At 72.4% G+C, this 53335-nt stretch carries 39 protein-coding genes, 1 other RNA gene and 1 pseudogene; 23 read left to right on the top strand and 18 right to left on the bottom strand.

The features are described 5' to 3' along the window. Nucleotides 1–142 precede the first annotated feature (142 nt). The 6 genes from OO54_RS31085 to OO54_RS31110 all read right to left on the bottom strand — a co-directional run bounded on the left by OO54_RS31085 (nt 143) and on the right by OO54_RS31110 (nt 6780). Nucleotides 143–1453, bottom strand: coding sequence for a DUF58 domain-containing protein (locus tag OO54_RS31085; RefSeq protein ID WP_033209011.1), 1311 nt, complete (start codon nt 1451–1453; stop codon nt 143–145). Between the two features lie 12 nt (nt 1454–1465). Continuing rightward, on the bottom strand, nt 1466–2449 hold the full coding sequence (locus OO54_RS31090) for an AAA family ATPase (RefSeq protein WP_033209013.1): 984 nt from the start codon (nt 2447–2449) through the stop codon (nt 1466–1468). Continuing rightward, nucleotides 2446–3648 carry a DUF4350 domain-containing protein gene (locus OO54_RS31095; RefSeq protein WP_033209015.1) on the bottom strand — a complete coding sequence of 401 codons (1203 nt, stop codon included), beginning with the start codon at nt 3646–3648 and terminating at the stop codon, nt 2446–2448. Before OO54_RS31095 ends, OO54_RS31090 begins: the two co-directional genes overlap by 4 nt. Next, complete coding sequence (locus OO54_RS31100) at nt 3645–4340, bottom strand: DUF4129 domain-containing protein (protein ID WP_033209017.1); 696 nt, start codon at nt 4338–4340, stop codon at nt 3645–3647. Before OO54_RS31100 ends, OO54_RS31095 begins: the two co-directional genes overlap by 4 nt. Before the next feature lie 4 nt (nt 4341–4344). Continuing rightward, the gene (locus tag OO54_RS31105; RefSeq protein ID WP_033209019.1) at nt 4345–5559 is read right to left on the bottom strand and encodes a glycerophosphoryl diester phosphodiesterase membrane domain-containing protein; all 1215 of its coding nucleotides are present in this window, start codon (nt 5557–5559) and stop codon (nt 4345–4347) included. A 612-nt stretch (nt 5560–6171) separates the two neighbouring features. Next, nucleotides 6172–6780 carry an RICIN domain-containing protein gene (locus OO54_RS31110; protein WP_051787328.1) on the bottom strand — a complete coding sequence of 203 codons (609 nt, stop codon included), beginning with the start codon at nt 6778–6780 and terminating at the stop codon, nt 6172–6174. Nucleotides 6781–7177: 397 nt separating this feature from the next. Between OO54_RS31110 and mtrA the strand changes: the two genes are divergently transcribed. The 6 genes from mtrA (at nt 7178) to OO54_RS31140 (ending at nt 14571) form a co-directional block, all read left to right on the top strand. Beyond that, on the top strand, nt 7178–7855 hold the full coding sequence (mtrA, locus tag OO54_RS31115; RefSeq protein ID WP_004946863.1) for a two-component system response regulator MtrA: 678 nt from the start codon (nt 7178–7180) through the stop codon (nt 7853–7855). Between the two features lies 1 nt (nt 7856). Next, nucleotides 7857–9875 (top strand): MtrAB system histidine kinase MtrB, encoded by a 2019-nt coding sequence (mtrB, locus tag OO54_RS31120; protein WP_200146742.1) that lies wholly within the window; start codon nt 7857–7859, stop codon nt 9873–9875. Continuing rightward, a complete protein-coding gene (locus OO54_RS31125; protein ID WP_033209021.1) occupies nt 9865–11730 on the top strand; it encodes an LpqB family beta-propeller domain-containing protein in 1866 nt (621 codons plus the stop codon). The genes mtrB and OO54_RS31125 overlap by 11 nt, the downstream gene beginning before the upstream one ends. A 93-nt stretch (nt 11731–11823) precedes the next feature. Further along, a complete protein-coding gene (locus OO54_RS31130; protein WP_033209023.1) occupies nt 11824–12627 on the top strand; it encodes a ComF family protein in 804 nt (267 codons plus the stop codon). Between the two features lie 297 nt (nt 12628–12924). Beyond that, nucleotides 12925–13605: a ribosome hibernation-promoting factor, HPF/YfiA family gene (gene hpf / locus OO54_RS31135; protein ID WP_026057806.1), complete on the top strand. Its 681-nt coding sequence runs from the start codon at nt 12925–12927 to the stop codon at nt 13603–13605. Between the two features lie 213 nt (nt 13606–13818). After that, entirely contained in the window at nt 13819–14571 is a 753-nt protein-coding gene (locus OO54_RS31140) for a response regulator (protein WP_017237000.1), read from the top strand. A 59-nt stretch (nt 14572–14630) separates the two neighbouring features. Here OO54_RS31140 and OO54_RS31145 read toward each other — a convergent pair whose 3' ends face one another. Together OO54_RS31145 and OO54_RS31150 are read right to left on the bottom strand one after the other, a co-directional pair. After that, the gene (locus OO54_RS31145; protein WP_026057807.1) at nt 14631–15794 is read right to left on the bottom strand and encodes a winged helix-turn-helix domain-containing protein; all 1164 of its coding nucleotides are present in this window, start codon (nt 15792–15794) and stop codon (nt 14631–14633) included. A gap of 44 nt (nt 15795–15838) precedes the next feature. Beyond that, a complete protein-coding gene (locus OO54_RS31150; RefSeq protein ID WP_033209025.1) occupies nt 15839–16414 on the bottom strand; it encodes a GNAT family N-acetyltransferase in 576 nt (191 codons plus the stop codon). A 239-nt stretch (nt 16415–16653) separates the two neighbouring features. On the opposite strand from OO54_RS31150, the gene secA reads away from it, so the two are divergent. After that, a complete protein-coding gene (gene secA / locus OO54_RS31155) occupies nt 16654–19461 on the top strand; it encodes a preprotein translocase subunit SecA (protein WP_033209027.1) in 2808 nt (935 codons plus the stop codon). Nucleotides 19462–19573: 112 nt separating this feature from the next. Here the strand turns inward: secA and OO54_RS47680 are convergent, their stop codons facing one another. Then, complete coding sequence (locus OO54_RS47680) at nt 19574–20086, bottom strand: Rv3235 family protein (RefSeq protein ID WP_078905429.1); 513 nt, start codon at nt 20084–20086, stop codon at nt 19574–19576. Between the two features lie 274 nt (nt 20087–20360). On the opposite strand from OO54_RS47680, the gene OO54_RS31165 reads away from it, so the two are divergent. Next, entirely contained in the window at nt 20361–20867 is a 507-nt protein-coding gene (locus OO54_RS31165) for a DUF6912 family protein (RefSeq protein ID WP_017237005.1), read from the top strand. An 88-nt stretch (nt 20868–20955) separates the two neighbouring features. Then, entirely contained in the window at nt 20956–21612 is a 657-nt protein-coding gene (locus tag OO54_RS31170) for an HAD family hydrolase (protein WP_033209029.1), read from the top strand. Between the two features lie 119 nt (nt 21613–21731). Here OO54_RS31170 and OO54_RS31175 read toward each other — a convergent pair whose 3' ends face one another. Then, a complete protein-coding gene (locus tag OO54_RS31175; protein WP_017237007.1) occupies nt 21732–22286 on the bottom strand; it encodes a DJ-1/PfpI family protein in 555 nt (184 codons plus the stop codon). 430 nt (nt 22287–22716) lie between these two features. Between OO54_RS31175 and OO54_RS31180 the strand changes: the two genes are divergently transcribed. Beyond that, nucleotides 22717–27684 carry an NAD-glutamate dehydrogenase gene (locus OO54_RS31180; RefSeq protein ID WP_033209031.1) on the top strand — a complete coding sequence of 1656 codons (4968 nt, stop codon included), beginning with the start codon at nt 22717–22719 and terminating at the stop codon, nt 27682–27684. Nucleotides 27685–27747: 63 nt separating this feature from the next. Here the strand turns inward: OO54_RS31180 and OO54_RS31185 are convergent, their stop codons facing one another. Next, nucleotides 27748–29109: a glycosyltransferase 87 family protein gene (locus tag OO54_RS31185; RefSeq protein WP_418953276.1), complete on the bottom strand. Its 1362-nt coding sequence runs from the start codon at nt 29107–29109 to the stop codon at nt 27748–27750. A gap of 11 nt (nt 29110–29120) precedes the next feature. Next, the gene (locus OO54_RS31190; protein WP_051787330.1) at nt 29121–29657 is read right to left on the bottom strand and encodes an ABC transporter ATP-binding protein; all 537 of its coding nucleotides are present in this window, start codon (nt 29655–29657) and stop codon (nt 29121–29123) included. Between OO54_RS31190 and OO54_RS47685 the strand changes: the two are divergent. Beyond that, nucleotides 29621–29704: pseudogene (locus OO54_RS47685) on the top strand (TetR family transcriptional regulator); the annotation flags it as partial. The gene OO54_RS31190 and the pseudogene OO54_RS47685 overlap by 37 nt on opposite strands. A 7-nt stretch (nt 29705–29711) precedes the next feature. On the opposite strand, the gene OO54_RS31195 reads toward OO54_RS47685, so the two are convergent. The 4 genes from OO54_RS31195 to OO54_RS31210 form a co-directional block, all read right to left on the bottom strand. Continuing rightward, entirely contained in the window at nt 29712–30626 is a 915-nt protein-coding gene (locus OO54_RS31195; RefSeq protein ID WP_033209032.1) for a carbohydrate ABC transporter permease, read from the bottom strand. Then, nucleotides 30623–32005: a carbohydrate ABC transporter permease gene (locus OO54_RS31200; protein WP_033209051.1), complete on the bottom strand. Its 1383-nt coding sequence runs from the start codon at nt 32003–32005 to the stop codon at nt 30623–30625. The genes OO54_RS31195 and OO54_RS31200 overlap by 4 nt, the downstream gene beginning before the upstream one ends. Nucleotides 32006–32013: 8 nt before the next feature. After that, a complete protein-coding gene (locus OO54_RS31205) occupies nt 32014–33369 on the bottom strand; it encodes an ABC transporter substrate-binding protein (RefSeq protein ID WP_200146743.1) in 1356 nt (451 codons plus the stop codon). A gap of 123 nt (nt 33370–33492) precedes the next feature. Next, nucleotides 33493–37242 (bottom strand): FHA domain-containing protein, encoded by a 3750-nt coding sequence (locus tag OO54_RS31210; RefSeq protein WP_033209053.1) that lies wholly within the window; start codon nt 37240–37242, stop codon nt 33493–33495. A 500-nt stretch (nt 37243–37742) separates the two neighbouring features. On the opposite strand from OO54_RS31210, the gene OO54_RS31215 reads away from it, so the two are divergent. The 4 genes from OO54_RS31215 (at nt 37743) to OO54_RS31230 (ending at nt 43278) form a co-directional block, all read left to right on the top strand. Further along, nucleotides 37743–39470: a serine/threonine-protein kinase gene (locus OO54_RS31215; protein WP_033209033.1), complete on the top strand. Its 1728-nt coding sequence runs from the start codon at nt 37743–37745 to the stop codon at nt 39468–39470. 106 nt (nt 39471–39576) lie between these two features. Further along, a complete protein-coding gene (locus OO54_RS31220) occupies nt 39577–40812 on the top strand; it encodes a serine/threonine-protein kinase (RefSeq protein ID WP_033209034.1) in 1236 nt (411 codons plus the stop codon). Between the two features lie 36 nt (nt 40813–40848). Next, nucleotides 40849–41952, top strand: a complete 1104-nt coding sequence (gene prfB / locus OO54_RS31225) for a peptide chain release factor 2 (protein ID WP_033209035.1) — start codon at nt 40849–40851, stop codon at nt 41950–41952. A gap of 381 nt (nt 41953–42333) precedes the next feature. Next, nucleotides 42334–43278, top strand: a complete 945-nt coding sequence (locus tag OO54_RS31230) for a hypothetical protein (RefSeq protein WP_033209036.1) — start codon at nt 42334–42336, stop codon at nt 43276–43278. A 109-nt stretch (nt 43279–43387) separates the two neighbouring features. On the opposite strand, the gene OO54_RS31235 is transcribed toward OO54_RS31230, so the two are convergent. Beyond that, entirely contained in the window at nt 43388–43570 is a 183-nt protein-coding gene (locus OO54_RS31235) for a hypothetical protein (RefSeq protein WP_017237019.1), read from the bottom strand. A 234-nt stretch (nt 43571–43804) separates the two neighbouring features. On the opposite strand from OO54_RS31235, the gene ftsE reads away from it, so the two are divergent. The 5 genes from ftsE (at nt 43805) to ssrA (ending at nt 47748) form a co-directional block, all read left to right on the top strand. Next, on the top strand, nt 43805–44494 hold the full coding sequence (gene ftsE, locus OO54_RS31240; protein WP_017237020.1) for a cell division ATP-binding protein FtsE: 690 nt from the start codon (nt 43805–43807) through the stop codon (nt 44492–44494). Between the two features lie 29 nt (nt 44495–44523). Then, nucleotides 44524–45441, top strand: a complete 918-nt coding sequence (ftsX, locus tag OO54_RS31245) for a permease-like cell division protein FtsX (RefSeq protein ID WP_033209038.1) — start codon at nt 44524–44526, stop codon at nt 45439–45441. 78 nt (nt 45442–45519) lie between these two features. After that, a complete protein-coding gene (locus OO54_RS31250; RefSeq protein ID WP_078905431.1) occupies nt 45520–46707 on the top strand; it encodes a S41 family peptidase in 1188 nt (395 codons plus the stop codon). A gap of 18 nt (nt 46708–46725) precedes the next feature. Beyond that, nucleotides 46726–47265, top strand: a complete 540-nt coding sequence (smpB, locus tag OO54_RS31255) for an SsrA-binding protein SmpB (protein ID WP_051787332.1) — start codon at nt 46726–46728, stop codon at nt 47263–47265. A gap of 89 nt (nt 47266–47354) precedes the next feature. Further along, nucleotides 47355–47748, top strand: a transfer-messenger RNA (tmRNA) gene (gene ssrA / locus OO54_RS43105). 49 nt (nt 47749–47797) lie between these two features. On the opposite strand, the gene OO54_RS41840 is transcribed toward ssrA, so the two are convergent. Further along, on the bottom strand, nt 47798–49054 hold the full coding sequence (locus tag OO54_RS41840) for an MFS transporter (protein ID WP_234439509.1): 1257 nt from the start codon (nt 49052–49054) through the stop codon (nt 47798–47800). An 83-nt stretch (nt 49055–49137) separates the two neighbouring features. Between OO54_RS41840 and OO54_RS31265 the strand changes: the two genes are divergently transcribed. From OO54_RS31265 to OO54_RS31275, 3 genes are all read left to right on the top strand, one after another. Continuing rightward, the gene (locus OO54_RS31265) at nt 49138–50112 is read left to right on the top strand and encodes a LysR family transcriptional regulator (protein WP_033209039.1); all 975 of its coding nucleotides are present in this window, start codon (nt 49138–49140) and stop codon (nt 50110–50112) included. Nucleotides 50113–50309: 197 nt separating this feature from the next. Next, entirely contained in the window at nt 50310–51665 is a 1356-nt protein-coding gene (locus tag OO54_RS31270; RefSeq protein ID WP_033209040.1) for a nitrate/nitrite transporter, read from the top strand. 84 nt (nt 51666–51749) lie between these two features. Next, on the top strand, nt 51750–52886 hold the full coding sequence (locus OO54_RS31275) for a uroporphyrinogen-III synthase (protein WP_033209042.1): 1137 nt from the start codon (nt 51750–51752) through the stop codon (nt 52884–52886). Nucleotides 52887–53335 lie beyond the last annotated feature (449 nt).

Here is a 53335-nt window from a genome sequence, read left to right on the forward strand (position 1 = left end):
CGATGGTACTGCAGGGGGGACCCTGTGGGAGAGTAGGACGCCGCCGAACAATCATTGTGGGAAAGCCCCGCACCTCATGGTGCGGGGCTTTTCTGCGTTTACGGGTCCGGTCCTTTCAGGAGGGAGCCAGGGCGGGGCGTGTTCAGAGGCGGCCGGCTGCTTTCAGGGCGAGATAGGCATCCGCCAGGGCGGGGGCGAGGGTCTCGGGAGTGGCATCGACGACCGTCACGCCGTGGCGGCGGAGGTGGTCGGCTGTGCGGGAGCGCTGGGACTGGGCCTGGGTGGCCGCGGCGGCCTCGTAGACGCCTTCGATGGTGCCGCGGGTCGCAGCCATGCGGGCGATGTGGGGATCGGCCACGGAGGCCACCAGGACCGTGTGGCGCTGGGTGAGCCGGGGGAGGACCGGCAGAAGGCCCTCCTCGATGGGAGCCGCGTCGAGGCTGGTCAGCAGGACGATGAGGGAGCGGCGTGGAGCGCGCGCGAGGGCGGTCGCGGCGAGGCCGCGGGCGTCGGTCTCGACCAACTCGGGTTCGAGTGGGGCGAGGGCGTTGACCACGGCCGGCAGGACGTCGCCGGCGGAGCGGCCCTGGACCTGGGCGCGGAGGCGACGGTCGTAGGCGAGGAGGTCCACGCGGTCACCGGCACGCGAGGCGAGCGCGGTGAGGAGCAGGGCCGCGTCCATGGAGGCGTCGAGGCGGGGGACGTCGCCTACGCGGCCGGCGGAGGTGCGGCCGGTGTCGAGGACGATCAGGATGTGGCGGTCGCGCTCGGGGCGCCAGGTGCGGACGGCGACCGTCGACTGGCGGGCCGTGGCCCTCCAGTCGATCGAGCGTGTGTCGTCGCCGGGGACGTACTCGCGGAGACTGTCGAACTCCGTGCCCTCGCCGCGGATCAGGACGCTGGTGCGGCCGTCGAGCTCGCGGAGCCTGGCCAGCCGGGACGGCAGGTGCTTGCGGCTGGTGAAGGGGGGCAGGACGCGGACGGTCCAGGGGACCTCGTGGTTGCCCTGGCGGGCCGCGAGGCCGAGGGGGCCGTACGAGCGGATGGTGATCCGTGCGGCCTGGCGGTCGCCGCGGCGCGTGGGCTGGAGGCGCGTGGTGAGGCGACGGCGCTCGCCGGCCGGGACCTTCAGCTTCCGGCGGGACGCGGCCTGTTCGGTGCCCGGGAGCCAGCTGCTGGGCGGCCAGGCGTCGCGGAGCTGGGCACGGAGCGGCCGGCCGGACGGGTTGGTGACGGCGAGGTGGACGTCTACCGCGTCACCGAGTCGAACGGATGTATCACCACTTCGGGTGAATCGCAGCTTTCGTACTGGCGCGGCCAAGGCGTAGTCGCACAGAATTGCTAGTGAGAGAGGCGCGTTCACCGCGAGCATCCCCGTCCAGCTGGGGGCGAGGATGCCGACGGGGAGTGATCCGAGGGCCGCGAGCAGCGCGGTTCGTCCGGTGAGGGCCATGGGGCGCCGTTCTCAGCGGGGGACGGGGACGTGGGCGAGGATCGAGTTGATGACGGAGTCGGGGGTGACCCCCTCCATCTCGGCCTCGGGCCGCAGGTGGATGCGATGACGCAGGGTGGGGAGAGCGAGGGCCTTCACATCGTCCGGGGTGACGTAGTCCCGGCCGGTGAGCCAGGCCCAGGCGCGGGCGGTGGAGAGCAGGGCGGTGGCGCCTCGGGGGGAGACCCCGAGCGTGAGCGAGGGGGATTCACGCGTGGCACGGCAGATATCGACGACATAGCCGGCGATCTCGGCGGAGACCGAGACCTTGGCGACGGCGGCGCGGGCCGCTTCGAGCTCGGCGGGGCCGGCGACGGGGCGGACGCCTGCGGCCTTCAGGTCGCGGGGGTCGAAGCCCTCGGCGTGACGGGTGAGGACCTGGATCTCGTCCGCGCGTGAGGGCAGAGGCACCGTCAGCTTGAGGAGGAACCGGTCCAGTTGGGCCTCGGGGAGGGGGTAGGTGCCCTCGTACTCGACGGGGTTCTGGGTCGCGGCGACCAGGAACGGCTCCGGCAGGGCGCGGGGGGTTCCGTCGACGGTGACCTGGCGCTCCTCCATCGCCTCCAGGAGGGAGGACTGGGTCTTCGGGGGAGTGCGGTTGATCTCGTCGGCGAGCAGCAGGTTGGTGAAGACAGGTCCGGGCTGGAAGGAGAACTCCGAGGTCCGGGTGTCGTAGACCAGGGAGCCGGTGACATCGCTCGGCATCAGGTCGGGGGTGAACTGGACGCGCTTGGTGTCGAGTTCGAGGGCACTGGCGAGCGAGCGGACCAGCAGGGTCTTGGCGACACCGGGGACGCCTTCGAGGAGGATGTGTCCCCGGCAGAGCAGGGCGACGACGAGACCGGTGACGGCGGGGTCCTGGCCGACCACGGCCTTCGCGATCTCGGTGCGCAGGGCCTCCAGGGAGGCGCGGGCGCTGTCCGAGGTCATAGCGGTCTCGGGGGTCGGGGCGCTCATGAGGTGCGTACCTCTCTTTCGAGGGCGTCGAGTTGGTCCGCCAGGCGGATGAGGGTGGCGTCGTCGGCGGGAGCCGGGCCGAAGAGGAGGTCTCGGGGGGCCGCGGTCGTGTCGGGAAGACGGGCGGAGAGTGCGGGGAGGAGGCGCTCGGGGGAGTGGGCGTCCTGGACGGCGACGCCCAACAGGGGCGCGAGGCGGGTGCGGGTCGCGGTGCGCAGGACGGAGGCGGCGCGGTCGCGGGCGTCGGCCTTGCGGTACAGGCGGGCGCGGCCCTCGGTGGCTTCGGAGGCGCGGAGCGCGACCGGGAGCCGTTCGGTGACGAGGGGGCCGAGGCGGCGGCCGCGCCAGATGGCGGCGAGCAGGGCCGCGATGGCGAGTTGGAGGGTACCCCACAGCCAGCCGGAGGGGATCAGCGAGAGGAAGTCGTCCGTGGTGTCGCCGGCGGAGTCGTCGGTGAGGGCCGAGGCGTCGGCGAGGGAGGGGAGGTACCAGACGAGATGGGTTCGGGAGCCGAGGAGTTGCAGGGCGAGCGAGGCGTTGCCCTGCTCGTCGAGACGGTTGTTGAAGAAGATGTCGGGCGAGCCGAGGAGGACGGTGTCCGTGGTGCCGGAGCCGGGGAGACGGACCAGGGTCGGCAGGCCGTCGGAGAGGTAGCAGGTGTCGGCGGGGGTGCCGGGGTCGGTGAGGTAGCGCTCGCCGCCGAGGTCGACGCTTCCGGCGCGGGTGGCGGTGGGAAGGGTGCAGGACGGGGCGAGGTTCCGCACGGAGGCGCTGGGGGCGCTGGTGACTCCGGGGGCCAAGGTGTCGAGCGAGGCGGTGCCGGCGCCGACCAGGACGGTGCGGCCGGCGGAGCGCGCCATCGCCGAACGGAGTGTGGCCTGCTGGGTCTCCGTCAGCAGGTCGGGGGTGGTGACCAGGAGGGTCGAGTCGGGGCGGGTCGCGGAAGTGGCCTCGTCGAGCGTGGTGGCGAGGGTGATCGCGACGCCGCGGTCCTTGAGGAGTTCGGCGACGGCCCGGCTGCCCGAGGGGTCGGCGGATCGTGGGTCGAGGGCGCCGTGGGAGTCGGTGGAGCGCACCGTCGCGAGGGCGATGCCGCCGATCAGGACGAGGGCGACCACCAGGGACGCGCCGCGGACACGGGTCCAGACGCGGCGGGCGGAGGGGGCGGTCGACGTGGAGGCGGTGGCGGGGCGGCTCATGCGGGAGCCCCCGTGGAGGCGGTGTCGAGCGTCGGGCGGGTCCGCTCCAGGGCGGTGTCCAGCTGCTCGACGCGGCGGTACGCGGCCTCGTCGGCGGTGCGGCCGCCGTATGTGACGTCGTCGAAGGCGCGGGCCGCGAGGCGCAGGTCGTCCGCGTGGGAGGGCAGGGAGCGGCCGGCTTCGGCGGCGGCCTCGTCGGCGGTGCGGCCGGGGCGTGGGTCGAGCAGGGTGCGTTCTTCGAGGGAGCGGACAATGGCCCGCATCCGTTCCTGGACCGCCTCGTTCCAGCGGCCGGCGGAAGCGTGGTGGGCGGCGGCGGAACGGTGGTCGCGGGCGGTGCGGGGGCCGTCGGCGAAGAGGGAGTCCCCGGCGGTGCCGGAGGTCCGCTGCGGGGTGCCCAGGCGCCACCAGAGGGCGGCGACCAGGGCGATCACGGCCAGGACGATGACGACGAGGCCGATGGTGCCGCCCGGAGTCGCCTCCGAGGCGGCCCCGAACAGGTCGTCGAGCCACTCCCAGAAGCGGTCGAGGCCGCGCTGGAGGAGGCTCGGGTCGTTCTGGTGGTACATCGGATCGGACAGCTCCCGCTCCGCCGCCTCGCGGGCGGGGACGCGGGAGATGTCCACCGGTACGTCGCCGTCGGCGAGCAGCTGTGTGGGCGGTGCCCCGGTCGTTCCCCCCGTGACCGTCACGGCATCAGCCTCCGACGGTCCGGTCGCCCGGGGTGGTGTCGTAGCCGGGGAGTCCCGCGGCCCGGGCCAGGTCGAGGTCCAGGGCTTCGCGGCGGATGCGCTGGTCGACGTAGAGCAGGACGGTGACGCCGGCGGAGATCGGGTAGGTCACCGCGCTGGCGATCACGCCGCCGATGCCCGTGACGATCAGGAACGGCCAGCCGAAGCTGGTGGTGGAGCCGGAGAGGAGGCCGGAGAAGCCGTCGCCGTCGAGCGCGATGCCGACGATGGTGAACGGGATCGCGATGATCATCACGAAGAGGAAGATCAGCAGCTGGGTGAGGAGCATGATCCCGAAGATCCGCCACCACGAGCCCTGCACCAGCTTGGCCGAGCGCTTCAGGGACCGGATCACGCCCTGGCGTTCGAGCATCAGGGCGGGGGAGGCGAGGCCGAAGCGGATCATCAGCCAGACGGCCGCCGCCACGGAGCCGAGGCCGCCGAGGACGGCGAGGGCCACGCCAGGGGCGCCGCCGATCAGAAGCCCCGGGAGGAGGCCGACGGAGACGACGGCCGCGCCGAGTGCGGCCAGGAGCAGGGTCAGTCCGATCAGCTGGAGCAGGCGGGGCCGGGCCTCCTGCCAGGCGGAGCCCAGCGAGACCGGGCGGCCGATGACGGCGCGGCTGATGACGACGGTCAGCAGGGCCGCGCTGACCGTGGAGGCCATCAGCGTGACCAGCAGGGACGGGGCCAGGCCGATCAGGGAGGACTGGAACGAGTCGAGGGACTGCTGGAGCTCCTCGGCGGGCGTGGCGTCCGAGCTGAGCTTCGGCGGCGCCGGGACGAGATACCGCTGGGCCAGGATGTCGGCGATCTGGGAGATCACCGCGACCGTGACCGTGATGGTCAGCACCGTGCGCCAGTAGGCGCGGAGGGTCTTCGCCGCTCCGTCGAGGATCTCGCCCATGCCGAGCGGGCGCAGCGGGATGACGCCGGGCTTCGCGGCCGGGGGCTTGCCCCAGTTCGCGTGGGAGGGCGGAGGTCCCCAGTTCCGGCCGGGGCCGGGAGGCGGGGTCTGTCCGGTGGGTGGGGACCACTGGCCGGCGGGCGGCTGGTCCTTCGACCACTGGGAGGCGGAGCCGTTCGCGTCGGCCGGGGCGGCGGGGCGGGGAACGCCGGAGCCGTCCTGGTCGTCGGAGGGGGCGGATCCGGGCGAGGTCCAGCCCGGAGTGTCGTTCACGGTCGTCCACCTCGGAGGAATGGTCGCGGTGCCGGATCGGCGAAACCGGCTCGGTCACGGCGGCCGACACCTGACACGGCGGCGGGCCGGGTGCCATCGTGCCACGCGGGGCCCGCGCGTGGGCCGGGGCCGCCGACTCGTTCGTACCTTCGTCCGGACCTTCATCGTGCGAGCGGCAGGCGGCACACGGTGCGGATGCCCGATCAGGCCGCGCGATCCGTGCGGTGGCGGGCCGAGTGGGGTGTGGTCGTCGAGATCGCGGCCCGGGCTGGGGGAGGCGCTGTGGGGCAGGTCACGGCAGGTGACGATTGGTTCTCATCAAGGCACCCGCCGCGCACGGTGCGGCGCGCGGCCCGTCGCCCGGGCCTGTGCTCCTGTCTGACGCCCCGTTCCAGCCCGGCCGCCGTCCGCGCGCCTGACAGCTCGGGTTGAGGGGTGGCGAACCACGATGCGGCCGGCGCGGTACGCGGGTGCGGCACAGACGGTGCCTCCGGCGGGGGCGCTCAAACTCCGGGATGGAAGGGGCTCCGTGGGCGGGTGCGGGCCGTGGGGTGTCGAGACGGGAGCGAGGGGTGGGGCTGGTGGACGAGGGGTCGCAGCTGGAGCCGACGGCTAGGACTTGAACTGGAAGCGCCATTGCTGGTTGAGGCCCACATCGCCGTTACCGCTGGCTGGGAATGCCTGCACCACCGGGGCCCCGTGCCTCTGGCTGGCATGGGCCACGTCCAGAACCATCCCGGTGTGGTCCACGACGATCCCGACGCTGTTCCCTACCTGGGGCACCAGGCCGAGGGAGCCTTGCACGAGCGGAGCCCTCCCCGCCGGTTGCACGAACCACCACACCTGGTTGCTCCCGCCGTTGCAGGTGGCCTGCACCACCGGAGCAGCGTGCTGCCTGCTGCCCCATGCGACATCCAGGCACATGCCGGAATGCCGGGCTTGGATCCTGAACTTCTGGCCGTCGCTGTAGGGCACGAGGCGCCACTGCTGGTTGTGACCGCCCCCGCACGTGGCCTGCACGACGGGGGCGCCATGCGCGTAGCTGTAGCCTGCCACGTCCAGGCACTGGCCAGAGTGTTTGGCGACGATCTGGTAGTAGCCGTTCCCAACCGGGCGCTCGGGTGTCGCAGCGGCGGGACCTTCGTAGACCGACAAGACGCCGACGGCCGCGAAACCGACACACAAGGCGGCTCGCGACGCCCTTCGCAGAGTGCGGATCATGGCTTCACCTTCTAGGGGCACGCCGCGATACCGCAGTACCAGCCCTTTGGAGCGCGACGGACACCACGCGAGAGGTAAGAGGGGAACGGGGTCGGAGACTCACGACCACCCGTACTGGCAAGGCTAGGCCTCCGCGAGTCCCGTCGCGACTTGGTTTGTCCCGGTCGACCGAGGCAGTGCCTGGGCCTTGTCGGCCGATCTCCTCCCATGGGCATCGACGGGATGGGCAGGGTACGGTTCTGCGCGACCACGGGGGACACGGGGGTGACATCCATGACTGACATCAACACCCACGGACACGGGCAGTCATCGGCAGACGATCTAGGACGTCACCGCAGGTCAGTGAGGTATCTCACCAGCAGCCTTGAGACTGATACGGAAATGGGATGATGTCGATATGAAGGGACGCGTTCTTGTCGTCGACGACGACACCGCACTGGCCGAGATGCTCGGCATCGTGCTGCGGGGTGAAGGGTTCGAGCCGTCGTTCGTCGCGGACGGTGACAAGGCGCTTGCCGCATTCCGGGAGGCCAAGCCTGACCTGGTGCTGCTCGACCTGATGTTGCCCGGACGGGACGGCATCGAGGTGTGCCGGCTCATCAGGGCAGAGTCGGGTGTGCCGATCGTGATGCTCACGGCCAAGAGCGACACGGTGGACGTGGTGGTGGGCCTGGAGTCCGGCGCCGACGACTACATCGTGAAGCCGTTCAAGCCGAAGGAGCTCGTCGCCCGCATCCGGGCGCGGCTGCGGAGGTCCGAGGAGCCGGCGCCGGAGCAGCTGACCATCGGTGACCTGGTCATCGACGTGGCCGGGCACTCCGTGAAGCGGGACGGGCAGGCCATCGCCCTCACCCCGCTCGAGTTCGACCTGCTCGTCGCGCTGGCGCGCAAGCCGTGGCAGGTCTTCACCCGTGAGGTCCTGCTGGAGCAGGTCTGGGGATACCGGCACGCGGCCGACACACGGCTGGTGAACGTGCACGTCCAGCGGCTGCGCTCGAAGGTCGAGAAGGACCCCGAGCGCCCGGAGATCGTGGTGACCGTCCGTGGCGTCGGTTACAAGGCGGGACCGAGCTGACATGACTGCAGGCAGTGCTGCTCCGAAGCCCGGGGACCCGGGAGTCCGTACGGGGCGGACTGCCGGACCGGGGCGGGGGGGCTCGCGTTCCGGCCGTCTGCCGCGCGGCGGACGGCTCCTCCAGGGCGGGGCGCCGGGAGGAACCGTGTTCCGGCTCTTCGTCCGCTGGGTGCGCCGGCCCCTGCTGCCCGCCGTGCGCCTGTGGCGGCGGAACCTCCAGCTGCGGGTCGTCGCGGGCACCCTGCTGATGTCACTCGGCGTGGTGCTGCTGCTCGGCATCGTCGTGATCGGCCAGGTCCGCAACGGCCTGTTCGACGCCAAGGAGAAGGCCGCGCAGAGCCAGGCCGCCGGCGGGTTCTCCGCCGCGCAGGACCGGGCGGCGACCACTCCGTCGGCCCCCGGTCAGCAGGAGGGCGTACGGGCGGGCGCGTCCGTGAACTGGCGCTCCACGCTCGTCGAGCAGCTTGCCAGCGGCGGCCAGAGCGCCTTCAACGTGGTCGCGCTCTCCCTCGACACCAGTGAGGCGGCGAGCCGCGGTGCCCGCGCCTCCGGTGAGGTCGACCCGACCACGAGCATCCCCGCCGAACTGCGGTACTCGGTGGCCCAGGGCACGGACACCTTCCAGCAGTCCACCCGGATCCACTACACCAGCGGCAAGGCGTCCGAGCGCGGGCTGGTCATCGGCAAGCGGTTGAACGACGCCGAGGGCAAGCCGTACGAGCTGTACTACCTCTTCCCGCTGACGCAGGAGGAGGACTCCCTCACCCTGGTCAAGGGCACGCTCGCGACCGCCGGTCTGTTCGTCGTCGTGCTGCTCGGCGCCATCGCCTGGCTCATGGTGCGCCAGGTCGTCACGCCCGTCCGGATGGCCGCCGGGATCGCCGAGCGGCTCTCCGCGGGCCGGCTCCAGGAACGGATGAAGGTCACAGGCGAGGACGACATCGCGCGGCTCGGCGAGGCCTTCAACAAGATGGCCCAGAGCCTCCAGCTGAAGATCCAGCAGCTGGAGGAGCTGTCGCGGATGCAGCGGCGGTTCGTCTCGGACGTGTCGCACGAGCTGCGCACGCCGCTGACCACGGTCCGGATGGCCGCCGACGTCATCCACGAGGCCCGGGTCGACTTCGACCCGATAACCGCGCGCTCCGCGGAGCTCCTCGGCGACCAGCTCGACCGTTTCGAGTCGCTGCTCTCCGACCTCCTGGAGATCAGCCGCTTCGACGCGGGAGCGGCGGCCCTGGAGGCCGAGCCGATAGACCTGCGCCAGGTCGTGCGCCGGGTCATCGGCGGTGCCGAGCCCCTCGCCGAGCGCAAGGGCACCCGGATCGTGGTCGTCGGCGACCAGCAGCCCGTGGTGGCCGAGGCGGACGCCCGCCGGGTCGAGCGGGTGCTGCGCAACCTCGTCGTCAACGCCGTCGAGCACGGCGAGGGCCGTGACGTGGTGGTGAAGCTGGCCGCCGCGGGCGGAGCCGTCGCCGTCGCCGTCCGCGACTACGGCGTCGGACTCAAGCCGGGCGAGGCGACCCGGGTCTTCAACCGCTTCTGGCGTGCCGACCCGGCCCGCGCGCGCACCACCGGCGGTACGGGTCTCGGCCTGTCGATCGCCGTCGAGGACGCCCGGCTGCACGGCGGCTGGCTCCAGGCGTGGGGCGAGCCGGGCGGCGGTTCGCAGTTCCGGCTCACCCTGCCGCGCACCGCGGACGAGCCGTTGCGGGGCTCCCCGATCCCGCTGGAGCCCGAGGACTCGCGGCGCAACCGCGAGCAGGCGGCGGCGGGGCGCGCCCAGGAGGGCGCGCGCCGGGTGGCGGTGCCCGCGCAGCCCGTCGGGGAGCGGCCCTCGCTCCCCGTGCCGCCGAGGCTGCCCGCGCCGTCGCGGGCGACCGTCGACCCGACGGCCCTGCCCGGCAGTGGCGCCCGGGTGGTGGCGCGCGCGGCGACGGAGACCGACGGCGGCGAGGCGAGTACGGCGGGGGCCGGTGGGAACGGGAACGCGGAGCGGGAGGACGGGACACGTGGGCGCTGACTCCCGAGCGGAGCACGCGGGGCGGGGCAGGGCGACGCGCGGAGCGGTGCTGGTCGCGTGCGGTGGTCTCCTCATGACCGCCTGCGCGACGATGCCCGACAGCGGTGACGTCCAGGCGGTCAAGGGGGCCAACCCCGGCGACTCGCAGGTGCGGGTCTACGCCGTCGCGCCGCGCGACAACGCGGAGCCGGACGAGATCGTCGACGGCTTCCTGGAGGCGATGACGAGTGACGACCCCGGCTTCGCCACCGCCCGCAAGTACCTGACGAACGAGGCCGCCCGGAGCTGGAAGCCCGAGCAGAGCATCACCGTGCTCACCACCGCGCCCGACCGCGAGCAGGCCGACCGCAACGCCGACCCCGAGAACCAGGGTCGTGCCTACCCGCTCTCCGGCCGGAAGATCGCGACCGTGGACGCCCGGCACGCGTACCAGCCGGTCAGTCCCGCCGAGTACGAGCAGTCGATCCACGTCGTGCAGCAGCCCACGGCGAACGGCAAGGGCAAGGAGTGGCGCATCGACAGCCTCCCGCCCGGCCTGGTGCTCGGCGAGGCCGACTTCCTGCGGAACTACCGTTCGGTCAACAAGTACTACTTCGCCTCCGGGGAGGACTGGGTCGTCGCCGACCCGGTCTACATCCGGCAGAGGCAGGATCCGGTCACCCGGATGGACCCGGTGACGCAGACGGTCAAGGCGCTGCTCGAAGGCCCGACGAACTGGCTGAAGCCCGCCGTCGACTCGTCGTTCCTCTCCGGTACGGAGCTGAAGGAGGGCGTCACCACGCTGACGCCGGACGACCAGTCCACGCTGCGGGTGCCGCTCAACGCCAAGGCGGACCGGGCGGGCGGCGACGCGTGCCGGCGGATGGCCGCGCAACTGCTGTTCACCCTCGGGGACCTGACGTCCGTGCGGGTAGAGCAGGTGGAACTCCTCGGGTCCGGCGGCCAGTCGCTGTGCCGGCTGGGCAAGGGGCAGGCCGCCGAGTTCGCCGCGGTCCGCAACGCGGACCGGGAGGAGAGCCCGTACTTCGTCGACGGGCACGGCAAGCTGATGATGCTGATGCTCGGCGCCAAGGAGGCCGCCGCGCCCGCCGAGGTGCCGGGGCCGCTCGGCAAGCCCGGACTGCAGCTCGGGTCCGTCGCCGTCGACCGCGGCGAGACCCGGGCCGCCGGGGTCGGGTCGAGCGGCCGCGAGCTGTTCGTCTCCTCGATCACCACGGAGCAGGAGACGCCGGCCGCGATCCTCCGGAGCAAGGCCGCCAAGCCCGAGGACCGCCTGTCCGCGCCCAGCTGGGACGGCCGGGGCGACCTGTGGGTCGCCGACCGGGACCCCGCTGCGCCCCGCCTGTGGATGGTGCCGGACGGTACCGGCGAGCCCGTCGAGGTCCGTACGCCCTGGCTGGACGACGACGCCCGGATCGAGTCCCTGCGGGTCTCGGCGGACGGCGTCCGGATCGCGCTGGTGGTCACCCGCGGCGATCGCACGACCCTGCAGATCGGCCGGGTCCAGCGGCAGACGACGGGCGACGAACCGGTCGTCTCCGTCCTGGACCTCCAGCCCGCCACGCCCCGGATGGAGTCGGTCACGGCGGTCTCCTGGGCCGGTCCGAGCCGGCTCGTCGTGGTCGGCAGGGAAACGGGCGGCGTCCAGCAGATCCGCTACCTCCAGACCGACGGCTCGACCTCGACGACCTCGGTCCTGCCCGGTCTGGACGGGGTGACCTCGGTCGCCGCGCCGCACAACGACAAGTCGTCCGTCGTCGCCGACTCCGGCAACGACGGCATCGTCCGGCTCGCGCCCGGGACCAACTGGCAGCCGGTGGTCAAGAAGGGCGCCTCGCCGGTCTATCCGGGGTAGCGGCCGCCGGAGGCATCCGGGACGGCCGAGCCCGGGGCCTCGTGGTTTTCCACAGGGGTGGCCGGGGAGCGCCCGGAGGCGCACAGTGGAGCCATGCGGGGGTGGTGGCGGGAGATCGCCGGGCTGGTGCTGCCGGTCGCCTGCGGAGGCTGCGGCAGGCCGCGGACGGAGCTGTGTCCGTCGTGCGCCGGCGCGCTGAGGGGTACGGGGCCGAGTCTGGTGCGGCCGTCGCCCGAGCCGGCCGGGCTGCCCGAGGTCCATGCCGCCGCGCCGTACGCGGACGCCGTACGGGAACTGCTGCTCGCCCACAAGGAGCGAGGGGCGCTCACGCTGGCGCGCCCCCTGGGCGCGGCCCTGGCGACCGCCGTGGAGGCCGCTGGCGGGGCGTCCACGGGTCCCGGAGAGCGGCCGCTGCTCCTCGTACCGGTGCCGTCCTCCCGGCGTTCCGTACGGGCACGTGGGCACGATCCGACACGGCGGATCGCGCTCGCGGCGGCCGCGCGGCTGCGGCGGACGGGACGGGCGGCGCGGGTCGTGCCGGTGCTGCGCCAGCGGCGACACGTGGCCGACCAGGCGGGACTCGGAGCGCCGGCGCGGCGCGCGAACCTCGCCGGGGCACTGGAGGTCGTGCCGGGCGGCGCACGGCTCCTGACGGCGGGACGGGTGGTCCTCGTGGACGACCTGATGACCACGGGCGCCTCGCTCGCGGAAGCGGCGCGGGCCATCGGAGCCGTACATCTTCCGTTCATTCACGGAATACCGCACGGCTTACCGGCCGGTTCACCGCAGCATGGATTCGAACAGCGGGTGGCGGCTGTGATCGCATCCTCTCCCGCCTCGTTCGGAATAAACCGGAACTCGCCGGGAACTTGGATCGTTGCAGGTGGTGAGCGGTGAAAGCATCCGATCGGAGGTATGTCGCGGTAGCGGGTGCCGACACCCGTCCGAAGGGGCTATGTTCGGTTGTGAGGGATGGCGAATGCCATCGCCTCGCCGATTACATGGTTGCGCCTACAGGACAGGAGTTCAGGGCGAATTAACCTCTTGTCGATGGGGTGGGGATCTTGTCGACTGGGGAGGAGGAGGTGAAAGTCGCCAAGTCCGAGCTCCGGCTAATCCAGCCGGAGTCTGGTGCAAAGGGAGATGCCCGGCGGCCAAGGAGCCGGTCCGGGCGATCCGGGAACGGAGTTCTGCGTGGACATCGTCGTCAAGGGCCGCAAGACCGAGGTGCCCGAGCGGTTCCGCAAGCACGTGGCCGAGAAGCTGAAGCTGGAGAAGATCCAGAAGCTCGACGGCAAGGTGATCAGCCTCGACGTCGAGGTGTCCAAGGAGCACAACCCGCGGCAGGCCGACCGGTCCGACCGCGTGGAGATCACCCTCCACTCCCGAGGCCCGGTGATCCGGGCCGAAGCGGCGGCAGGCGACCCGTACGCAGCCCTCGACCTTGCCAGCGACAAGCTCGAGGCGCGACTGCGCAAGCAGCACGACAAGCGATACACCCGCCGCGGCAACGGCAGGCTGTCGGCAGCGGAGGTCGGGGACGTGGTGCCCGGCGCCGCCAAGCTCAACGGTGACGGCCAACTGGCCGCCGACGAGCCCGACAAGGTGCCCACCACGATGATGGGCTCGATCGAAGTCCAGGGCGAGGGCCCCCTCGTGGTCCGCGAGAAGACCCACCGGGCCGCCCCGATGACGCTCGACCAGGCGCTCTACGAAATGGAGCTGGTCGGCCACGACTTCTACCTTTTCGTCGACTCCGACAACAAGCAGCCGAGCGTCGTCTACCGGCGACACGCGTACGACTACGGCGTCATCCACCTGGAGAGCGACCCGCTCGCCGAGGGCGGCGGCGCTGGTGGTGCACTCGGCGGCTGACCGGCCGCCACCCCCGCACCACCCCACACCTCAGATGTCTCACACGGTGCCCCTGGAGCGCATGGCGCCCCCCAGGGGCACCCCCTTGTGCCCGTGGAGCACCCCGCGGTCGCCGGGGCATGAAATCATGGCGTGCACGCCAACCGGTGCTCTTCGAGCAGCGGTTGGAGGACCGGAAACGAATTCAGGCCACGGCCTTCAGGGGGAGGAACGATGGCGGACAGCTTCGGGCCGGTGCTCAGCGGGCGCGAGCACGGTGGTGCGGTCCCGGAGGGATCGGATTCGGACAGCGGTGCATTCCGCAAGGAGCCGATCCGGGTTCTCGTCGTGGACGACCATGCCCTCTTCCGCCGCGGACTCGAGATCGTCCTCGCCCAGGAGGAGGACATCCAGGTCGTCGGAGAGGCCGGTGACGGCGCCGAAGCCGTCGACAAGGCCGCCGATCTGCTGCCCGACATCGTCCTGATGGACGTGCGGATGCCCCGGCGCGGCGGCATCGAGGCGTGCACCTCCATCAAGGAGGTGGCCCCCAGCGCGAAGATCATCATGCTGACGATCAGCGACGAGGAGGCCGACCTCTACGACGCGATCAAGGCGGGAGCCACCGGCTACCTCCTCAAGGAGATCTCCACCGACGAGGTCGCCACGGCGATCCGGGCGGTCGCGGACGGACAGTCGCAGATCAGCCCGTCGATGGCGTCGAAGCTCCTCACCGAGTTCAAGTCGATGATCCAGCGCACCGACGAGCGCCGGCTGGTGCCCGCGCCCCGGCTGACCGACCGCGAGCTCGAGGTCCTCAAGCTCGTCGCGACCGGGATGAACAACCGGGACATCGCCAAGGAGCTGTTCATCTCCGAGAACACGGTGAAGAACCACGTACGCAACATCCTGGAGAAGCTGCAGCTGCACTCGCGGATGGAGGCCGTGGTCTACGCGATGCGGGAGAAGATCCTGGAGATCCGCTAGGGGGTGTCCTGCCGATCGGGCCAGGCGTCGCGAGCTCGACCTGATCGGCAGGGCACCCCTCAACCGAGGGCGGTCACCAGCTCGGGCGCCAGTTCCGGGTGGTTCAGGCGCTCCACGGACACGGAGTCGCAGCCGACCCACTCGGCGGCCTCGCGCAGCGCACGGGCCACCGCGGGCACGGCCTTGGGCCCGTCGAGGGTGATCTGGCGGGCGACGAGCGTGCGGCCCTCGCGGGCGGGGTCGACGCGGCCGACGAGACGACCACCGGCGAGGACCGGCATCGCGAAGTAGCCGTGCACGCGCTTCGGCTTCGGCACGTACGCCTCCAGGCGGTGCGTGAAGCCGAAGATCCGCTCCGTGCGGGGCCGCTCCCAGATCAGCGAGTCGAAGGGCGACAGCAGCGTCGTGCGGTGCCGGCCGCGCGGCTCCGTCGCCAGCGCCGCCGGATCGGCCCACGCGGGCTTCCCCCAGCCGGCCACCGTCACCGGCACCAGACCCGAGGCCTCCACCACCGCGTCGAACTGCTCGGCCTTGATCCGGTGGTAGTCGGCGATGTCCGCGCGCGTGCCCACCCCGAGCGCCTCGCCCGCCTGCCGTACCAGGCGCCGCACGCACTCGGTGTCGTCGAGGTCGTCGTGCAGCAGCTCCTGCGGGATCGCCCGCTCCGCCAGGTCGTACACCCGCTTCCAGCCGCGCCGCTCCGTGACGACGACCTCGCCGTGCATCAGCGCCCGCTCCACGGCGATCTTGGCGTCGGACCAGTCCCACCACTCGCCCTTGTTCTTCGCGCCGCCCAGCTCCGTCGCCGTCAGCGGGCCCTGGTCCCGCAGCTGGGCGATCACCTTGTCGTACGCCCCGGGGGACAGCTCGTGGCCCCAGTGCGGACGGTCGCGGTAGGCGCGCCTGCGGAAGGCGAAGTGCGGCCACTCCTCGACGGGCAGCACGCAGGCGGCGTGCGACCAGTACTCGAAGGCGTGCGCCCCGGTCCAGTACGCGTCCTCGACCGTGGTGCGGCCGACGGCGCCCAGGCGCGCGTACGGGATGAGCTCGTGGGAGCGGGCCAGCACCGAGATGGTGTCGAGCTGGACCTGGCCGAGCGACCGGAGGACCCCGCGCACCCCGGCCCTGCGGTCGGGCGCGCCGAGGAATCCCTGGGCACGCAGGGCGATCCTGCGGGCTTCGTCGGCGGACAGTTCGGCGGCGGGGAGCGGCGCAGTCGTCATGGACCGCACCCTAGGCCCCGGCACTGACAACGGGCCCGGTGTGCTCAGGCGGTGCGTGCGGGGAGGTACGGCAGGGGGCTGGGCAGGCCGAAGTCGGAGGGCAGCAGGGCGCCGACCCAGCTGTCCCGGAGGGTGCCCTTGTTGGCCAGGGCGGCACGCTGGGTGCCCTCCATGACGAAGCCGACCCGCTCGGCCACCGCGCGCGAGCCGGCGTTGCCGACCTCGGCGCGCCAGATCAGGCGGGTGCAGCCGAGTCCGGTGAAGGCCCAGTGGGCGAGGGCCCGGACGGTCTCCGTCATGTAACCGGCGCCGCGGTGCTCCTTCGACAGCCAGTAGCCGACCTCCCAGGCGCCCTGGCCGCGACTGCTCAGCGAGGTCGCGGCGAGCAGCGGGCCGCCGGCCACCGGTTCGACGGCGAAGGCGTACTCCGTGTCGTCGCGCCAGCCGTCCGGCGCCAGCCGCTGGACGAAGAGCTCGGCGTCCTCGCGCTTGTACGGGGAGGGGACGACGGTCCAGCGCTGGATGTCGGGGTCCTGGCAGACGGCGTAGACCGCTTCGGTGTCCTCGGGGACGAAGGCGCGCAGTCGGAGACGGTCCGTGGTGAGGGTGATGGGATCCATGCCGGGATTGTGGTGACCGCGGGCAGCGGAAGCGAACACTTTTCGGGTGGGGCGGCACCTTCCGCCCACCTCGGGCGTTCTCTTTCCGGGCGCACGTACGGCTCCGGCACTGCGGGCCTCCCTCTGCGCGGGCGGTCTCGCTTACGATGGCCGTTACGGTGGGGACCACCTGCCGTGCCCGCGCTCGCGTCCTTCACAAGACCCAGTGCCAGGCCCGACCGGCAAGGAGACCAGCCTCAGTGTCCGTCTTCAACAAGCTCATGCGTGCAGGCGAAGGCAAGATCCTGCGCAAACTGCACCGCATCGCGGACCAGGTCAACTCCATCGAAGAGGACTTCGTCAACCTCTCCGACGCCGACCTGCGGGCGCTCACCGAGGAGTACAAGCAGCGGTACGCCGACGGCGAGAGCCTCGACGACCTGATGCCCGAGGCGTTCGCGACGGTGCGCGAGGCCGCCAAGCGCGTCCTCGGCCAGCGCCACTACGACGTCCAGCTGATGGGCGGCGCCGCGCTGCACCTCGGCCACGTCGCGGAGATGAAGACCGGTGAGGGCAAGACCCTCGTCGGTACCCTCCCGGCGTACCTCAACGCGCTGTCCGGCAAGGGCGTGCACCTGATCACGGTCAACGACTACCTGGCCGAGCGCGACTCCGAGCTCATGGGCCGGGTGCACAAGTTCCTCGGCCTGACGGTCGGCTGCATCCTGGCCAACATGACGCCGGCTCAGCGCCGCGAGATGTACAACTGCGACATCACGTACGGCACGAACAACGAGTTCGGCTTCGACTACCTCCGCGACAACATGGCGTGGTCCAAGGACGAGCTCGTCCAGCGCGGCCACAACTTCGCCTGTGTCGACGAGGTCGACTCCATCCTCGTCGACGAGGCCCGTACGCCGCTGATCATCTCCGGCCCGGCCGACCAGGCGACCAAGTGGTACGGCGACTTCGCGAAGCTCGTCACCCGCCTCTCCAAGGGCGAGCCCGGCAACCCGCTCAAGGGCATCGAGGAGACCGGCGACTACGAGGTCGACGAGAAGAAGCGGACCGTCGCCATCCATGAGGCCGGTGTCGCCAAGGTCGAGGACTGGCTGGGCATCGACAACCTCTACGAGTCGGTGAACACCCCGCTCGTCGGTTACCTGAACAACGCCATCAAGGCGAAGGAACTGTTCAAGAAGGACAAGGACTACGTCGTCATGGACGGCGAAGTCATGATCGTCGACGAGCACACCGGCCGTATCCTCGCCGGTCGCCGCTACAACGAGGGCATGCACCAGGCGATCGAGGCGAAGGAAGGGGTGCAGATCAAGGACGAGAACCAGACCCTCGCCACGATCACCCTGCAGAACTTCTTCCGCCTGTACTCGAAGCTCTCCGGCATGACCGGTACGGCCATGACCGAGGCCGCCGAGTTCCACCAGATCTACAAGCTGGGCGTCGTCCCGATCCCCACGAACAGGCCGATGATCCGCAAGGACCAGTCCGACCTGATCTACCGGACCGAGGTCGCCAAGTTCGCCGCCGTCGTCGACGACATCGCGGAGAAGCACGAGAAGGGTCAGCCGATCCTCGTCGGCACGACCTCCGTGGAGAAGTCCGAGTACCTCTCGCAGCAGCTCTCCAAGCGCGGCGTCCAGCACGAGGTCCTCAACGCCAAGCACCACGAGCGCGAGGCCAGCATCGTCGCTCAGGCCGGCCGCCGCGGCGCCGTCACGGTCGCCACGAACATGGCCGGCCGCGGTACCGACATCAAGCTCGGCGGCAACCCGGACGACCTCGCCGAGGCCGAGCTGCGCCAGGCGGGCCTGGACCCGGTCGAGCACGTCGAGGAGTGGGCCGCCGCCCTCCCCGCCGCCCTGGAGCGCGCCGAGAAGGCCGTGAAGGCGGAGTTCGAGGAGGTCAAGGAGCTCGGCGGTCTGTACGTGCTCGGCACCGAGCGCCACGAGTCCCGCCGTATCGACAACCAGCTGCGCGGTCGTTCCGGCCGTCAGGGCGACCCGGGCGAGTCCCGCTTCTACCTCTCCCTCGGCGACGACCTCATGCGGCTGTTCAAGGCGCAGATGGTCGAGCGCGTGATGGCCATGGCCAACGTGCCGGACGACGTGCCGATCGAGAACAAGATGGTCACCCGCGCCATCGCCTCCGCCCAGTCCCAGGTCGAGACCCAGAACTTCGAGACGCGCAAGAACGTCCTCAAGTACGACGAGGTCCTCAACCGGCAGCGCGAGGTCATCTACGGCGAGCGACGCCGCGTCCTGGAGGGCGAGGACCTGCACGAGCAGATCCAGCACTTCATGGACGACACGATCGACGACTACATCCGCCAGGAGACCGCCGAGGGCTTCGCGGAGGAGTGGGACCTCGACCGTCTGTGGAACGCCTTCAGGCAGCTCTACCCGGTGAAGGTCACCGTGGAGGAGCTGGAGGACGCGGCCGGGGACCGGGCGGGCATCACCGCCGAGTTCATCGCCGAGTCGATCAAGGACGACATCCACGAGCAGTACGAGACGCGCGAGAAGCAGCTCGGCTCGGAGATCATGCGTGAGCTGGAGCGGCGCGTGGTCCTGTCCGTCCTGGACCGCAAGTGGCGCGAGCACCTCTACGAGATGGACTACCTCCAGGAGGGCATCGGCCTGCGCGCGATGGCGCAGAAGGACCCGCTGGTCGAGTACCAGCGCGAGGGCTTCGACATGTTCACCGCCATGATGGAGGGCATCAAGGAGGAGTCCGTCGGCTACCTGTTCAACCTGGAGGTCCAGGTCGAGCAGCAGGTCGAGGAGGTCCCGGTGCAGGCGGGCGCGCCGTCGCTCACCAAGGAGGACGCCGTCCCGGCGCCCGCGGGCCGTCCGGAGATCCGCGCCAAGGGGCTCGACGCCCCGCAGCGGCCGGACCGGCTGCACTTCTCGGCGCCGACCGTGGACGGTGACGGCGGCGTGATCGAGGGCGACTTCGCCTCCGACGAGGACGGCGGCGACGGGATGACCCGGGCCGAGCGGCGCAAGGCGCAGAAGAACGCCGGCGGCGGGCGTCGTCGCAAGAAGTGAGGTGCCACCGCCGAGGGCTCTGACAAGGAGTCGCTGACGCGGTGAGCATGCGTGCGAAGGGGTCGGTCGCCCGGTGGGGCCGGCCCCTTCGCCATGCCCGCGGACGGCCGCCTCATGGCCGGCGGCCGCCCCCGTCGAGGCCGTCGAGTTCCACGGCGGCGCAGCGCCAGCGCTGGTCGGCGCCCCGTTCCAGGCGGAAGGCCATCGCGCGGACGCGGGGGCCGGTGGCGATCGTCGCGAAGGCCTCCACGGTGGTGCTGCCGGGGTGGACCTGGACGGAGCAGCGGCGCAGGACGGGGCGCGGGCCGAGCGACCGCAGGGGCGTCCGCGGGGCGAGCAGGACGAGCTGCTCGTACGCCTCGCCGACGGTGTGGCCGAGCATCCAGTGGACGGGGCGCTCCCCGCTGAGCACGGCGAGGAGGCGCTCGGCGAAGACGGTGTGCGGTGGGAGCGTGCGGGGTGCGGTGCGGGGCGGGCCGCCCTGGGACGGCGTACGGGGGCGGGCGCCGGCCCGGCCGCGCGGGTGCGCGCCCGCGGAGCCGTGGGGGCGGCTTCCGGACGGGGCGCCGGGGGCCGTGCGGGGGCGCGGGGTGGGGGAGGGCGTGGTGGTGAGCGTGACGGTCATGGCAGGCCCCTTTCGTTGCGTAACCGAGTGGTACCAGTCGGTAACTTCCGTTGGGGATCTTGTACGGGTGGACTTCGAGGCCCCGCAAGGAGGCCGCCGCGACGGGGAGGTCCGGAAACCGGATCACCTATCAGGGTGACGGGGAAGGAAACGGGCTCTCCGGCCGCTCGGCGGGCGGCCTTCCGCCAGGGACGGGCGGCGTGCTCGGCCGCCCGCCCCGAAGGGGGACTCCGCACGTATCCTGAGGGCTCTCCGACTACGAAAGCGGCCAGCCATGCGCGTCTACGTCCCCCTGACCCTCCCCGGTCTCGCACAGGCGCACAAGGCGGGCGAGCTCGGCCCCGGCCCGCTGACCGCCTACGCCGTCACGCCCGCGCTGCGCGAGTGGTACGTCTCCGACGACATCGAGGAGCTGGAGTACGCGGCGCTGAACCGGGCCGCGGCCGCCTCCCTGCGCCTCCTCGCGGGCCTGCCCGCCGCGCCCCGGCGCCGGATCGTCGTCGCCTTCGACGTGGCCGACAAGGACGCGGCCACCGACCCCGACGGCGGGCTCGACGCCGCCTCCATCGGCGAGGTCCGGATCACCGGGCCCGTCCCGTTCGCCAAGGCGGCGGCGGTGCACGCCGACGCGGACGACGCCGAGGCCGACGTCACCGCGGCGGCGGCCGCGCTGGGGGCGGCGGACCAGGGCGACGACGACGCACAGTTCGTCGTGGACGGCGCCGAGGACCACGAGCTCCTGTGGTTCGGCGTGCAGGAGATCCCCGGGCTGCTGGGCTGACACCGCGGCCCGTGCCCGTGTCCGTCCCGTGCCCGTGACCTGGGGACGGGCACTCTTCGCCGTCAGGGGCGCCGGGTACCGTCTTTCCATGGGGAAGCACGGGAAACACCTGGTCTGGGACTGGAACGGCACGCTGCTCGACGACATCGACGCGGTCATCGGTGCGACGAACGCCGCCTTCGCCGAGCTCGGACTCGATTCGATCACCCTGGAGCGGTACCGCGAGCTGTACACGGTGCCGGTGCCGAAGTTCTACGAGCGGCTGATGGGGCGGCTGCCGACCGACGCGGAGTGGACCGTCATGGACGGCGCCTTCCACCGGCACTACTGGCAGAGGGCCGAGAACTGCGGGCTGACCACCGGTGCCGCGGAGCTGCTCGCGGCGCGGCAGGAGTCCGGCTTCACACAGTCGCTGCTGTCACTGGCGCCGCACGCCGAGCTGATACCGCTCGTCCGGCGGCACGGGATCGCCGAGCGGTTCGTACGGATGGACGGGCGCCCCGACACGTCCACGGACGGGAAGTCCGGGCACATGGTGCGGCACCTGACCGCGCTGGCCGTTCCCGCGGAGCGGGTGGTCGTCATCGGTGACGCCGCGGACGACGCGGTGGCGGCGGGGCACGTGGGGGCGAAGGCGGTGCTGTACACCGGGGGGTCGCACAGCCGGGCGTCGCTGTCGCGGGTGGGGGTGCCGGTGGTGGACTCCCTGGAGGAGGCGGTGGCCGTCGCGGAGTCACTGGTCTAGGCGCGGCGCCCCGGCGGGGCGGCCGGGCCGCCCCGCCGGGCCGGGTGCGGCCCGGTGGGGCGGGTTGTGCCCACCCGTTCCGCCCCGGCGGAACGCATGCCCACAACCCGCCCGAGGCGTCAGGCCTTGGCTCGGAGGACCTTGAGGAACTCGCGCATCCAGGTGGGGTGGTCGGGCCAGGCGCGGGAGGAGACGAGGAGGCCGTCGACGACGGCGGCGGAGTCCTGGAAGGTGGCGCCGGCGGCCTGCATGTCGAGTTCCAGGGCCGGGTAGGCGGTGACGCGGCGGCCTTCGAGGCTGCCGACCGCGGCCGTGAGGAGCGGGCCGTGGCAGATCTGCGCGACGGGCTTGTCGGCGTCGAAGAAGGCCTTGAGGATCTTGCGGAGCTCGGGGTCGTTGCGCAGGTACTCCGGAGCGCGGCCGCCCGGGATCACCACCGCGACGTAGGCGCCGGGGTCGACCTCGGAGAAGGCCAGGTCGGCGGGCCAGGTGTAGCCGGGCTTCTCGGTGTACGTGTCGAAGCCGGGCTCGAAGTCGTGGACGACGAACCGCAGCGTCTTGCGGGCCGGGGCGGCGATGTCGACCTCGTAGCCCTCCTCCAGAAGCCGCTGGTAGGGGTACATCACCTCCAGAGACTCCGCCGCGTCCCCGGTCACGATCAGGATCTTCGCCATGGCTCTCCCAGATCACAGATGGTCGGTCTGTCGTGCTGTGCCCATGCTTGCGTACACGCTGCCGCCGACGGGCCTGTTTGCCAAGAGGACACGTGTCGCTGTCCATAACGTCAAACTTCGCCCGCTCTTTTGTACGCATACGGCTCATGACGGTTCGGGGTGCGGGAGCGATAGGCTTTTCCCGTGATCAGCGCGATACGCCGTGGGGGCAGCGAAGCCCCCGGCTGCCGCCCGGTCCGCGACAGCGGCCGGGTCGACCGTGCGTTCGCCGATCCTTCCCGTCCGGACGCGCCACGCTCCGTGGCCGATAACGATCCGGGCATCTCTCATCCGGGCATAACGTCGTCTTCGACCGGAATCACCGCGTCGTGGCGTTGTGCCCTTTCTTCCACCGACGTCACGCAACGGCGCGCGACAGGAGTCAGAGGACATGCAGACCAAGCTGGACGAAGCCAAGGCCGAGCTGCTCGAGAGGGCCGCTCGGGTAGCTGAGCACAGCCCGGTCGGGGGGCGACTTCCGACGGGGCCGGAGGGTGCGGGCGAGCGCCCGGACCGGGACACCGTGCTCGAGTACCTCCAGCGCTACTACCTGCACACCGCGCCCGAGGACCTCGGCGACCGCGACCCGGTCGACGTGTTCGGTGCCGCGCTCTCTCACTACCGGCTCGCGGAGAACCGCCCGCAGGGCACCGCGAACGTGCGCGTCCACACCCCGACGGTGGAGGAGAACGGCTGGACGAGCAGCCACTCCGTCGTCGAGGTCGTCACCGACGACATGCCCTTCCTCGTCGACTCGGTGACCAACGAGCTGTCCCGCCAGGGCCGCGGCATCCACGTCGTGATCCACCCGCAGGTCCTCGTCCGCCGTGACGTCACCGGCAAGCTCATCGAGGTCCTCGCGGCCCAGATCGACGGCGAGCTGCCCCACGACGCGCTCACCGAGTCGTGGATCCACGTCGAGATCGACCGCGAGACCGACCGCGCCGACCTCAAGCAGATCACCACCGACCTGCTGCGCGTCCTGTCCGACGTCCGCGAGACGGTCGAGGACTGGGAGAAGATGCGCGACGCCGCGCTGCGCATCGCCGAGGGCCTCCCGGCCGAGCCCACCGCCTCCGACCTGCGTCCGACCGAGGTGGAGGAGGCCCGCGAGCTGCTGCGCTGGCTCGCCGACGACCACTTCACCTTCCTCGGCTACCGCGAGTACGAGCTCGTCAACGGTGACGCCCTGTCCGCCGTGCCCGGCACCGGCCTCGGCATCCTGCGCTCCGACCCGCAGCACGCGGGCGACGACCAGGGCCACCACGCCCACCCCGTCTCGCCGTCCTTCAGCCGGCTGCCCGAGGACGTCCGCGCCAAGGCGCGCGAGCACAAGCTGCTGATCCTGACGAAGGCCAACAGCCGCTCGACCGTGCACCGCCCCTCGTACCTCGACTACGTCGGTGTGAAGAAGTTCGACGCCGACGGCAACGTCATCGGCGAGCGCCGCTTCCTCGGCCTGTTCTCCTCGGCCGCCTACACCGAGTCCGTGCGCCGCGTCCCCGTCGTCAAGCGCAAGGTCCAGGAGGTCCTGGAGGGCGCCGGCTTCTCGCCGAACAGCCACGACGGCCGCGACCTGCTCCAGATCCTGGAGACGTACCCGCGCGACGAGCTCTTCCAGACCCCGGCCGACCAGCTCCAGTCCATCGTCACCAGCGTCCTGTACCTCCAGGAGCGGCGCCGGCTGCGGCTCTACCTGCGCCAGGACGAGTACGGCCGCTACTACTCGGCCCTCGTCTACCTGCCGCGCGACCGCTACACGACCCGTGTCCGGCTGCGGATCATCGACATCCTGAAGGAGGAGCTCGACGGCACCAGCGTCGACTTCACCGCCTGGAACACCGAGTCGATCCTCTCCCGGCTCCACTTCGTCGTCCGCGTGAAGCCCGGCACCGAGCTCGCCAAGCTCACCGACGCCGACGTCGACCGCATCGAGACCCGGCTCGTCGAGGCCGCCCGCTCCTGGTCCGACGGCTTCGGCGAGGCCCTCAACGCCGAGTTCGGCGAGGAGCGCGCCGCCGAGCTGCTCCGCCGCTACGGCAACGCCTTCTCCGAGGGCTACAAGGCCGACCACTCGCCGCGCGCCGCCGTCGCCGACCTGGTCCGCATGGAGGCCCTCACCGCCAGCGGCAAGGACTTCGCGCTCTCCCTCTACGAGCCGGTCGCCGCGGGCCCCGGCGAGCGCCGCTTCAAGATCTACAAGACCGGCGACCAGATCTCCCTGTCCGCCGTCCTCCCGGTCCTCAACCGGCTCGGCGTCGAGGTCACCGACGAGCGTCCGTACGAGCTCCGCTGCGCCGACCGCACGCACGCCTGGATCTACGACTTCGGCCTGCGGATGCCCGCCCCGACCGGCAACGGCGGCGACTACGTCGGCGACGACGCCCGCGAGCGCTTCCAGGAGGCCTTCTCCGCCACCTGGACCGGCCAGGCCGAGAACGACAACTTCAACTCCCTCGTCCTCTCCGCCGGGCTCACCTGGCGCGAGGCGATGGTGCTGCGCGCCTACGCCAAGTACCTCCGCCAGGCCGGTGCGACGTTCAGCCAGGACTACATGGAGGACACCCTCCGCAACAACGTCCACACCACCCGGCTGCTCGTCTCCCTCTTCGAGGCCCGGATGGCCCCGGAGCGCCAGCGCGCCGGCACCGAGCTGATCGACGCGCTCCTGGAGGAGCTGGACGCCGCCCTCGACCAGGTCGCGAGCCTGGACGAGGACCGGATCCTGCGGTCCTTCCTCACCGTCATCAAGGCGACGCTGCGGACCAACTTCTTCCAGAAGTCGGTCGACGGCGCCCCGCACGCCTACGTGTCGATGAAGTTCGACCCGCAGGCCATCCCCGACCTGCCGGCCCCGCGCCCCGCCTTCGAGATCTGGGTGTACTCGCCCCGCGTCGAGGGCGTCCACCTGCGCTTCGGCAAGGTCGCCCGAGGCGGCCTGCGCTGGTCCGACCGCCGTGAGGACTTCCGTACGGAGATCCTCGGCCTGGTCAAGGCGCAGATGGTGAAGAACACCGTCATCGTGCCGGTCGGTGCCAAGGGCGGCTTCGTCGCCAAGCAGCTCCCGGACCCGTCCGTGGACCGTGACGCCTGGCTGGCCGAGGGCATCGCCTCGTACAAGACCTTCATCTCGGCGCTGCTCGACATCACCGACAACCTGGTCGCGGGCGAGGTCGTGCCGCCGGCCGACGTGGTCCGCCACGACGAGGACGACACGTACCTGGTCGTCGCCGCCGACAAGGGCACCGCGACCTTCTCCGACATCGCCAACGGGGTCGCCGAGGACTACGGCTTCTGGCTCGGCGACGCCTTCGCCTCCGGCGGCTCGGCCGGTTACGACCACAAGGGCATGGGCATCACCGCCCGCGGCGCCTGGGAGTCCGTCAAGCGCCACTTCCGCGAGCTGGGCCACGACACCCAGACCGAGGACTTCACGGTCGTCGGCGTCGGCGACATGTCCGGCGACGTGTTCGGCAACGGCATGCTGCTCAGCGAGCACATCAGGCTCGTCGCCGCGTTCGACCACCGGCACATCTTCATCGACCCGAACCCGGACGCGGCCGTCTCGTACGCCGAGCGCCGCCGCCTCTTCGACCTGCCCCGCTCGTCCTGGGCCGACTACGACCCGTCGCTGCTCTCCGCCGGCGGTGGCATCCACCCCCGCAGCGCCAAGTCCATCCCGATCAACGCGCAGGTCAGGGCCGCCCTCGGCATCGAGGACGGGATCACCAAGATGACCCCGGCCGAGCTGATGAAGGCCGTCCTCCAGGCGCCCGTCGACCTGCTGTGGAACGGCGGCATCGGCACGTACGTCAAGTCGTCGGCCGAGTCCAACGCCGACGTCGGCGACAAGGCCAACGACGCCATCCGCGTCGACGGCCAGGACGTCCGTGCCAAGGTCGTCGGCGAGGGCGGCAACCTCGGCGCGACCCAGCTGGGACGCATCGAGTTCGCCCGCTCCGGCGGCCCCGAGGGCGAGGGCGGCAAGGTCAACACCGACGCCATCGACAACAGCGCCGGCGTCGACACCTCCGACCACGAGGTCAACATCAAGATCCTGCTCAACGGGCTCGTCGCCGAGGGCGACATGACCGTCAAGCAGCGCAACAAGATCCTCGCGGAGATGACCGACGAGGTCGGCGCGCTCGTCCTGCGCAACAACTACGCGCAGAACACCGCCCTCGCCAACGCCGTCGCCCAGTCGCCCTCGCTGCTCCACGCCCACCAGCGGTTCATGCGCCGCCTGGGCCGCGACGGCAGCCTCGACCGGTCGCTCGAGTTCCTGCCCAACGACCGGCAGATCCGCGAGCTGCTCAACAACGGCCGGGGCCTGAGCCAGCCGGAGCTCGCCGTCCTCCTCGCGTACACCAAGATCACGGTGGCCGACGAGCTGATCGGCACGGAGCTCCCGGACGACCCGTACCTGCGCGGCCTGCTCCACGCGTACTTCCCGACGCTGCTGCGCGAGAAGTTCACCGAGGCCGTCGACAACCACGCCCTGCGCCGCGAGATCATCACGACCGTCCTGGTCAACGACACCGTCAACACCGGTGGCTCGACCTTCCTGCACCGCCTCCGCGAGGAGACCGGCGCGTCGATCGAGGAGATCGTGCGGGCGCAGACCGCCGCCCGTGCCGTCTTCCGGCTCGGCCAGGTCTGGGACGCCGTCGAGGCCCTCGACAACCAGGTGCCGGCCGAGATCCAGACCCAGATGCGGCTGCACTCCCGCCGCCTGGTCGAGCGCGGCACGCGCTGGCTGCTCAACAACCGGCCGCAGCCGCTCCAGATCGGCGAGACCATCGACTTCTTCGGCGAGCGCGTCGAGGAGGTCTGGCGGCAGCTGCCGCAGCTGCTGCGCGGCGCGGACCTGGAGTGGTACCAGTCGATCCTCGACGAGCTGGCCGGGTTCGGCGTGCCGGAGGAGCTCGCCCTGCGGGTCGCCGGCTTCTCCTCCGCCTTCCCGATCCTCGACGTCGTCGCGATCGCGGACCGGATGGGCAAGGAGCCGCTCGCGGTCGCCGAGGTCTACTACGACCTGGCCGACCGGCTGCGGATCACCGGCCTGATGGACCGGATCATCGAGCTGCCGCGCAGCGACCGGTGGCAGTCGATGGCCCGCGCCTCGATCCGCGAGGACCTCTTCGCGGCGCACTCGGCGCTGACCGCCGACGTCCTCACCGTGGGCAACGGCAGCACGAGCCCCGAGGAGCGGTTCAAGGCCTGGGAGGAGAAGAACGCGGCGATCCTGGGCCGCGCCCGGACGACCCTGGAGGAGATCCAGGGCTCGGACACCTTCGACCTGGCGAACCTCTCGGTCGCCATGCGGACGATGCGCACCCTGCTCCGTTCGCACAGCTAGTCGCCTGACGGCGAAGGGCCCCGCCGGAGATCCGGCGGGGCCCTTCGCCGTCTCCTCATGCCGTCAGTCGGCCCGCTCGGCGGGCGGGGTGACCGTCGAGGTCCACAGGCGGCGGGCGGCGAGGAGGGCGGCGGCGAGGAGGAGGGCGTTGCGCAGGACCATGACGGTGAGGCCGGTGGGGGTGCCGGCGACGACGTCGAGGTAGAGCACGGGGTACGCGAGGGAGCTCAGCGCCGCGGCCGGGAGGAGGAGCAGGGCGACCGGGCGCATCACTGTCCGGCGGGAGGTCAGGCAGACGGCGGCGAGCCCGATCAGCCAGATCATGTACTGGGGGCTGATCACGCGGCTGGTGACGGTGAAGAGCAGGACTGCGGCGAAGGCCGCGTCGAGGGGGGTGGCCGGGGTCCAGCGGTGGGCCCGGACGCGCCAGAGGAGCAGCCAGCCGAAGGCGGCGACGGTGAGCAGCAGGGCGAGGTGGCCGAGGCTGGAGACGTACGGGCCGACGTACTCGAAGGCGCCGTAGCGGAACTCGACCCCGCCGGACCAGGCGCCGGACGCCCGGGCCAGCGCGAGGGCGGTGCCGCCGAGGGACTCGATCTGGATGCCGCGGTCGCCCTGCTGGCGCAGGAAGCCCAGGGACTCGGAGAAGAAGAGCGCGAGGGTGGCGAGGAGCGCGAGGGCGGTGACGCAGGCGGCGGTCCAGGCCTCGCGGGTGGTACGGCCGCGGGGCGTGCCGATCAGGGCGAGGGCCGGCCAGACCTTGACCATCGCGCCGATCCCGGCGAGCGCCCCGCCGAGCTGGTGGGCGGCGGTGGAGCGGGCGCCGAGGGCGAGGAGCGCGAGGACGGCGAGGGCGGTGGTCTGGACGTCGTACCGGGCGAGCGGCAGGTGCAGGAGGAGCGGGAGGCCGCAGACCCAGATCCAGGCGCCGTGGGTGAGGCGGGCACTGTCCGCGCGGGCGAGGGCGACGGTGACGACCGCGTCGGCGAGGAGGGTGAGGGCGACGAACGCCTGGAAGTACGTGAGCCACGGGAGGATGCCGGGCGACATGATCACGAGTCCCGCGCCGGGTGGGTACTGCCAGGTGACGTCGCCGGGCGGGAAGGTGCCCGCGGCGAACTGGCCGTACCAGTGCCGGTAGAGGGCGACCTCGCGGGCCACCCCGCCGATGCCCAGGTCGTCGCGGGACAGCAGCAGGAGCATGCCGGCCCGGGTGAGGAGCCAGACGGCGGCGAGGGCGAGGTAGGGGCCGCGGCCGACGGTGACGAAGGTGGCGGAGGTGAAGGTGTCCGACTCGAAGGGCGAGGCGGTCAGGGTGGGGGGTTCGCTCCCGGTCCGCGGGGTGGTGGGTTCGCTTTCGCTCCGGGGTGGTGCGGGGGGCTCGCTTCCGGGACGGGGCGGTGACTGCGGGTGATCGTTCGTCATCCCACCGCACTTTAGACCGTAATGTCCCGATTATCCGTCGTCTTCGGTTCCGGCCGGGCCGTGAACTCCTCGTACGCCGCCACCACCTCCTCCGCGGGGCCGTCCATCCGCGGCGTCCCCGCTTCCAGCCACAGCGCCCGCTCGCAGGTCTCGGTGACCGTCGAGTTCGAGTGACTGACCAGGAAGACCGTGCCGGCCTCCGCCCGCAGCTCGTCGATCCTCCGCCGGCTGCGGCTGCGGCTGCGGAAGCGCGCGTCGCCCGTCGACAGGGACTCGTCGATCAGCAGGACGTCGTGGTTCCTCCCGTTCGAACCGATCAGGCCAATCGCCTCGCCGTGGTGCGCGACCGGGCTGACGCCGCGGACGGCGTGCACCCGGCGGCCGGCCGGAGCCGTACGGCCGCGGCGCAGGATCCGGCCCAGGGCGGCGGTGGCGTTCCCGCGGCCGCCGCCCGGCCCGCCGCCGGTTCCGACGCCTCCTCCGCTGACGGTGTACGTGATGTGGACGCCGCCGGCTCGTCGTCGTCCGCACCCCCCTGCCGCCGGGATACGCCGACGACCTCGCGCGCTCGGCCGTGGCGGCGCTCGGGGCCTGACGGGCCGCTACTTCACCGCGCCCGCCATCACCCCGGACGCGAACTGCCGCTGGAAGGCGAAGAACACCACCAGCGGCACCACCATGGAGACGAACGCGCCCGGCGCGAGCACGTCCACGTTGTTGCCGAACTGCCGGACCTGCTGCTGGAGAGCCACCGTGATCGGCGGCGACTGCGAGTCCGCGAAGATCAGCGCGATCAGCATGTCGTTCCACACCCACAGGAACTGGAAGATCCCCAGCGACGCGATCGCCGGACCCCCGAGCGGCAGCACCACCCGGGTGAAGAGCCGGATCTCGCCCGCCCCGTCGAGCCGCGCCGCCTCCAGGAGTTCACGCGGGATCTCCGCGAAGAAGTTCCGCAGCAGGAAGATCGCGAACGGCAGGCCGAAGGCCGTGTGGAAGAGGACGACCCCGAGCGTCGTCTCGAAGAGCCCGACCGCCCCGAACAGCTTCGACACCGGTACCAGGGCGACCTGCACCGGCACCACGAGCAGGGCCACCACCCCCAGGAACCACCAGTCCCGGCCGGGGAAGTCCAGCCACGCGAACGCGTACCCGGCGAACGAGCCGAGGGCGAGGACGAGGAGCGTCGCCGGCACGGTGATCAGGACGGTGGAGACGAGCGAGCCGGTGATCGTCTCGTTCGCCAGCAGGTGCGCGTAGTTCTCGGTGGTCAACCGGGCGGGCGCGGCGAACACCTGCCACCAGCCGCCCGCCGCGATGTCCGAGGACGAGCGGAGCGACGAGACGAGCAGCCCGACCGTGGGCAGCAGCCAGAACAGGCCGGCCAGGACGAGGAAGACGCGGACCGCGCCGGACGCGGCCCCGGCGGCCACCCGCGAGACGAACGACGCGGTCCGGGAAGCGGGCGGCGCGGTCCGGGAGGCGGGCGGCGCGGTCCGGCGGGCGAGCGACGTCATCGGCGGGTCTCCCTTCGTATGCGGCGGATGTTGACCGCCATCACCGGCAGGACGAGCAGGAGCAGGACGACCGCGATCGCCGAGCCCACCCCGAGGTCCGCGTCCGTGCCGAAGGACGAGCGGTACAGCTGGAGCGCCAGGACGTTGGCGTCGTCCTGGGCCGAGCCCGGCGCGATGACGAAGACCAGGTCGAAGACCTTGAGCACGTTGATCATCAGCGTGACCAGGACGACCACGAGGACCGGGGCGAGGAGCGGCACCGTGATCCTGCGGAACACCTGCCACTCGTTCGCCCCGTCGACCCGCGCCGCCTCCAGCAACTCGCGCGGTACGGCCGCCAGCCCAGCCCCGATCAGCACCATCGCGAACCCGGCCCACATCCACACGTACGCCCCGATGACGGCCGGGGTCACGAGCGTCGGCCCCAGCCACTCCACGCCGTCGTACTGCTCGCGGAAGTTGCTCGCGGGCAGCCGCAGGACGGCCCCGTCGGCGCGGTCGGCGGGCAGGGCGAAGGTGCCGTCGGCCGCCGCCGTGGCCGTGGCGACCACCTTCCCGTCCCGCACCGCTTCGATCCGCAGCCCCGCCAGGCCCAGTTCCGCCGGGTCGACGACGTTCGGCCGCCCGCCGCCGCCCCGGGTGAAGTCCAGCCACGCCGTTCCGGCGACCGTGCCCGTCCCGCCGGCCCCGGCGGCCGGCTCGCGGGCCGGGCGGGCCTCCTTCGGCATCTGCCCCGGAGCCACCCCGATCAGCGGCAGCCGTACGGGTTCCCCGGCGCGCACCGGCTCCTCGGTGACGAACGCGCCGCCGCCGGCCGCCTCGAGCGGGTGCACGGGCAGCGGCCGGGCGCGCGGGAAGCCGGACGCCTCGGCGAACGTGTCGTGGACCCCGACCCAGACGGCGTTGGCGACCCCGCGGTCCGGGTCCTGCTCGTAGACGAGCCGGAAGATGATCCCGGCGGCGAGCATCGAGATCGCCATCGGCATGAAGACGACCAGCTTGAACGCCGTGCCCCAGCGGACGCGTTCGGTGAGCACCGCGAAGACCAGACCGAGCGCGGTGGCCACCACGGGCGCGACGACCAGCCAGATCAGGTTGTTGCGGACGGCGGTGCGGAGCGAGTCGTCGGTGACGAGCGCCAGGTAGTTGTCCAGGCCCACGAACGAGGTGCCGGGACGGTCGAAGAACGAGCGCTGGACGGAGTACCCGATCGGGTAGACGACCAGCGCGCCGAGCAGGACCAGGGCGGGGAGCAGGAACCCCGCCGCCACGACCCTGCTCCGCGCGCCGGTCCCGCGGGGCGCGCGTGGCCCGCGGGGCCCGGATCCGGGGGCGCCGGGCGTGGCCTTCGGCCCGGCGCCGCGGACGGCCTTCGGCATGGCGGGCATCAGCTCTTCGCGGCGGCCCGGTACGCCTTGGCCGCGTCCGCCTCCAGCCGCGCCTGGGCCCCGGCGACGTCCTTCGGGTTCTTCAGGAAGTCCTGGAGCGCCTTCCACTCGCCCTTGCCGGGAGTGCCGCCGAAGGACTGCGGCATCTGGTCCGACATGTCGAAGCGGAAGTCGTCGCCGGCGTCGATCAGCGCCTTCGCGATCTCGCGCTGGACGTCGTTCGGGTACGCGGCCGGGTCCAGGTTCTTGTTGGGGGAGAGGAAACCGCCCTCCGCCGCCCAGATCCTCGCCGCGTCCGGGGAGGCGAGGAAGGCGAGCAGCGCCTGCGCGCCCTTGGTGTCCTTGAGGGCCACGGCGGCGTCGCCCGCGGTCACCACCGGGGCGGTGCCCGAACCGACGGTGGGGAACGGGAAGACCTTCGCGTCCGTACCGATCTTCGCCTGCGTCTGGGCGATGTTGACGGCGGCGAAGTCGCCCTCGAAGACCATCGCCCCCTTCGGCTGGTCGCCGCCCGTGAACGTCTGGGTGACCGAGGCCGGGTACTCCGTCTGGAGCGCGCCGTTCGTCCCGCCCGCGATCAGCGCCGGCTTGCCGAACAGCTCGCCGAGGGTCGTCAGGGCCGCGGCGACGGACGGGTCCGTCCACTTGATCGTGTGCTTGGCCAGCTGGTCGTACTTGGCCGGTCCCGCCTGGGAGAGGTAGATGTTCTCGAACCAGTCGGTGAGGGTCCAGCCGTCCGCGCCGCCGACCGAGACCGGGGTGACGCCGGAGGCCGAGATCGTCTCGGCGGTGGCGAGGAAGTCCTTCCACGTCTTCGGCTCGGACGCGCCGGCGTTCTCGAAGACGGCGGTGTTGTACCAGACCAGGGACTTGTTGGCGGCCTTGAAGTACACCCCGTACTGGGTGCCGTCCACCGCGCCGAGCTCCTGCCAGCCCTGCGAGTAGTTCGCGGCCAGCGCGGCCTCGGCCTCGGGGCCGACCGGCTTGAGCCACTTCTGCGCGGCGGCCTGCTGGATCGCGCCCACCTGCGGGAGCATCGCCACGTCGGGCGGCGAACCGCCGGCGATCTTCGTGCCGAGGAAGTTCACGATCGGGTCCTGGGCCGGCACGAACGTCACCGTCGCCCCGGTGCGCTTCTCGAACTCCCTTAAGACCTTGGTGAAGTTCTCCTGCTCCGGGCCCGTCCAGACGGCCGCGACCTCGATCTTCTGGCCCTTGAGGGGCAGTTCGCCCGTCGGTCCCGGCTTCTTCCCGGCCTCGCCGCCCCCACCGCAGGCCGCGAGGGCCAGTGCGGAGAGCGCCGTGAGCACCGTCATGGTCACTGCGGCCTTGCGTGGACGAAGAGTTGTACGCATCGCTGCCCCGTCTCTCCCGTGCGCGTCGCTGTCCCGTGCCGACAGGTCTACGCCGGGCGGCGGAGCCCCGCAATACCGCCTTCCGTGTCAAGCGGGCGATCGTTGCCCCCTCGTGACGTGCCGTCAGCCGTGCGTCGCGGGGCTCAGGGGCGCTAGGGGAGTCGCCTCCACCGAGCGGGCCGCCCGGTCGAGCGCGCTCGCCAGGAGCGCCAGGTCCGTCGGGCCGTTGCCCAGCTCACGGACCGGGCGACGGGTGGGCGGGTCGCCCATCCGCTCCCACTCCAGCGGCACGACCGTCGGGCGGAGCGTCGCCGTCCGGGGGATCCGCCCGGTGACGCGGCCCGCCTGGAACGGGGTCACCCGGCCGTCCGGATGCCCGAGGCGACCCCGCCCGGCCGCCGGGACGTCCGGGCCCGCGGCCACCGGCGGCGCGTCGAGCACGATCCGCAGCCGGGCCCCGTGGGCCAGCTCCGTGTCGGCCGTGCGGTCCGGGCGGGCCGAGGTCGCGACCAGGTGCACCCCCAGCCGCTCGCCGTTCCGCGCGACCGCCTCCAGAGCCCGTACGACGGACCCCGCCGCCGGCCTGCCCGGAGCGCCGAGCGCCGGGGCCACCAGCGCGTCGAAGTCGTCGACCAGCACCACGAGCCGCGGCAGGTACCCGCCTCCCGCCGCCCTCGCCGGGGCCTGCTCGCCCGACGCCGGCCGCGGAATCCGCCCCCCGGTCTCGTCGCCGGGGTACTCGGTCCGGCCGCTCGCCCTGCCGGCCACGTCCTCCGCGCCGGGGTAGGGGGTCCGGCCGCTCGCCCTGCCGGTCACGTCGCCGGCGGCCGGGTACGGGATGCGGCCGCTGGTCCTGCCGGTGACGTCGTTCGCGCCGGTGCGGGGGGTGCGGCCGCTCGGGTGGTCGGTGAGGTCGCCGTCGCCCGTGCGGAGGGTACGGCTGCTGGGACGGTCGTCGAGGGTGCCGCCGTCCCGCCGGGGCAGGCGGCCGCTGGGCGTGTCGGCGAGGAACGGGTCGCCGTCGCCGGTGCGCAGGGTGCGGCCGCCGGGGCGCCCGCCGAGGTCGTCCGCGCTCGGGTAGGGGGACCGGCCGCTCGGCTGGTCGGGAAGGGTGCCGTCGTACACGCGGCCGCCGCGGCCGCTGGGCAGGGCGCCGACCGCGCCGTCGCCGGTGCGCAGGGTGCGGCCGCTGGGGCGGTCCGTGAGGTCGCCGGTGTCCGGGACGCGGACGGTCGCGCGGGCGCCCTGGGGCATCGATTCGGCGGCGCTGGGCGACCGCTGGCCGATCAGACGCTCGGCGGCGGAGGACGAGGGGCGACCGCCGCGGCGGTCGGCGAAGTGGCCGTCGCCCAGGAGCTCCGCCCGGCGCTTCAGCTCGGCGCCGAGCGCCTGCGCGAACTCCCGCATCCGGACCGGGTCCGAGGCGACCAGGTGCTGGGTGACGTGCGGCAGCTCCGTACAGGCCGCGAGGCCCTCGCCGCGCTCGCCGCCCGCCCCGTCCACGAGGAGCAGACCGAGCCGGTCGGGGCGGCCGCCGGCCGCGAGGGAGGCGGCGATCGAGCGGAGCAGCTCCGTGCGGCCGCTGCCCGCGGGGCCCTCGATCAGCAGGTGCGGGCCCTCCTGGGTGAGGTCCACCGCGAGCGGGCCGCGCGGCCCGGCGCCCAGGACGGCCGTCCCGTCGCCGGCGGACGCCCAGCGGGCCATCAGGGAGGCGGGCGTGGCCCGGGCGAGCCCGAGCTCGTCGAGGAGGCGTGCCGACGGGGGCAGCGCGGCGGCCCGTCCGTACGGCGCCGCCGCCGTCTCCGTGCGCAGCGGGGCGAGGGCGCGGCCGAACCGCTCGGCCCAGGCGACGGACACCGCGTCGACCACGCCGACCGTGCCGTGGCCCGCGACCCGGCCGCCGGCGGTGCGCAGCAGCCGCAGCGCCGTCGCCACGTCGCCGCTCAGGAGCGCGGCGGCCCCGCACTCCCGGAAGGCGAGGGACGCGGCGCACGCGGCCTCGTAGGTGGCGGCCACCGGCGACTCCGGGGTGGCCGAGGGTGCCTCGGCGAGGCAGAGGAGGTGGATTCCGGCCGCCGCGCCCACGCCCGCGAGGCGCGCCACGGTCTCGCGCAGCGCCGCCGAACCGGGGTCGCCGTCCACGATCACGACCGTCGTCGGCCCTTCGTGGCGGGCCGCGGCCTCGGCGACGGACGTGCGGTCGGCGCTCGGCCAGCCGGGGCCGAGCGGGCCGTCGTCGAGGCGCCGGGTCAGCTCCGCCGTGCGGGCCTGGGCCTGCTCGCGGTCGTACGCCAGGAGCAGTCGGCAGTCCTGGCCGTGGGCCGGCCGGACGTGCGGGAGCCAGCCCAGCCAGCCCCAGGCCCGGCGCCGCTCCTCGACGGAGCGGTTCCGGTCGGCGCTGATCAGCACGATCTCCAGGTCGGAGGGCGAGTGCAGGGCGGCGAGCTGGGCGACGACCGAGCGGGCGAGTCCGGCGAGCCGGTCGGCGGGCCCGGCCAGGCCGAGCGAACCGGCCTCGCGCAGCCCGACGGTGACGGGCACGCCGGAGAGCTCGGCGCGGTCCGTCGTGCCGAGCCGGACGACCAGGGCCTCGGGGTGGCCGGTCTCCCGCTCCCAGAGCCGGGTGCCGGGGCCGAGCGCGGTGAGCAGGACGGTCGCGGGGTCGGGCCAGGTGTCGGCCACCGGCGCCGGGCCGGGGACGCCCTCGTGGGCGCCGGCGGCGGACCGGGCGCCGGCGTGCGTGTCCGGGACGGGGCCCGGGGCGGCCGCGGCGGCCGGGATCTCCTCCCGCCCGCCCGTCAGACGGCGGGCCCACGCGCCGAGCCCGCGCTTGCCGCCGGTCCGGCCGGAACCGGCCGGAGGGGCTTCCCGGCGGGTCTGCCGGGTCCTGCTGTGCGCCTCGCCGTCGTCATGACCGTCGGCGGGGTCTCCCGCGCGCGCGTGGCCGGGGGAGCGGTCGGCGTGACCGGCGCCGTAGGGGGCGGGGTACCTGTCGTCGGCGTGCCGGTCGTCGGCGTACCGCTCCTCGTACGGGGGCGTCTCGCCGGTCGCGGCGCCGAACGCGACACCGCGCGCGCCGCCGTGGGTCGTGTCGCGGGTGGTGGCGTCCGCGGGACGGCCGGGAACCGTGCCGGGTCCGGCCGCCGGTGCCGCGCGGTGGCCGGTCGCCGGTCCGTCCGCGCCGGCGCGTCCGTCCGTGCCCGCGCGGCCGTCCGTGCCGTGCGCCACGCGCAGGTGGCCCTCGCCGTCCGGCGCCGTCGCCACCGTGTCCGTACCGGCGAGGGCGTCGCCGGGGCCGGTCAGGCGGAGGGCGGACTCGCCGAGCCGCAGCAGGGCGCCCGGGCGGAGCCGGACGGGGCGGTCTCCGACGGGGACGCCGTCGAGGGTCGTGCCGTTGGTGGAGCCCAGGTCGGCGACGGTCACCCGGCCGTTCTCCCCGACGGTCACCGTGCAGTGCGCGCGGGAGACGTCCGGGTCGTCGAGCGGTACGTCGGCGTCGACGGAGCGGCCGATCCTGATCGCTCCGCCGTGCAGCAGGTGGACCCCGCCCGCGTCCGGCCCGGCGACGACGTGGAGCCGCGCGGAGGCGGCCTCGCCGAGCCGGTCGTCGGGGCCGGGGAGCTGGAGGGAGAGGACGGCGCCGTCGACGAGCGGCGGCTCGCCGAGCACGCAGCGCCGGGTGTCCAGCCGCTCCCCGCCCGCGTAGAGCACGGTGGTGCCCGAGGCCGAGGTGTCGGGGCCGGTGACGGCGGCGGCCAGGCCGGAGGCGACGGCGGCGAGCGCCGTCCCCGCGGGGGCCGTGACGAGCACGTCGCAGGTGCGCCCGGCGCCGTGGCCGGCGTACGGCGCGAGGACGGTCAGCCGGATCTGCATCGCCGTCAGCGGTCCCTTCTGCACGACATGCCCGGCAGGGGAACCGCCCTGTGAGTCCCCCCACCCGGCACGGACGCGTAGCCCGGTACAGGTCGGCACGGCGCGGGGCTCCCGACCCCGATGCGACGTGCTGTAGGCATCCTCGCACCTGCCACCGACAACCCACCCCCGGGTCGGCAATAAGTGATCTTGAATGGTCGGCCGCGGACGTGAAATCGCCTGGTTGGGCATGCCTTCGGAGCATGCGCGGCAACCGCCCCGGCCCATGGAGCGTCTTCTTCCGGACAAGTTCCGCTCGCGGCGGGAGCCCGCCCGGCCTCCGGTGACGCGCGGACGAGGCGCCGGACACGGCATCGGAATCCGCCTGTGGACGACCGGCCTGTGACCCGTTCGGCGGCACTAAAGTGGGTCGGACACCCGGACGGGTCACAACAGAGGACAGGGACCCCGGGAACACCACGGGACAACCCCAGGACCACGATCAGCAGGGAGCGCGTGACGTGCGGCCTATCGGCAGCAAGTACCTGCTCGAGGAGCCGCTCGGCCGCGGCGCCACGGGCACCGTCTGGCGAGCCCGCCAGCGGGAGACGGCGGGCGCCGAGGCGGCCGTCGCCGGCCAGCCCGGCGAGACCGTGGCGATCAAGGTCCTCAAGGAGGAGCTGGCCAACGACGCGGACATCGTGATGCGCTTCCTGCGCGAGCGGTCCGTCCTGCTCCGGCTCACCCACCCCAACATCGTGCGCACCCGCGACCTGGTCGTCGAAGGCGATGTCCTCGCCCTCGTCATGGACCTCGTAGAGGGCCCCGACCTGCACCGGTACATCCGGGAGAGCGGCCCGCTGACCCCGGTCGCCGCCTCCCTCCTGACCGCCCAGATCGCCGACGCGCTCGCCGCCAGCCACGCCGACGGCGTCGTCCACCGCGACCTGAAGCCGGCCAACGTCCTGCTCGCCGAGCAGGGCGGCCAGATGCACCCGATGCTCACCGACTTCGGCATCGCGCGCCTCGCGGACTCCCCGGGCCTCACCCGCACCCACGAGTTCGTCGGCACGCCCGCGTACGTGGCGCCGGAGTCCGCCGAGGGCCGCCCGCAGACCTCCGCCGTCGACATCTACGGCGCGGGCATCCTGCTCTACGAGCTCGTCACCGGCCGGCCCCCGTTCGCCGGCGGCACCGCCCTGGAGGTCCTCCACCGGCACCTCAGCGAGGAGCCGCGCCGCCCCTCGACCGTCCCGGGCCCCCTGTGGACGGTGATAGAGCGCTGCCTCAGCAAGGACCCGAACCGGCGGCCGAGCGCCGAGAACCTGGCCCGCGGCCTGCGCGCGGTCGCCGCCGGCATCGGCGTGCACGCCACGCCCGCGCAGATCGAGGCGGCGGAAGGCGTCGGGGCGCTCCTCGCCCCCGACCCGGCCCCCGCGCCCGTCCCGGAGACCCCCGGCGGGCAGGCCCCGGGCGCCGCGGACCCCACCCAGGTGCTGCCCACCGGCGCCGGGACGCCGCCGCAGTACGACCCCGCCGGCGCGACCAGCGTGCTGCCGACCGGCGGCCCGATGGGCGCCGCCGACCCGACGGCCGTCATGCCCCCGGTTCCGCCGCAGCCGCCGCAGGGCGCGCCGTCCGAGGAGCCGCACCCCTGGCAGAGCCAGCTGCGCGCCGCCCGCGACCGCAACGAGCAGACCCAGGTGCAGTACCTGGATCCGAGCGACGACCCGATGCGCCGGCGCCCGCAGCGCCAGCAGCCGCAGCAGCCCCCGCAGAACCGGCAGCCCGACCCGTACGGCCGGCAGCCCCAGCAGCCGCAGCAGTACGGCCAGCAGCGCCCCGCGCCCCAGCGGCCGGCGCCCCAGCCGTACCCGCCGCAGCACCAGCAGCAGCAGTACGCGCCGCCGCCCCCGCAGCAGTACGCCCCGCCGCAGCAGCAGTACCAGCCCCCGCAGCCGCCGCCCCAGGCCCCGGCCCCGCGCGAACCGCGCCCGCCGCGTCAGCGCAGCGCCAACCCGGTCCGGATCCCCGGCCTCGGCTGTCTCAAGGGCTGCCTGGTCATGATCGTCCTCTTCTTCGTGGCCGGCTGGCTCGTCTGGGAGCTCACCCCGCTCCAGGGCTGGATCGCCGAGGGCAAGGGCTACTGGGAGGCCATCGGCGACGGCATCTCGTCGTTCACCGACTGGGTCTCCACCCTGCTCGACAGCGGGAGCAGCTCGGGTACTACCGGCGGTACGGGACAGTAATACTGCCGATTTATCGACTTCCGAGGGGTGATTTCCCCTCGGAAGTGACGACCGGCGCCCGCGGACGCGTAGCTTGGGCGTAACCGCAGCCGCTGAGGGAGCAGTCTTGGCACGGAACATCGGCAGCCGCTACACCACCCACCAGATCCTCGGGCGGGGCAGCGCCGGAACGGTGTGGCTCGGCGAGGGGCCCGAAGGGCCCGTCGCCGTCAAACTGCTGCGCGAGGACCTGGCCTCCGACCAGGAACTCGTCGGCCGCTTCGTCCAGGAGCGCACCGCGCTCCTCGGCCTCGACCACCCCCATGTGGTCAAGGTCCGCGACCTCGTCGTCGACGGCAACGACCTCGCCCTCGTCATGGACCTGGTCCGCGGCACCGACCTGCGCACCCGCCTCGACCGCGAGCGCCGCCTCGCCCCCGAGGCGGCCGTCGCGATCATCACCGACGTCGCCGAAGGCCTCGCCGCCGCGCACGCCGCCGGAGTCGTCCACCGGGACGTCAAGCCCGAGAACATCCTCCTCGACATGGAGGGCCCGCTCGGACCCGGCGGCGCCCACCCCGCCCTCCTCACCGACTTCGGCGTCGCCAAGCTCATCGACACCCCTGGCCGCACCAAGGCCACCCGCATCATCGGCACCCCCGACTACCTCGCCCCCGAGATCGTCGAGGGCCTTCCGCCCCGTGCCGCCGTCGACATCTACGCCCTCGCGACCGTCCTGTACGAGCTGCTCGCCGGCTTCACCCCGTTCGGCGGCGGCCACCCCGGCGCCGTACTGCGCCGCCACGTCACCGAGACCGTCGTACCGCTCCCCGGCATCCCCGAGGAGCTGTGGCAGCTGATCGTGCAGTGCCTCGCCAAGGCCCCGGCCTCCCGGCTGCGCGCCTCCGAGCTCGCCACCCGCCTCAAGGACGTCCTCCCGCTGCTCAAGGGCATCCCGCCGCTCGACGTGGACGAGCCGGACGCGGAACCGGCCCCGGAGCCGTACGAGGAGGACGCGTACGCCACCGCCACGGGCGCCGGCGAACCCGGGCCGCGCCGGGCCGCCGTCCCGCTCGTCCCCGGCGCATCGGCCGACTCCAACCGCGACACCCACACCTCCATGCGGGTCCCCGCCCCCGACGAGCTCTCCGGCGGCCCCCTCGGCACCGCCCGCGCCCCGCGCCCGGCCGGTGCCCCCCGCCCCGGCTCGGCCCGGCACAAGGCGGGCGCCGTCCGCAAGAGACGCATCACCCTCGCCGTCGCGGCGGTCGTGGTCGCGGGCGCGCTCGGCGCCGGCGGCTACCTCGCGGCCTCCGGCGAGGACGCCCCGCCGCAGGACTCCCAGCAGTCCTCCCAGCCATAGGTTCGGCTCCAGGCCCGGAGCCGTTACGCTGGACGCGTGGCAGTCGTCGATGTATCCGAAGAGCTGAAGTCCCTCTCCTCGACCATGGGGTCGATCGAGGCCGTCCTGGACCTCGAGAAGCTGAGGGCCGACATCGCCGTGCTCGAAGAGCAGGCCGCGGCCCCGTCCCTGTGGGACGACCCGGAGGCGGCGCAGAAGATCACGAGCAAGCTTTCGCACCTCCAGGCGGAGGTCCGCAAGGCCGAGACCCTGCGCGGCCGGATCGACGACCTCGCGGTGCTCTTCGAGCTCGCGGAGGAGATGGACGACCCGGACACGCTCGCCGAGGCCGAGGCGGAGCTCACCTCCGTCCGCAAGGCCCTCGACGAGATGGAGGTCCGCACCCTCCTCTCCGGCGAGTACGACGAGCGCGAGGCCCTGGTCAACATCCGGGCCGAGGCCGGCGGCGTCGACGCCTCCGACTTCGCCGAGCGCCTCCAGCGCATGTACCTGCGCTGGGCTGAGCGCCACGGCTACTCCACGGAGATCTACGAGACCTCGTACGCGGAAGAGGCCGGCATCAAGTCGACCACCTTCGTCGTGAAGGCCCCGTACGCCTACGGCACGCTCTCCGTCGAGCAGGGCACCCACCGACTGGTCCGCATCTCGCCCTTCGACAACCAGGGCCGCCGCCAGACCTCCTTCGCGGGCGTCGAGGTCCTCCCCGTCGTCGAGTCCTCCGACCACGTCGAGATCGACGAGTCCGACCTCCGCGTGGACGTCTACCGCGCCTCCGGCCCCGGCGGCCAGGGCGTCAACACGACCGACTCGGCCGTGCGCATCACGCACCTCCCGACCGGCATCGTCGTCTCCTGCCAGAACGAGCGCTCCCAGATCCAGAACAAGGCGAGCGCCATGAACGTCCTCCAGGCCAAGCTCCTCGAGCGCCAGCGTCAGGAGGAGCGGGCCAGGATGGACGCGCTCAAGGACAGCGGCAGCTCCTGGGGCAACCAGATGCGCTCCTACGTCCTCCACCCGTACCAGATGGTCAAGGACCTCCGGACGGAGTTCGAGGTCGGCAACCCGCAGTCCGTCCTCGACGGCGAGATCGACGGCTTCCTCGAGGCCGGCATCCGCTGGCGCAAGCAGCAGGACAAGTAACCCCTCGTTCCGACGCGTTCGGCCCCGCACCCCTCCGGTGCGGGGCCGAACGCGTTCCGTACCGGAGCGGCGTGTTCGCTGACGCAAGCGCGACGGCGTGCGCCGGGACGCTTTGTCGACAAGGGAACAGGGGTGCCGGGGCCCGTAGTTCAGGGTTTACGTCACAGTTGCATCGTCTCATGTCGGTCACCTGGTGATCTTTCGGGCATCGCACGCGCAACGACCTTGACGCCTCATCGGAAACTCGGAAGGGTGACGTACTGGCATGCGCTTTTCTGGGACGCGTGTGAACGGGGGCCGGTCCAGTCGTGACACCGCCCCTGCCGCGCGGGCCCTGAGCGCTGCCCCATGACGAGATGAGCTACTGGGGGTAGCAGCCAGATGACGAACAAGACGCGGATCCGCCTGGTGCGGGTCGCGGCCAGCGCCGTGATCATCGCCGGTGCGTCCCTGACGGCGGCCGGTGCCGCGCAGGCCGTCGGCGGATTCGGGACGGAGCCGACCCAGTCCCAGGACGCGGGCCTCGGCGTTCTGGACACGCAGAACACCGACGGCAACACCACCTTCGGCGACACCACCAACGGCGGTGTCTCGACCACCACCACCACGGGTGAGCAGACGGCGACCACCACCACGGGTGAGCAGACGACGTCCACCTCGACCACGGGTGAGCAGACGGCGACGTCCACCACGGGTGAGCAGACGACGTCCACCTCGACCACGGGTGAGCAGACGTCCACGTCCACCACGGGTGAGCAGACGACGTCCACCTCGACGACCGGTGAGCAGACGTCCACGTCCACCACGGGTGAGCAGACCACGTCCACCTCGACGACCGGTGAGCAGACGTCCACGTCCACCACGGGTGAGCAGACGACGTCCACCTCGACCACGGGTGAGCAGACGTCCAGCTCGTCGTCGAGCTCGTCGTCCAGCTCCACCAGCGGGAACGGCTCCAACGGCTCCAACGGCTCCAACGGTTCCGGCTCGTCGACCTCCACCAGCGGGTCGACCTCCACCAGTGGCTCGGCGACCTCCACCAGCGGGTCCACCAGCACCACCGGTGGCACGTCCACCGACGGTGGCGCCGGCACCTGCACCGTCGACCTCGACGGCGCCGAGTGCGTGGAGACCGACAACAACAACCCGAACACCAACAACGAGGGCTCGCAGCCCGTGCAGCAGGGCCAGGCGAAGGAGGAGCTCGCCGAGACCGGTGCGGCGGAGACCTCGTTCCTGGTCATCGGTGCCGCGACCATGATCGCCGGCGGCATCGGCTTCCGCATGCTGCCGCGCCTCGTCGGTGGCGGACGTACCGCTGTCTGACGTACGGCCGTCCTGCGTACCCGCGTAGACGCATGACGAAGGGCCGGGGAGTTCGCTCCCCGGCCCTTCGGCGTGTTTTCCGGCTCGTATGGGCTCCGCGCGCCTCCGGTCAGACCGTTTGGACGGCCGCGAGCAGCGCGATCGCCACCAGCAGGGCGATCGCCAGTGTCAGCAGCATCGCGGGGGACGGGCCCTGGGGGGTCAGACGCTCCCGGTTCGCGCGGCAGACGGGGCAACGGCCCTCGGCAACCGGGGCCGCGCAGTTGGCGCACACCAGTCGGTCGTAGGTCATGCGCTCTCCTCCTCCCGCACTGGGGTACACAACAGGACAACGTCCGGTGGGACCCGGACGTTCCCCCTACCACTGTGCCAGCTCCGCGGCGTTTCGGCGCGCCCCGTCGGATCGTCCCCGTTCGACCGGGAGGGCGAAAAGGATAAAGCACGCAAGCCAGGACCGCGACTGCGCAGGCCTTCCCCGTTCGCGTAAGGTCACGCACACCTACTCCCGGCCGACCGTGGTGCATCCGTGATCCGATTCGACAACGTCTCCAAGTCCTATCCGAAGCAGAGCCACCCCGCACTCCGGGATGTCTCCCTGGAGATCGAGAAGGGGGAGTTCGTCTTCCTCGTCGGTTCCTCCGGCTCCGGAAAGTCGACTTTCCTGCGACTGCTCCTGCGCGAGGAGCGCGCCAGCCAGGGCCAGGTGCACGTCCTCGGCAAGGACCTGGCCCGGCTCTCCAACTGGAAGGTGCCGCAGATGCGGCGCCAGCTGGGCACCGTCTTCCAGGACTTCCGCCTGCTGCCCAACAAGACCGTCGCCGAGAACGTGGCCTTCGCGCAGGAGGTCATCGGCAAGCCGCGCGGCGAGATCCGCAAGGCCGTGCCCCAGGTGCTCGACCTCGTCGGTCTCGGCGGCAAGGAGGACCGCATGCCGGGCGAGCTCTCGGGTGGTGAGCAGCAGCGTGTGGCCATCGCCCGCGCCTTCGTCAACCGCCCGATGCTGCTGATCGCCGACGAGCCCACCGGCAACCTCGACCCGCAGACCTCCGTCGGCATCATGAAGCTGCTCGACCGGATCAACAGGACAGGGACCACCGTCGTCATGGCGACCCACGACCAGAACATCGTCGACCAGATGCGCAAGCGCGTCATCGAGCTCGAAAAGGGCCGCCTCGTCCGCGACCAGGCGCGCGGCGTCTACGGATACCAGCACTGAGCCTGTAGCGAGTAGGAGAAAGCAGACCCATGCGCGCTCAGTTCGTGCTTTCCGAGATCGGCGTCGGTCTCCGGCGCAACCTCACGATGACCTTCGCGGTCATCGTCTCCGTGGCCCTGTCGCTCGCCCTCTTCGGCGGCGCGCTGCTCATGCGCGAGCAGGTCAGCACGATGAAGGACTACTGGTACGACAAGGTCAACGTCTCCATCTTCCTCTGCAACAAGACCGACGCGGCGACCGCGCCCAAGTGCTCCAAGGGCGCGGTCACCGGTCAGCAGAAGGAACAGATCGAGGCCGATCTGAAGAAGATGGACATCGTGGAGAACGTCCACCACGAGTCCGCCGACGAGGCCTTCAAGCACTACAAGGAGCAGTACAGCGACACCGCCATCGCCTCCGTCATCACGCCGGACCAGATGCAGGAGTCGTTCCGGGTCAAGCTCAAGGACCCGGAGAAGTACAAGGTGGTCGCCACGGCCTTCGCCGGCCGCGACGGCGTCGAGTCGGTCCAGGACCAGCGGAACATCCTGCAGAACCTCTTCGACCTGATGAACGGCATGAACATCGCCGCCCTCGGCGTCATGGGCCTCATGCTGATCATCGCGCTGATGCTGATCGTCAACACCGTCCGCGTCTCGGCCTTCAGCCGCCGCCGCGAGACCGGCATCATGCGGCTCGTCGGCGCGTCCAGCTTCTACATCCAGATGCCGTTCATCATGGAGGCCGCCTTCGCCGGACTCCTCGGCGGCGCCGTCGCCTGCGTGCTGCTGCTCGTCGGCCGCTACTTCCTCATCGACCACGGCATCGCCCTCGCCGACAAGATGCAGCTCGTCAACTTCATCGGCTGGGACGCCGTCCTCGCCAAGCTCCCCCTCGTCATCGCCATCGGCCTCCTGATGCCGGCCGTGGCCGCCTTCGTCGCCCTGCGCAAGTACCTCAAGGTGTGAGAAGAGACCTCTGACGGAGGATGGCGTCGCGTGGGCAAAGCCCGTGCGGCGCCATTGCCTTGTCCTAGAGTGGGCGGCGTGCCGGCCGGCGGTGAGCTTTTCTGTATCCGGCCCCGCGGAGTGCTCCGTGGGGCCGTTCTGACGTTGGTGTTCGCCGGGGTGCTGGCCACGGCGGCCGCCACCGGTTCGCTGCCCCGGGAAGAGTCGGCGGCGAGGTCGGCGGGCGCGGCCGGGGACGCCGGGAAGCAGTCCCGGGATCGCGCGACGGTCGACGGCGCGGCGGTCAGCAGGGCCGCTGCCGCGGCGATGGCCGACGGGAAGTCGGGGAAGCAGGCGGCGGAGGAGTTCGTCAGCCGTAGCGGGGACCGCTGGGGGGCGGTGTACGACAAGAAGGAGTACGCCGAGTTCGAGCAGGCCCTCGACGGCGCGTACACCGGCGTGGGGCTGTCCGCGGGCAAGGCCGGGGCGACCGGGGTGCGGGTGACGCGGGTGCGGGCCGGAGGGCCGGCGGGCCGGGCGGGGCTGAAGGTCGGGGACCGGCTCGTGGCGGTCGACGGGCGTGCGGTCGAGGACCTGTCGGTCTCGGAGGTCGTGTCCCTGCTCCGCGGTGACGGTGTGCCGGGCTCGGCCGTCGTCCTCCGGGTCGAGCGGGGGCGTGCCGCCTGGACGCTGACCCTGCGCCGGGCGCGGCTCGAGACCGACCCGGTGACCGTGCGCCGGCTCGACGACGGGACCCTGCTGATCAGGGTGACCGCCTTCACGAAGGGCGCGGGCACGCGCGTGCGTGACGCGGTACGGGCCGCGCCGGCCGGTGCCGGGGTCCTGCTCGACCTGCGGGGCAACGCGGGCGGCCTGGTCTCGGAGGCGGCCGTCGCGGCCTCCGCCTTCCTCGACGGCGGTCTCGTCGCCACGTACGACGTGGAGGGCGAGCAGCGGGCCGTGTACGCGGAGGGCGGCGGGGACACCGGCCGTCCCCTGGTGGCGCTGATCGACGGCGGGACGATGAGCGCGGCCGAGCTGCTCACCGGTGCCCTTCAGGACCGGGGTCGGGCGGTGACGGTCGGCTCGCGGACCTTCGGCAAGGGCTCGGTCCAGATGCCGAGCGCGCTGCCGGACGGTTCGGTCGCGGAGCTGACCGTCGGCCACTACCGGACCCCGGCCGGTCACGCCGTGGACGGCAACGGCATCACGCCGGACCTGGCGGCGGGGGAACGGGCCGAGGAGCGGGCCCGGACGGTATTGAGTGGCCTCGGAGGGGGCTCGTAGTGCGAAAATGACCGCACTATGGCAAAGGGACTCGTGAACGTGCAGGGCAAGCCTGCGAAGAAGACGACGGACAAGGCGCCCGAGCGCAAGCTGATCGCGCAGAACAAGAAGGCGCGCCACGACTACCACATCATCGACACCTACGAGTGCGGTGTCGTGCTCATGGGCACCGAGGTGAAGTCGCTGAGGATGGGCCGGGCCTCGCTGGTCGACGGCTTCGTCCAGATCGACGACCACGAGGCGTGGCTGCACAACATCCACGTCCCGGAGTACATGCAGGGCAGCTGGACGAACCACTCGGCGAAGCGGAAGCGCAAGCTGCTGCTGCACCGCGCCGAGATCGACAAGCTGGAGTCGAAGGCGCAGGAGACCGGTCACACGATCGTGCCCCTCGCGCTGTACTTCCTGGGCGGCCGGGTGAAGTGCGAGATCGCGCTCGCCAAGGGCAAGAAGGAGTACGACAAGCGCCAGACCCTGCGGGAGAAGCAGGACACGCGCGAGACGAACCGCGCCATCGCGGCGGCGAAGCGGAGGCAGCGGGCGGCCGCGGCCTCCTAGCGCCGGTAATACGCTGGCGACGGCACCCGTCGGTCACGTACGATGGGTCGTGCACCCCACAGAGGGTGCGACCTTTGAAAAAACAACATGGGGATGATCGGTTTCGACAGCGGATGTCGAAGCAGTGGGAAGCGTGTCGAGGAAGCGGCAATGATCTCGTAAACCATATGTCGCAACCAATAATCGCCAACTCCAAGAGCGATAACTCCCGCTTCGCCCTCGCTGCCTAATTTTAGGTAACGAACAGAAGCCTCTGTGAGGAGCGTCAGCCCGGGGAAGGTCCCGACCCGGATCCTGGCGTCATTTAGGGATCTAAACCTCCAGCCCCGGTCACGGGGGTTGGAGGGAAATCAAACAGTGACTGAGCCCGTTCCGGACTTGTCTGGGTGATCCGGAGGGCTGAGAAACTCGTACCAGACTGCACACGGAGAAGCCCTGATTCCGCACCGTTGGACGCGGGTTCGATTCCCGCCATCTCCACTCATCCCATGTGGGCAGAGGCCCGGCAGTCACCACGACTGCCGGGCCTTTGTCATGCGCGGCGGCCCACGCCGGTCGCCGCGCACAGGGCGAGGGCCAGCAGGGCAGCGGCCGTGGGCAGGAGGAAGCCGAAGGCGGGGAAGGGGGAGTGGTCGGCCGCCCAGCCGCCGGCGGCGGCGCCCGCGGAGACGCCGGCGAGGAGGGCGGTGACGGCGAGCGTCATGCCCTCGTTGAGCTGGGACTCAGGGGTGAGCCGCTGGACCAGGGCCATGCCCGTGACCATCGTCGGGGCCGTGGCCATGCCCGCCACGAGGAGGCCGGCGGCGAGGGCGAGGAGGGAGCCGGTCGTCGCCGCGAGCAGCGGCATCGACATGAGCACGGTCATCGCGGCCAGACAGGTGTGGAGGCGGGCGGTGCGGCGGACCCGGCCGTAGAGGAGCCCCGCCGCACAGGAGCCGGCGGCCTGGAGGGCCAGGACGGGACCGGCGACGGGGCCGTCCACGAACGCGAGGGCCACCACTTCGAGGGAACCGAAGACCGCTCCGGTCGCGAGGAAGACCGCGAGCAGGGGTGCCATCCCGGGAGCGCGCAGCGGCGAGCCGTGCGAGGTGCGCGGGGCGACCGGCGGCTCGGTGGCGCGCCGGCCGGTGAAGAGCAGGATCCCGCCGAGGTGGAGGGCGGCGGCGACGAGGGTGCCGGCCTCCGGGAAGAACGCCGAGCAGACGAGCGCGGCCAGGACCGGGCCGAGCATGAAGCAGAGCTCGTCACCGGCCTGTTCGAAGGCGCTGGCGGTGTGCAGGGCGTCCGGGTCGCCCCGCAGCAGATGGGCCCAGCGCGCCCGGGACATCCCGCCCGTGTTCGGCAGGGTGGCGGTCAGCGCGGTCACGAGGAAGAGCGTCCAGGCGGGCGCCCGCTCGTGGACCAGGAGGACCAGGAGCAGGCGGCCCAGGACCGCGTGGACCGAGGCCGGGACCGCGACCCGGGCCTGGCCGTACCGGTCGATCAGCCGGGCGATCCAGGGGCCGGTCAGGGCTCCGGCGCCCAGGGCGGTGGCGGTGACCGCGCCGGCCAGGGCGTACGAGTCGTAGCGCGCCGCGACCATGATCACGGCGCTGATGCCGAACATCCCGACGGGCAGCCGGGCGACCATGTTCCCCACGGTGAAGGCGCGGGCGCCGGGAACCGCGAACAGGCGGAGATAGGGGTTGCGGGGCTGCACGGTGAGGCCGACGGGGCGGGTGGGGTGGGCGCGGTAGCGGGGGGCGAGCGCCGGGCCCGCCGGGGTGAGGGTGAGGTCCGGTCTCGGCATGGACCAAGGTTCGCGGGGGCGGGCCCGAGCGGTCCAACACCTGATCAGTGGCCATTCACGCACCTGTGTTGTTGAATGCGGCGATGGCCCCCTCGTACGACATCGACCCCCGGCTGCTGCGCGCGTTCACCGCCGTCGCCGAGGAGCTGCACTTCACCCGCGCCGCCGCCCGCCTCTACGTCGCCCAGCAGGCGCTGAGTCGGGACATCAGGCGCCTGGAGCGCGAGCTGGGCGCCGAGCTGTTCGTACGCACCACCCGGCACGTCGCCCTCACGCCCGACGGCGAACGCCTCCTCCCGCACGCACGGCGCGTGTCGGCCGCCCACGACGAGCTCCTCGACGCCTTCCGGGCCGCGCCCCGGCCGCTGCTCGTCGACCTCAACACCCCCGGCCTCGTCCAGGACCGCATCCTGCGCCGGGCCCGCGAACTCGCCCCCGAACACGAGCTGATGGCCCGCTTCGAGAGCGGCCTCACCGGCGCCGTACGCGAGATCCTCGCCGGCCGGCTCGACACCTCCTTCGGCCGGTACGGAGGCCTCGACGCCGCACTCAGGACGCGGCTCGACGCCCAGTTCGTACGGTACGAGCCGATGGCCGTCCTGCTCCCCGACGACCACCCGCTCGCCGCCCTGCCCGCGGTCCCGCTCACCGCCCTCGCCGGGGAACGGGTCTACGCGGGCGCGGGGAACGACCGCACGACCGAGTGGACCGACCTCGCCGGCCGGCTCTTCGCGGGGCGCGGCATCGAGGTCGCCCCGCCCGCGCCGCTCGCCGTCGGCCACGAGGAGTTCCGCCGCGTCATGGCCAAGCACCGCCACCCGGTCCTCGTCGTCGTCGACTTCCCCGACATGCCCGGCTGCGTCCTGCGCCCCCTCGTCGACCCCGTACCCCTCTCACCCGTGAGCCTGGTGTGGCGCAAGGGACTGCGCCACCCCGCCCTGGACGCCCTGCGGACCGCCGCCGCCGAGATCGGCGCCCGGGAAGGCTGGCACACCCGCCCGTCCGGCTCCTGGCTCCCGCCGGACGAACCCGGGCTGCCCGCATCGAGCACCACGTGAGCGGAGGTCCAGCAGCACCCGAGCGGGCCGGGCCCAGAATGCGGGGGCGCTCACAGGGTCCCCGCGCTCCGGGTGAGAGCAAGGTTCCGCCGCCGTCACCTCACGGCACCGGCTTGAAACGCGGCCTCCCTAGCGTCGGCGACACGGGGACCCGAGGCTGTGGACGCCTCAGGACCCGACACCCGCGGAGGTGCGACATGAGCGGCCGTTGGATCGAACAGTGGGAGCCGGAGGACGAGACCTTCTGGCGCGAGAAGGGCGAGCGGATCGCCCGCCGGAACCTGATCTTCTCCGTGCTCTCCGAGCACATCGGCTTCTCCATCTGGAGCCTCTGGTCCGTCATGGTCCTCTTCATGGGCCCCCAGTACGGGATCGACCCGGCCGGCAAGTTCTTCCTGATCGGCACCGCGACCTTCGTCGGCGCGCTGATCCGCATCCCGTACACCTTCGCCGTCGCCCGCTTCGGCGGCCGCAACTGGACGATCTTCAGCGCCCTGCTGCTCCTGCTGCCCACCGGCTTCGCCTTCGCGGTCATGGAGCCCGGCACCTCGTACACCACCTTCGTCCTGGTGGCCGTGCTCACCGGCGTCGGCGGCGGCAACTTCGCCTCCTCCATGACCAACATCAACGCCTTCTTCCCGCTGCGCAAGAAGGGCTGGGCACTCGGCCTCAACGCCGGCGGCGGCAACATCGGCGTCCCCGTCGTCCAGCTCGTCGGCCTCCTCGTCATCGGCACCGCCGGCGCCCTGCACCCCCGGATCGTGCTCGGCGTCTACCTGCCGCTGATCGTCGTCGCCGCCATCTGCTCCGCGCTCTTCATGGACAACCTCGTCCCCGTCAAGAACGACACCGGCGCCGTCAAGGAGGCCGTGACCGCCCGCCACACCTGGATCATGGCCTTCCTGTACGTCGGGACCTTCGGCTCCTTCATCGGCTACAGCTTCGCCTTCGGCCTCGTCCTCCAGACCCAGTTCGGCCGCACCCCCCTCCAGGCCGCCTCCCTCACCTTCATCGGCCCGCTCCTCGGCTCCCTCATCCGGCCCGTCGGCGGCTCCCTCGCCGACCGCCACGGCGGCGCCCGCATCACCCTGTGGACCTTCGCCGCGATGGCCGCCGCGACCGCCGTGGTGATCTACGCCTCCGTCATCGAGTCGCTCGCCGTCTTCCTCATCGGCTTCATCGGACTCTTCGTCCTCAGCGGCCTCGGCAACGGCTCCACGTTCAAGATGGTCCCGGCGATCTTCCTCGCCCAGGGACACCGCAAGGGACTCACGGGCGAACCCGCCGAGGCCTACGGACGACGGCTCTCCGGCGCCTCCATGGGCCTCATCGGAGCCATCGGCGCAGTCGGCGGACTCGGCATCAACCTCGCCTTCCGCCAGTCCTTCCAGACCGCCGGCACCGGCACCGGAGCCTTCGTCGCCTTCCTCGCCTTCTACGCGGCCTGCATGGTCGTCACCTGGGCGGTATACCTTCGCAACCCCTCGACCGTCCCCGAGACCGCCGAGGCCGTCACGGACCCGGAGCCCCGGCCCGGCTACGCGAACGTGTGATCCCCAGTGCCCGGCGCGGACCGTAACGACCAGGAAATACAAGCGAACCGCATCCGTCATGCGTCCCCGTCAGGCTCTGGCCTCATGGACGAGCAAGAACACGGCCCCCTCGCCGGCTTCACCGTCGGCGTCACCGCGGCGCGGCGCGCGGACGAACTCATCGCGCTGCTGCGCCGCCGCGGCGCGGCCGTCGTCCACGGACCCGCACTGCGGATCGTGCCCCTCGCGGACGACACCGAGCTCCTCGCCGCCACCAAGGAGATCATCGGCAACGCCCCGGACATCGTCGTCGCCACCACGGCGATCGGCTTCCGGGGCTGGATCGAGGCCGCCGAAGGCTGGGGGCACGGAGAAGAGCTCCTCGCCGTCCTGCGGGACGTCGAACTCCTCGCCCGCGGCCCCAAGGTCAAGGGAGCCGTACGGGCCGCCGGACTCACCGAGTCCTGGTCGCCCAGCTCGGAATCCATGGCCGAAGTCCTCGACCGGCTCCTCGCCGAAGGCGTGACGGGCCGCCGCATCGCCCTCCAGCTGCACGGCGAGCCACTGCCCGGCTTCGTGGAAGCGCTCACCGCCGGCGGCGCGGAAGTCGTCGGCGTCCCCGTCTACCGCTGGATGGCCCCCGAGGACACCGGCCCCCTCGACCGGCTCCTCGACGCGGCCCTCGCCCGCACCCTCGACGCCGTCACCTTCACCAGCGCCCCCGCCGCCGTCTCGCTGCTCTCCCGCGCCCAGGAGAAGGGCGTACGGGAAGAGCTCGTCGAGGCACTGCGGCACGACGTGCTCGCCGTGTGCGTCGGGCCCGTGACGGCGCTGCCGCTCCAAGCCGAGGCCATCGACACGTACCAGCCCGAGCGGTTCCGGCTCGGACCCCTCGTCCAGCTCCTCTGCCGAGAACTCCCCAGCCGCTCCCGGGTCCTGCCCGTCGCCGGCCACCGCGTCGAAGTCCGCGGACACGCCGTCCTCGTCGACGGCGCCCTCCGCCCCGTCCCGCCCGCCGGCATGGCCCTCCTCGGCCTCCTCGCCCGCCGGCCCGGCTGGGTCGTCTCCCGCGCCGACCTCCTCCGCGCGCTGCCCGGGGCCGGTCGCGACGAGCACGCCGTCGAGACGGCGATGGCCCGTCTCCGTACCGCGCTCGGCACGCCCAAGCTCATCCAGACCGTCGTCAAGCGCGGCTACCGCCTCGCCCTCGACGCCCCCGCCGAAACCAAATACGACGACTGACCCGCCCCGCCTGCCCCGGGCCTCCACCCCGCGCCGCGGGCTGCGCCCCGCGCCCGCCGCGCTGCGGGCCCGCGCCCCCGCGCCATGGGCCTTCGCCCCGCCTCGTTGTGGGCCTGCGCCCCGCGTCGTGGGCATTCGTTCCGCCGGGACGGTGCCCACCCTCCGTGCCGCCGCCCCCGTTGTGGGCATTCGTTCCGCCGGGGCGGCTCCCACCCCCGCGCGCTGCGCCCCGCCGCCCCGCGTTGTGGGCTGCGCCCCTCCCGTGTGGGCCTTCGCCCCGCCTCGTTGTGGGCATTCGTTCCGCTGGGGCGGGACGGGTGGGCACAACGGACGGCGCCCCTTGCCGGGCCCAGGCTTCCGCGCCTGAACCCGCACCGGGAGTGCGACGCCGTATCGGTGCGGGTCCAGGCACAAGGGGCGGAGGCGCCGCCGAGGGCGCCGTCCGTGTG

The organism is Streptomyces wedmorensis (assembly GCF_000716445.1).
In the GTDB taxonomy this organism is placed as follows: Bacteria; Actinomycetota; Actinomycetes; order Streptomycetales; family Streptomycetaceae; genus Streptomyces; species Streptomyces wedmorensis.

What these genes read in the sequence shown, in the direction of transcription:
- OO54_RS31265 (WP_033209039.1), top strand. Translation starts at nt 49,138, where the DNA reads ATGGCCCCCTCGTACGACATCGACCCCCGGCTGCTGCGCGCGTTCACC.
- OO54_RS31140 (WP_017237000.1), top strand. Translation starts at nt 13,819, where the DNA reads ATGGCGGACAGCTTCGGGCCGGTGCTCAGCGGGCGCGAGCACGGTGGT.
- smpB (WP_051787332.1), top strand. Translation starts at nt 46,726, where the DNA reads ATGGCAAAGGGACTCGTGAACGTGCAGGGCAAGCCTGCGAAGAAGACG.
- OO54_RS31145 (WP_026057807.1), bottom strand. Translation starts at nt 15,794, where the DNA reads ATGACGACTGCGCCGCTCCCCGCCGCCGAACTGTCCGCCGACGAAGCC.
- OO54_RS31200 (WP_033209051.1), bottom strand. Translation starts at nt 32,005, where the DNA reads ATGCCGAAGGCCGTCCGCGGCGCCGGGCCGAAGGCCACGCCCGGCGCC.
- mtrA (WP_004946863.1), top strand. Translation starts at nt 7,178, where the DNA reads ATGAAGGGACGCGTTCTTGTCGTCGACGACGACACCGCACTGGCCGAG.
- OO54_RS41840 (WP_234439509.1), bottom strand. Translation starts at nt 49,054, where the DNA reads ATGCCGAGACCGGACCTCACCCTCACCCCGGCGGGCCCGGCGCTCGCC.
- OO54_RS31095 (WP_033209015.1), bottom strand. Translation starts at nt 3,648, where the DNA reads ATGAGCCGCCCCGCCACCGCCTCCACGTCGACCGCCCCCTCCGCCCGC.
- mtrB (WP_200146742.1), top strand. Translation starts at nt 7,857, where the DNA reads ATGACTGCAGGCAGTGCTGCTCCGAAGCCCGGGGACCCGGGAGTCCGT.
- OO54_RS31130 (WP_033209023.1), top strand. Translation starts at nt 11,824, where the DNA reads ATGCGGGGGTGGTGGCGGGAGATCGCCGGGCTGGTGCTGCCGGTCGCC.
- OO54_RS47680 (WP_078905429.1), bottom strand. Translation starts at nt 20,086, where the DNA reads ATGACCGTCACGCTCACCACCACGCCCTCCCCCACCCCGCGCCCCCGC.
- ftsX (WP_033209038.1), top strand. Translation starts at nt 44,524, where the DNA reads ATGCGCGCTCAGTTCGTGCTTTCCGAGATCGGCGTCGGTCTCCGGCGC.
- OO54_RS31275 (WP_033209042.1), top strand. Translation starts at nt 51,750, where the DNA reads ATGGACGAGCAAGAACACGGCCCCCTCGCCGGCTTCACCGTCGGCGTC.
- OO54_RS31150 (WP_033209025.1), bottom strand. Translation starts at nt 16,414, where the DNA reads ATGGATCCCATCACCCTCACCACGGACCGTCTCCGACTGCGCGCCTTC.
- OO54_RS31165 (WP_017237005.1), top strand. Translation starts at nt 20,361, where the DNA reads ATGCGCGTCTACGTCCCCCTGACCCTCCCCGGTCTCGCACAGGCGCAC.
- OO54_RS31205 (WP_200146743.1), bottom strand. Translation starts at nt 33,369, where the DNA reads ATGCGTACAACTCTTCGTCCACGCAAGGCCGCAGTGACCATGACGGTG.
- OO54_RS31230 (WP_033209036.1), top strand. Translation starts at nt 42,334, where the DNA reads ATGACGAACAAGACGCGGATCCGCCTGGTGCGGGTCGCGGCCAGCGCC.
- OO54_RS31185 (WP_418953276.1), bottom strand. Translation starts at nt 29,109, where the DNA reads ATGACGAACGATCACCCGCAGTCACCGCCCCGTCCCGGAAGCGAGCCC.
- OO54_RS31210 (WP_033209053.1), bottom strand. Translation starts at nt 37,242, where the DNA reads ATGCAGATCCGGCTGACCGTCCTCGCGCCGTACGCCGGCCACGGCGCC.
- OO54_RS31090 (WP_033209013.1), bottom strand. Translation starts at nt 2,449, where the DNA reads ATGAGCGCCCCGACCCCCGAGACCGCTATGACCTCGGACAGCGCCCGC.
- OO54_RS31085 (WP_033209011.1), bottom strand. Translation starts at nt 1,453, where the DNA reads ATGGCCCTCACCGGACGAACCGCGCTGCTCGCGGCCCTCGGATCACTC.
- OO54_RS31170 (WP_033209029.1), top strand. Translation starts at nt 20,956, where the DNA reads ATGGGGAAGCACGGGAAACACCTGGTCTGGGACTGGAACGGCACGCTG.
- OO54_RS31180 (WP_033209031.1), top strand. Translation starts at nt 22,717, where the DNA reads ATGCAGACCAAGCTGGACGAAGCCAAGGCCGAGCTGCTCGAGAGGGCC.
- OO54_RS31235 (WP_017237019.1), bottom strand. Translation starts at nt 43,570, where the DNA reads ATGACCTACGACCGACTGGTGTGCGCCAACTGCGCGGCCCCGGTTGCC.
- OO54_RS31175 (WP_017237007.1), bottom strand. Translation starts at nt 22,286, where the DNA reads ATGGCGAAGATCCTGATCGTGACCGGGGACGCGGCGGAGTCTCTGGAG.
- OO54_RS31195 (WP_033209032.1), bottom strand. Translation starts at nt 30,626, where the DNA reads ATGACGTCGCTCGCCCGCCGGACCGCGCCGCCCGCCTCCCGGACCGCG.
- OO54_RS31270 (WP_033209040.1), top strand. Translation starts at nt 50,310, where the DNA reads ATGAGCGGCCGTTGGATCGAACAGTGGGAGCCGGAGGACGAGACCTTC.
- OO54_RS31110 (WP_051787328.1), bottom strand. Translation starts at nt 6,780, where the DNA reads ATGATCCGCACTCTGCGAAGGGCGTCGCGAGCCGCCTTGTGTGTCGGT.